At 63.1% G+C, this 57,325-nt stretch carries 47 protein-coding genes (2 of these 47 running past the window's edge); 21 read left to right on the forward strand and 26 right to left on the reverse strand.

Going from position 1 to position 57,325, the window contains the following annotated elements; genetic code table 11:
* Together HNO86_RS11015 and HNO86_RS11020 are read right to left on the reverse strand one after the other, a co-directional pair.
* Positions 1 to 108: the beginning of a sensor histidine kinase gene (locus tag HNO86_RS11015; RefSeq protein WP_175377018.1), read on the reverse strand. The gene continues 786 nt to the left of window position 1, outside the view; only the first 108 of its 894 coding nucleotides appear in the window; its start codon is at positions 106 to 108; the stop codon falls past the left edge of the window.
* A 495-nt stretch (positions 109 to 603) separates the two neighbouring features.
* The gene (locus HNO86_RS11020) at positions 604 to 1,074 is read right to left on the reverse strand and encodes a hypothetical protein (protein WP_175377019.1); all 471 of its coding nucleotides are present in this window, start codon (positions 1,072 to 1,074) and stop codon (positions 604 to 606) included.
* A 468-nt stretch (positions 1,075 to 1,542) separates the two neighbouring features.
* Here HNO86_RS11020 and HNO86_RS11025 point away from each other — a divergent pair, with 468 nt between their 5' ends.
* Positions 1,543 to 2,478: a chemotaxis protein CheV gene (locus tag HNO86_RS11025; protein ID WP_175377020.1), complete on the forward strand. Its 936-nt coding sequence runs from the start codon at positions 1,543 to 1,545 to the stop codon at positions 2,476 to 2,478.
* Positions 2,479 to 2,651: 173 nt separating this feature from the next.
* The gene (locus HNO86_RS11030) at positions 2,652 to 3,458 is read left to right on the forward strand and encodes an MOSC domain-containing protein (protein ID WP_175377021.1); all 807 of its coding nucleotides are present in this window, start codon (positions 2,652 to 2,654) and stop codon (positions 3,456 to 3,458) included.
* A 69-nt stretch (positions 3,459 to 3,527) separates the two neighbouring features.
* Here HNO86_RS11030 and HNO86_RS11035 read toward each other — a convergent pair whose 3' ends face one another.
* From HNO86_RS11035 to HNO86_RS11070, 8 genes are all read right to left on the reverse strand, one after another.
* On the reverse strand, positions 3,528 to 3,812 hold the full coding sequence (locus HNO86_RS11035; RefSeq protein WP_018929993.1) for a pyrimidine/purine nucleoside phosphorylase: 285 nt from the start codon (positions 3,810 to 3,812) through the stop codon (positions 3,528 to 3,530).
* A 61-nt stretch (positions 3,813 to 3,873) separates the two neighbouring features.
* Positions 3,874 to 4,425 carry an exonuclease domain-containing protein gene (locus HNO86_RS11040; RefSeq protein ID WP_175377022.1) on the reverse strand — a complete coding sequence of 184 codons (552 nt, stop codon included), beginning with the start codon at positions 4,423 to 4,425 and terminating at the stop codon, positions 3,874 to 3,876.
* A 63-nt stretch (positions 4,426 to 4,488) separates the two neighbouring features.
* A complete protein-coding gene (locus HNO86_RS11045; RefSeq protein WP_175377023.1) occupies positions 4,489 to 6,459 on the reverse strand; it encodes an acetyl/propionyl/methylcrotonyl-CoA carboxylase subunit alpha in 1,971 nt (656 codons plus the stop codon).
* A 106-nt stretch (positions 6,460 to 6,565) separates the two neighbouring features.
* Positions 6,566 to 7,363: an enoyl-CoA hydratase/isomerase family protein gene (locus HNO86_RS11050; protein ID WP_175377024.1), complete on the reverse strand. Its 798-nt coding sequence runs from the start codon at positions 7,361 to 7,363 to the stop codon at positions 6,566 to 6,568.
* The gene (atuD, locus tag HNO86_RS11055) at positions 7,360 to 8,517 is read right to left on the reverse strand and encodes a citronellyl-CoA dehydrogenase (protein ID WP_175377025.1); all 1,158 of its coding nucleotides are present in this window, start codon (positions 8,515 to 8,517) and stop codon (positions 7,360 to 7,362) included. The genes HNO86_RS11050 and atuD overlap by 4 nt, the downstream gene beginning before the upstream one ends.
* 100 nt (positions 8,518 to 8,617) lie before the next feature.
* Entirely contained in the window at positions 8,618 to 10,234 is a 1,617-nt protein-coding gene (gene atuC / locus HNO86_RS11060) for a geranyl-CoA carboxylase subunit beta (RefSeq protein WP_175377026.1), read from the reverse strand.
* 3 nt (positions 10,235 to 10,237) lie between these two features.
* Positions 10,238 to 11,107: an SDR family oxidoreductase gene (locus tag HNO86_RS11065; RefSeq protein ID WP_175377027.1), complete on the reverse strand. Its 870-nt coding sequence runs from the start codon at positions 11,105 to 11,107 to the stop codon at positions 10,238 to 10,240.
* A gap of 12 nt (positions 11,108 to 11,119) precedes the next feature.
* Positions 11,120 to 12,922, reverse strand: a complete 1,803-nt coding sequence (locus HNO86_RS11070) for an acyclic terpene utilization AtuA family protein (RefSeq protein ID WP_175377028.1) — start codon at positions 12,920 to 12,922, stop codon at positions 11,120 to 11,122.
* A gap of 178 nt (positions 12,923 to 13,100) precedes the next feature.
* Here HNO86_RS11070 and HNO86_RS11075 point away from each other — a divergent pair, with 178 nt between their 5' ends.
* From HNO86_RS11075 to HNO86_RS11085, 3 genes are all read left to right on the forward strand, one after another.
* Entirely contained in the window at positions 13,101 to 13,727 is a 627-nt protein-coding gene (locus tag HNO86_RS11075; RefSeq protein ID WP_372242525.1) for a TetR/AcrR family transcriptional regulator, read from the forward strand.
* 88 nt (positions 13,728 to 13,815) lie between these two features.
* Positions 13,816 to 14,619, forward strand: coding sequence for an ABC transporter substrate-binding protein (locus HNO86_RS11080; RefSeq protein ID WP_175377029.1), 804 nt, complete (start codon positions 13,816 to 13,818; stop codon positions 14,617 to 14,619).
* A 120-nt stretch (positions 14,620 to 14,739) separates the two neighbouring features.
* Entirely contained in the window at positions 14,740 to 15,747 is a 1,008-nt protein-coding gene (locus HNO86_RS11085) for a GNAT family N-acetyltransferase (protein WP_175377030.1), read from the forward strand.
* 97 nt (positions 15,748 to 15,844) lie between these two features.
* Here the strand turns inward: HNO86_RS11085 and HNO86_RS11090 are convergent, their stop codons facing one another.
* Positions 15,845 to 16,375 carry an RNA polymerase factor sigma-70 gene (locus tag HNO86_RS11090; protein WP_175377074.1) on the reverse strand — a complete coding sequence of 177 codons (531 nt, stop codon included), beginning with the start codon at positions 16,373 to 16,375 and terminating at the stop codon, positions 15,845 to 15,847.
* A gap of 457 nt (positions 16,376 to 16,832) precedes the next feature.
* On the opposite strand from HNO86_RS11090, the gene HNO86_RS11095 reads away from it, so the two are divergent.
* Both HNO86_RS11095 and HNO86_RS11100 read left to right on the forward strand, forming a co-directional pair.
* Positions 16,833 to 29,834 carry a non-ribosomal peptide synthetase gene (locus HNO86_RS11095; protein ID WP_175377031.1) on the forward strand — a complete coding sequence of 4,334 codons (13,002 nt, stop codon included), beginning with the start codon at positions 16,833 to 16,835 and terminating at the stop codon, positions 29,832 to 29,834.
* Positions 29,835 to 30,034: 200 nt separating this feature from the next.
* Positions 30,035 to 30,859, forward strand: a complete 825-nt coding sequence (locus HNO86_RS11100) for an alpha/beta fold hydrolase (RefSeq protein WP_175377032.1) — start codon at positions 30,035 to 30,037, stop codon at positions 30,857 to 30,859.
* 76 nt (positions 30,860 to 30,935) lie between these two features.
* On the opposite strand, the gene dsbG is transcribed toward HNO86_RS11100, so the two are convergent.
* The 3 genes from dsbG to dsbD are packed head-to-tail and all read right to left on the reverse strand — an operon-like array spanning position 30,936 to position 34,269.
* Entirely contained in the window at positions 30,936 to 31,703 is a 768-nt protein-coding gene (gene dsbG, locus HNO86_RS11105) for a thiol:disulfide interchange protein DsbG (protein ID WP_175377033.1), read from the reverse strand.
* Entirely contained in the window at positions 31,679 to 32,533 is an 855-nt protein-coding gene (locus HNO86_RS11110; RefSeq protein ID WP_175377034.1) for a TlpA disulfide reductase family protein, read from the reverse strand. Before HNO86_RS11110 ends, dsbG begins: the two co-directional genes overlap by 25 nt.
* Positions 32,533 to 34,269 carry a protein-disulfide reductase DsbD gene (gene dsbD / locus HNO86_RS11115; RefSeq protein ID WP_175377035.1) on the reverse strand — a complete coding sequence of 579 codons (1,737 nt, stop codon included), beginning with the start codon at positions 34,267 to 34,269 and terminating at the stop codon, positions 32,533 to 32,535. Before dsbD ends, HNO86_RS11110 begins: the two co-directional genes overlap by 1 nt.
* Before the next feature lie 154 nt (positions 34,270 to 34,423).
* Here dsbD and HNO86_RS11120 point away from each other — a divergent pair, with 154 nt between their 5' ends.
* The 5 genes from HNO86_RS11120 to HNO86_RS11140 all read left to right on the forward strand — a co-directional run bounded on the left by HNO86_RS11120 (position 34,424) and on the right by HNO86_RS11140 (position 38,951).
* Positions 34,424 to 35,104 (forward strand): response regulator, encoded by a 681-nt coding sequence (locus tag HNO86_RS11120; protein ID WP_175377036.1) that lies wholly within the window; start codon positions 34,424 to 34,426, stop codon positions 35,102 to 35,104.
* Positions 35,101 to 36,426: an ATP-binding protein gene (locus HNO86_RS11125; protein WP_175377037.1), complete on the forward strand. Its 1,326-nt coding sequence runs from the start codon at positions 35,101 to 35,103 to the stop codon at positions 36,424 to 36,426. The genes HNO86_RS11120 and HNO86_RS11125 overlap by 4 nt, the downstream gene beginning before the upstream one ends.
* A 194-nt stretch (positions 36,427 to 36,620) precedes the next feature.
* A complete protein-coding gene (locus tag HNO86_RS11130) occupies positions 36,621 to 37,106 on the forward strand; it encodes a GNAT family N-acetyltransferase (protein ID WP_175377038.1) in 486 nt (161 codons plus the stop codon).
* Between the two features lie 138 nt (positions 37,107 to 37,244).
* Entirely contained in the window at positions 37,245 to 38,642 is a 1,398-nt protein-coding gene (locus HNO86_RS11135; protein WP_175377039.1) for an aspartate aminotransferase family protein, read from the forward strand.
* A gap of 81 nt (positions 38,643 to 38,723) precedes the next feature.
* Entirely contained in the window at positions 38,724 to 38,951 is a 228-nt protein-coding gene (locus HNO86_RS11140; RefSeq protein ID WP_175377040.1) for an MbtH family protein, read from the forward strand.
* Between the two features lie 169 nt (positions 38,952 to 39,120).
* On the opposite strand, the gene HNO86_RS11145 is transcribed toward HNO86_RS11140, so the two are convergent.
* The 9 genes from HNO86_RS11145 to HNO86_RS11185 all read right to left on the reverse strand — a co-directional run bounded on the left by HNO86_RS11145 (position 39,121) and on the right by HNO86_RS11185 (position 46,102).
* On the reverse strand, positions 39,121 to 40,020 hold the full coding sequence (locus HNO86_RS11145) for a metal ABC transporter solute-binding protein, Zn/Mn family (RefSeq protein ID WP_175377041.1): 900 nt from the start codon (positions 40,018 to 40,020) through the stop codon (positions 39,121 to 39,123).
* Complete coding sequence (locus tag HNO86_RS11150; RefSeq protein WP_175377042.1) at positions 40,021 to 40,920, reverse strand: metal ABC transporter permease; 900 nt, start codon at positions 40,918 to 40,920, stop codon at positions 40,021 to 40,023. It abuts the gene before it with no gap.
* The gene (locus HNO86_RS11155; RefSeq protein ID WP_256672609.1) at positions 40,920 to 41,765 is read right to left on the reverse strand and encodes a metal ABC transporter ATP-binding protein; all 846 of its coding nucleotides are present in this window, start codon (positions 41,763 to 41,765) and stop codon (positions 40,920 to 40,922) included. Before HNO86_RS11155 ends, HNO86_RS11150 begins: the two co-directional genes overlap by 1 nt.
* A complete protein-coding gene (locus tag HNO86_RS11160; RefSeq protein ID WP_175377043.1) occupies positions 41,762 to 42,688 on the reverse strand; it encodes a metal ABC transporter substrate-binding protein in 927 nt (308 codons plus the stop codon). Before HNO86_RS11160 ends, HNO86_RS11155 begins: the two co-directional genes overlap by 4 nt.
* Positions 42,689 to 42,723: 35 nt before the next feature.
* Positions 42,724 to 43,296, reverse strand: coding sequence for a DUF6162 family protein (locus tag HNO86_RS11165; protein ID WP_175377044.1), 573 nt, complete (start codon positions 43,294 to 43,296; stop codon positions 42,724 to 42,726).
* Complete coding sequence (locus tag HNO86_RS11170; protein ID WP_175377045.1) at positions 43,293 to 43,622, reverse strand: hypothetical protein; 330 nt, start codon at positions 43,620 to 43,622, stop codon at positions 43,293 to 43,295. Before HNO86_RS11170 ends, HNO86_RS11165 begins: the two co-directional genes overlap by 4 nt.
* Entirely contained in the window at positions 43,619 to 44,161 is a 543-nt protein-coding gene (locus HNO86_RS11175) for a thiamine pyrophosphate-binding protein (protein WP_175377046.1), read from the reverse strand. The genes HNO86_RS11170 and HNO86_RS11175 overlap by 4 nt, the downstream gene beginning before the upstream one ends.
* Positions 44,158 to 45,342 carry a PepSY domain-containing protein gene (locus HNO86_RS11180; RefSeq protein WP_175377047.1) on the reverse strand — a complete coding sequence of 395 codons (1,185 nt, stop codon included), beginning with the start codon at positions 45,340 to 45,342 and terminating at the stop codon, positions 44,158 to 44,160. Before HNO86_RS11180 ends, HNO86_RS11175 begins: the two co-directional genes overlap by 4 nt.
* A 301-nt stretch (positions 45,343 to 45,643) precedes the next feature.
* The gene (locus HNO86_RS11185; RefSeq protein ID WP_175377048.1) at positions 45,644 to 46,102 is read right to left on the reverse strand and encodes a VOC family protein; all 459 of its coding nucleotides are present in this window, start codon (positions 46,100 to 46,102) and stop codon (positions 45,644 to 45,646) included.
* 312 nt (positions 46,103 to 46,414) lie between these two features.
* Between HNO86_RS11185 and HNO86_RS11190 the strand changes: the two genes are divergently transcribed.
* The 3 genes from HNO86_RS11190 (at position 46,415) to HNO86_RS11200 (ending at position 49,144) form a co-directional block, all read left to right on the forward strand.
* Positions 46,415 to 47,638 carry an SfnB family sulfur acquisition oxidoreductase gene (locus HNO86_RS11190; RefSeq protein ID WP_175377049.1) on the forward strand — a complete coding sequence of 408 codons (1,224 nt, stop codon included), beginning with the start codon at positions 46,415 to 46,417 and terminating at the stop codon, positions 47,636 to 47,638.
* Positions 47,639 to 47,640: 2 nt separating this feature from the next.
* A complete protein-coding gene (locus HNO86_RS11195; RefSeq protein ID WP_175377050.1) occupies positions 47,641 to 48,306 on the forward strand; it encodes a methionine ABC transporter permease in 666 nt (221 codons plus the stop codon).
* A gap of 67 nt (positions 48,307 to 48,373) precedes the next feature.
* Complete coding sequence (locus HNO86_RS11200) at positions 48,374 to 49,144, forward strand: MetQ/NlpA family ABC transporter substrate-binding protein (RefSeq protein ID WP_175377051.1); 771 nt, start codon at positions 48,374 to 48,376, stop codon at positions 49,142 to 49,144.
* Between the two features lie 99 nt (positions 49,145 to 49,243).
* On the opposite strand, the gene soxR is transcribed toward HNO86_RS11200, so the two are convergent.
* Positions 49,244 to 49,711: a redox-sensitive transcriptional activator SoxR gene (soxR, locus tag HNO86_RS11205; RefSeq protein ID WP_175377052.1), complete on the reverse strand. Its 468-nt coding sequence runs from the start codon at positions 49,709 to 49,711 to the stop codon at positions 49,244 to 49,246.
* A 95-nt stretch (positions 49,712 to 49,806) separates the two neighbouring features.
* Here soxR and HNO86_RS11210 point away from each other — a divergent pair, with 95 nt between their 5' ends.
* Positions 49,807 to 50,172 (forward strand): antibiotic biosynthesis monooxygenase, encoded by a 366-nt coding sequence (locus HNO86_RS11210; protein ID WP_175377053.1) that lies wholly within the window; start codon positions 49,807 to 49,809, stop codon positions 50,170 to 50,172.
* On the opposite strand, the gene HNO86_RS11215 is transcribed toward HNO86_RS11210, so the two are convergent.
* Entirely contained in the window at positions 50,169 to 51,272 is a 1,104-nt protein-coding gene (locus HNO86_RS11215; RefSeq protein ID WP_175377054.1) for a sigma-54-dependent Fis family transcriptional regulator, read from the reverse strand. The genes HNO86_RS11210 and HNO86_RS11215 overlap by 4 nt on opposite strands.
* 238 nt (positions 51,273 to 51,510) lie before the next feature.
* On the opposite strand from HNO86_RS11215, the gene HNO86_RS11220 reads away from it, so the two are divergent.
* The 4 genes from HNO86_RS11220 to HNO86_RS11235 all read left to right on the forward strand — a co-directional run bounded on the left by HNO86_RS11220 (position 51,511) and on the right by HNO86_RS11235 (position 55,729).
* Positions 51,511 to 51,780, forward strand: coding sequence for a hypothetical protein (locus tag HNO86_RS11220; protein WP_175377055.1), 270 nt, complete (start codon positions 51,511 to 51,513; stop codon positions 51,778 to 51,780).
* A 101-nt stretch (positions 51,781 to 51,881) separates the two neighbouring features.
* Positions 51,882 to 52,496, forward strand: a complete 615-nt coding sequence (locus tag HNO86_RS11225) for a LysE family translocator (protein WP_175377056.1) — start codon at positions 51,882 to 51,884, stop codon at positions 52,494 to 52,496.
* 204 nt (positions 52,497 to 52,700) lie between these two features.
* A complete protein-coding gene (locus HNO86_RS11230; protein WP_175377057.1) occupies positions 52,701 to 53,858 on the forward strand; it encodes an aminotransferase class V-fold PLP-dependent enzyme in 1,158 nt (385 codons plus the stop codon).
* A 62-nt stretch (positions 53,859 to 53,920) separates the two neighbouring features.
* On the forward strand, positions 53,921 to 55,729 hold the full coding sequence (locus HNO86_RS11235) for an aminopeptidase P family protein (protein ID WP_175377058.1): 1,809 nt from the start codon (positions 53,921 to 53,923) through the stop codon (positions 55,727 to 55,729).
* On the opposite strand, the gene HNO86_RS11240 is transcribed toward HNO86_RS11235, so the two are convergent.
* On the reverse strand, positions 55,722 to 56,630 hold the full coding sequence (locus tag HNO86_RS11240) for a LysR family transcriptional regulator (RefSeq protein WP_175377059.1): 909 nt from the start codon (positions 56,628 to 56,630) through the stop codon (positions 55,722 to 55,724). The genes HNO86_RS11235 and HNO86_RS11240 overlap by 8 nt on opposite strands.
* Before the next feature lie 104 nt (positions 56,631 to 56,734).
* Between HNO86_RS11240 and HNO86_RS11245 the strand changes: the two genes are divergently transcribed.
* A protein-coding gene (locus HNO86_RS11245; protein WP_175377060.1) for a zinc-dependent alcohol dehydrogenase family protein crosses the window boundary here: on the forward strand, positions 56,735 to 57,325 show its 5' portion. It continues 408 nt past the right edge of the window; the window shows 591 of its 999 coding nt (coding positions 1-591); its start codon is at positions 56,735 to 56,737; the stop codon falls past the right edge of the window.

Here is a 57,325-nt window from a genome sequence, read left to right on the forward strand (position 1 = left end):
GACCAGCAGGCTACCCAGCGTCGAGCAGGCGCACAGCGAAAGCGTGAACCGACGCGCGTTTTCTCGAGAGGGTGGCCAGGTGGCGAGTGACTTGAGGCTGGCGTACATAACGGAATGGAGCCAATGAAGATGCGCTGCGGGCAGCCCGGTCATGCTCTGACGGGCCTCTGTTTGTCATGTTGTACAACAACGTCAATGGCACATGATTTTTGTACAGGAAAACCGGCCGGAAACTTGTTCGGGCCAGTAAAAAATCATCTTGCCATTATTTGACGTCAACTAATGGGCGGCATAGTACCACTTAAGATACCGTTGGTCGCGCACGGGTTATATGTCCGGGAAGTCAGGAACATGGCATTGGGAAAGTGGAATCTCACCAGGAAAGTGGGGGTATCGTCACCATTTAGCTTCGATTTACCACAGAACCCGTTGTTTCAGTTCCGGCTGAGCCCCTGTTCTGGACAGGCATTTAGTTGCCTGAAGGAAGAGTTGTTACTTGCATGGGTCGCAATTGGATAAGCGATATTCAAATACGACAAGGGTTAAATCAAATAACCGTCAACTAACAGCAATAATTGTGAATTACGACACGGTTCCAGCGTCTCAGGCCTGACGCTCCATGTAGGGCGCAACGGTGAAAGGCTTGGAATTGACCGGTAGTTGAAACGGGCGATGACCCACCTGGATGGCAAAGGCTTCGATCAGGGTCGTCTGCTCGGTTTCATCGAGACACAACTGGCCGGTGTTCTGGTCGATCAGCTCGAGCTGCCAGGCGATTAGCGTCAGGCAGTCCTTGAGGGCGCCCAAGGCCTCGTCGTGCAGGTCCATATGGCTCTGGGCATGGTTGAGCAGGCCGTGGATGTGCAGGGAAAACTCAGACACGGCAGCCAGTGCCAGGGCGTCCGCCTTGCTGGCCAGTTTGAGCAGCGTACTGAGCAGGCAATCGATTGCGTCCCTGTCATTACTGATCAATTGCAGGTGGCTCAGGCATTCCTCCGTCTTGGCCAGAAGCGATTCGGCTTCGACCAGAAACTCCGGGACCCGCTTTGCCCACTCTTTACGATTGTCCGGCATGCTTATCTCCACAACGTCATGACTAGTGAGGGGATGTCGTGTGTGTCGACGAGAACGTTGGTCGTTCCGACGTCTGCGTTTCGTCGTGCAATCGCGTTCCGCCAGGCAGAGGTACCGGCTGCGGAACTAGTTATGAGGGTATAGGGCTGAGGGCCCGCGATCGCACACAAAAGCCTGACTCCATTCATGCAATGAGAATGGCGTCACATTAATGGCTATTGGATATTGCGAATATCAGGTTGCACCTGATTGTTGCTCAGGGAATCCCTTACGCGACGGAACCTATTGAATTATCAATGGTCGCGCGCTCAGAAAATGTAGCAGATAAATTCACATCGTCAGTAAAGCATGATGTTAATGTGACATCAATGTTGGAGTGCGGCATTTTGTACGGGGTCAAGGTCTTTCACATCCAGCCGATAACCTCCTATTCGTGAATTACATCGGTACAACGCCCAGGAGTCAGTAATGGCCGGCATTCTTGATACGGTAGACCAACGTACGCAACTGGTGGGTGAGAATCGCCTGGAAATTCTCATGTTCCGCCTGGCCGGACGGCAATTGTTCGCAATCAACGTGTTCAAAGTGCAGGAAGTCCTGCAGCTGCCGAAGCTGACCCTGATGCCTCAGCGTCACCCGTTCGTTTGCGGGGTGGTCAACCTGCGCGGCCAGACCCTGCCGGTGATCGATCTGTCCCAGGCCATCGGCATGCGTCCGCTGGTTCCGGGGCCGAACAGCACTATTATCGTTACCGAGTACAACCGTTCCGTGCAGGCGTTCCTGGTCGGTGGCGTGGATCGCATCGTCAACATGAACTGGGAAGCGATCATGCCGCCGCCGGGCAGCGCCGGTCGCCAGCATTACCTGACGGCCATCAGCAAGGTCGATGATCAGTTGGTGGAAATCATCGACGTGGAGAAGGTCCTGGCGGAGATCGTGCCTTACAACGCCAAGGTATCCCGGGAGAAACTGGCCGACCCGGTGCTCGAGCGTGCCCGTGGTCGTGAGGTGCTGCTGGTGGATGACTCCAACGTGGCCTTGGCGCAGTTGCGAGATACCCTGGGGCAGTTGGGGGTGAAGATGCATATTGCCAGTGACGGCCTGAAGGCGTTGAACATGCTCAAGGCGTGGGCGGACAGTGGTGTCGATATGACCGAGAAGCTGTTGATGGTCTTTACCGATGCGGAGATGCCGGAGATGGATGGTTATCGGCTGACGACGGAAATCCGCAATGATCCGCGTTTGCGTGGTTTGTATGTGGTGTTGCATACGTCGTTGTCGGGCAGTTTCAACGATTCGATGGTCAAGAAGGTGGGGTGCGATAACTTTCTTTCCAAGTTTCAGCCGGACAAGTTGGTGGATGTGGTGCGCCAGCGTCTGGTGCTCGACGAAGTTCCGGCGTAAACCCTGTGGGAGCGGGCTTGCTCGCGAGCTTTTGATCTTGCTTCTAAAAAATCAAAAGATCGCAGCCTCGTTTCACTCGACAGCTCCTACGAAGAGCGCAGGTGAGATTTCAACCTTTGATTCAACGCTGAAGCTCGTATAGGGTGGCTTTTTTGTTTTTCAGGGAGCTGGCCATGCTGCGTCTGAGCGCGCTTTATCGTTATCCGTTGAAATCCGGCAAGGGTGAGACTTTGCAGCAGGTCGGTCTCGACAAGCTGGGGCTGGACGGTGATCGACGCTGGATGCTGGTGGACGAGGCCAGTGGGCGGTTTCTGACTCAGCGGGCGGTGGCGCAGATGAGTCAGTTGTCGGCGTTGTGGAATGCCGAGGGTGGGCTGAGCCTCGAGGCGCCCGGTCAAGCCATGATCAACGTCGCCTTGCCTGCCAGCGATGCCGAACTGCGCGGCGTGACCATTTGGCGCGACACGTTGCGGGTGCCGGATGCCGGCGATGCCGCGGCAGCCTGGGTCAGCGAGTTTATCGGCAAGCCGACACGCCTGGTGCAGATCCCGCTCGAGCGCGCCCGTACTACCGAGGCGGGTTATGGCAAGGATGACGATCAGGTGGCGTTCGCCGACGGTTTTCCGTTGTTGCTGATCGGCCAGGCCTCGCTTGAGGATCTGTCGCGGAAGGTCGGTCGCCCCATGGAAATGCTGCGGTTCCGGCCGAATCTGGTGATCGAGGGCAGCGAAGCCTTTGCCGAGGACGGCTGGAAGCGCATTCGCATCGGCGAGGTCGAGTTCCGGGTGGTCAAGTCGTGCTCGCGCTGCATCCTCACCACCATCGACCCGCAGACCGGTGAACGCAGTGCCGATCGCGAACCTTTTGCGACCTTGCAGCAATACCGTGCCAACGCCAATGGCGCGATGTTCGGGCAGAATCTGGTCAACGATGGCAACGGCCGCCTCGAAGTCGGCATGCCGGTCACCGTTCTGGAATAAACGCCCGTTAAACAAAAATGCCCGTGTCCTTGGACACGGGCATTTTTTTGCGCTGTGAAACCCGAGGGTTTAGCCGCGGTATTCGCACAGGTAAGCGGTGTCGACGGCAACCTTCAGCTGGAACTTGCTGTTGGCTGGCACGTTGAACTGGCTGCCGGCGGCGAAGGTCTGCCAGTCGCTGCTGTCCGGCAGTTTGACGGTCAGGGCGCCGGACACCACGTGCATGATTTCACGCTGGCTGGTGCCGAATTCATATTCGCCCGGAGCCATGACGCCGATGGTCGCCGGACCTTCAGCGGTGCCAAAGGCGATCGACTTGACGGTGCCGTCGAAGTACTCGTTGACTTTAAACATGGGCGATTCCTCGAAAAGGGCTAAAAAGGGCCGGCCAGTATGCACAAGGGGGCCGGTGCCGTCACCTCTCCAGAGGGGGGAGAATCTGCGGCAGCAGACGAGCCGTATTGCGTGCGTCCTCCAGCGCCCGGTGCTGCTGCCCGGTAAATTGCAGGCCGGCCAGTTGCAGCGCGCTGTTGAGCCCCAGTGGCCGTTCCAGGCGCCGGGCCTTGGCGAAGCGCTGCTTGAGGTTGATGTGCGGCGTGCGGCTCAGCTGACTGTCGAGTTGCAGGCGCTGCCACTCCTGAATCAGCTGCTTGCGATCGTAATCACCCCAGCTGACCCAGCCCTCCAGCGGTGACGGATGCTGCCCCAGCCATTGCTCGAACGACGGCCAGATTTCGCTCAGGGTCTGCGCCGAGTCGACATCGGCCTGGCTGATGTGGGTCAGCTCCCGGCAAAAAGGGGTCAGAAGCGGCCGCCGCAAGGGCCGCACGAAGCGCTGGAAGTGGTCGACTTCGCGCCCTTTGCGGTCCACCAGCGTGGCGCCGATTTCAATGATTTCCATTTCCGTGACAGGCCAGCCACCGTCATCGGTGGTGGCTTCCAGATCAATGACCAGCCAGTGAGGCATTGCAGGGTTTCCCGGTATCCGCGTCTTGATGGGTTTGAGCGTAGCCAAACCCTGCGGTTCCGCCTAGCCGACCGATTCGACCTCCAACAGAATCTGCCGGTTCTTGACCTGATCGCCGACCTGCACCTGCAGGCGCTTGAGCACGCCGTCGATGCCGGACTTGAGCGGATGTTCCATTTTCATCGCCTCCAGCACCACCAGCAGTTGCCCCTTGCTGACCTGGCAGCCCTCGTTGACCAGCACATCGACGATCGCCCCATCCATCGGCGCCTTGAGCGTGCCGCAGCTGGCGCTGGCCTGGCTGCTGACCGGCGCCTGGGTGCGGTCTTCCAGGCGCAGGCTGCCGGGGCGGGTAAACAGGCAGATTTGCCCGGCCTGCAAGCGGTAGGCATGGCGCTGGCGGATGCCGTCGATTTCCAGGATCGCCTGGCGTCCATCGCAATCGATGATCTTCAGCGCAAGACTGCGTTCGGCCACTTGAATCCGCAACGCCTCGCCCGGCACGGCATTCAATGACACCGACCACTGCTGTTCATCCAGCCCTAGCCGATAGTGCAGCGCCGCACTGGCGTTGTTGCGCCAGCCGGCCAGCGGACCACGGTGCGCTTGTGTCGATGCCTGATAGAGCAGGCCGGTGGCAATCGCCAGCTCTTCGGCACTGGGTTCATGCACACGCAGGCAGGGATGCTCGGCGAAGTGCTGCGCGATGAACGCGGTACTGAATTGGCCTTCGATGAATTGCGGGTGTTGCAACAGGCTGGCGAGCAGGCGCTGGTTGCTCTGCACCCCCAGCAACACGCTGTCCTGCACCGCCCGCAGCAACTTGCGCCGGGCCTCTTCGCGGGTCGCGCCATGGGCGATCAGCTTGCCCAGCATCGGGTCGTAGAACGGGCTGATGCTGGCGCCTTCGATCAGGCCATGATCGATCCGCACGCCACTGTTCAGCGCTGGTTCCCAGGCATCGATCCGCCCGGTCTGCGGCAGAAAATCCCGGGCCGGGTCTTCGGCATACAGCCGCACTTCCATGGCGTGCCCGTTGAGTCGTACCTGTTCCTGACGCAGCGGCAGCGGTTGCCCTTCGGCGATGTTCAGCTGCCAGGCCACCAGGTCCAGGCCGGTGATCAGCTCGGTCACCGGGTGCTCCACTTGCAGACGGGTGTTCATCTCCAGGAAGTAAAACTCGCCCCGGGCATCCAGCAGGAATTCCACAGTGCCGGCGCCGACATAGTTCACGGCGCGACCGGCCTTGAGCGCCGCTTCGCCCATGGCCTGGCGCAGCGCTTCGGTCATGACCGGGCAAGGCGCTTCCTCGATGACTTTCTGATGGCGCCGTTGGATCGAACAGTCGCGCTCGCCCAGGTAGATCAGGTTGCCGTGGCGGTCGCCGAACAGCTGAACCTCGACGTGCCGGGGCTCGATCAAGGCCTGTTCGAGGATCAGTTCGTCGCTGCCAAAACCATGCAGGGCTTCGGAGCGCGCGGTGCGAATCTGCTCCGGCAAATCTTTCGACTCGTGCACCAGACGCATGCCCCGTCCGCCACCGCCGGCACTGGCCTTGATCATCAACGGATAGCCGATGCGTTCGGCCTCGCGACTCAGCGTCGCGTCGTCCTGCTCGGCACCCTGGTAACCGCGGATGCATGGCACGCCGGCGTCGAGCATGGCGATTTTCGACAGGCGCTTGCTGCCCATCAGTTCGATGGCCTCGGCGTCGGGACCGATGAAGGTGATGCCGGCCGCCTGGCAGGCGCGGGCGAAGTCGGCGTTTTCCGAGAGAAACCCGTAGCCCGGATGGATCGCGTCGGCGCCGGTGCGGCGGGCGGCGTCGATGATCGCCGGGATGTTCAGGTAGGACTGCTGCACCGCGGACGGGCCGATGTGCACGGCTTCGTCGGCCATCTGCACATGCAGCGCATCGGCGTCGGCGTCGCTGAACACGGCGACGGTGCGATAGCCCTGGGCCTGGGCGGTGCGCTGGATGCGGCAGGCGATTTCACCGCGGTTGGCGATGAGGATTTTGCTGAAGCCGGGCATGGTTGATTCCCCTGGTTCTGTGGTGAATGTGAGGGCCTCTTCGCGGGCAAGCCTCGCTCCTACAGGATTACGCGCACCGTAGGAGCGAGGCTCGCCCGCGATGCTTTCAGGAGGCCCACCCCGGTTTGCGCTTCTGCACAAAAGCCAGGGTCCCCTCGACCCCCTCGGCTCCCGTCACCGCCTCACTGAACCACTGCGCCGCCTGATCCAGCAGCTGCGCCGACGGCTGCTGCGCACTGGCCAGCAACAATTGTTTGGTTGCGGCATTCGCCCCCGGCGCACAACACAGCACATGGGCCAGCACTTCATCGAGGCGTTCGGCGAGGGCTTGCGGGTCCTGTTCGACAAAATGCACCAACCCCATTCGCAACGCCTGTTTGCCATCGAACCGCGCCGCCGTCAGCGCCAGGCGCCGGGCCTGGGTCAGGCCGATGCGCTGCACCACGAACGGCGCGATTTGCGCCGGCAGCAGGCCGAGGCTGGTTTCCGGCAGGCCGAATTGCGCCTGATGATCGGCCATGGCGATATCGCTGACGCAGGCCAGGCCAAAGCCACCGCCCAACACCGCGCCCTGCAAGACCGTGATCACCACTTGCGGCGCGCGCTGGGTTTCTTCCAGCAGGGCACCGAAGGCACGGTTCAAATCGCGGTAGGCGCTTGCGCCCTGAGCGCGGGCGTTGGCCATGTCCTTGATGTCGCCGCCGGCACAGAAGTGGCCGTTGGCGCCACTGATCACCAGGGCGCGAATGGCGCGCTCGTCACGCACCGCCGCCAGCACTGCGCGCAGTTCGCTGACCATCTCAAGGCTCATGGCGTTGCGGCTTTGCGGGCGATTGAGGGTGATGTGCAGCACGCCGCTGTACGGCTCCAGCAGCAACGTCTCGCAAACCGGCAGGAGGCTCATTTCTTTTTCCCCGGCAGGATGCCCATGAGTTTGCAGATGATCCCCAGCATGATTTCGTCGGCGCCGCCGCCGATCGACACCAGCCGCACATCGCGGTAGGCGCGGGCCACCGGGTTGTCCCACATGAAGCCCATGCCGCCCCAGTACTGCAGGCAGCTGTCGGTGACCTCCCGGCCCAGTCGCCCGGCCTTGAGCTTGGCCATGGAGGCCAGGCGGGTGACGTCCTGGCCTTTGACGTATTGCTCGGTGGCCTGATAGACCAGCGCGCGCAGGCATTCGATTTCGGTCTGCAATTCGGCGAGACGGAAGTGGATGACCTGGTTGTCGATCAGCGCACTGCCGAAGGTCTTGCGTTCCTTGCAGTATTCGATGGTGCTGTCGACGCAGTGCTCCAGGCCCTTGATCATGTTCGCCGCGCCGAACAGGCGTTCTTCCTGGAACTGCAGCATCTGCATCATGAAGCCCGCGCCTTCATGGCCGATGCGGTTGCGTTGCGGTACGCGCACATTGTCGAAAAACACCTGGGCGGTTTCCGAACTGCGCATCCCGAGCTTGTCCAGATGGCTGCTCAGGCTGATGCCCGGGGTGTTCATCGGCACCATGATCAGCGACTTGTTGATGTGCGGTTTGTCGTCGGAGATGTTGGCCAGCAGGCAGATGAAATCGGCGCTCGGCGAGTTGGTGATCCACATCTTGCTGCCATTGATCACGTAGTCGTCGCCGTCCTTGCGCGCGGTGGTCTTCAGCCCGGCCACGTCGGAACCGGCACCCACTTCGGAGACCCCGATGCAGCCCACCTGCTCGCCGCTGATGGCCGGGCGCAGGAACTCGTCGCGCAGTTCATCGGAGCCGAAGCGCGCCAGCGCCGGGGTGCACATGTCGGTCTGCACGCCGATGGACATCGGAATGCCGCCGCAATGGATGGTGCCGAACTCTTCGGCGGCGACGATCGAGTAGCTGTAGTCGAGCCCCATGCCGCCGAATTTTTCCGGCTTGGAAATGCCCAGCAGACCAAGCTCGCCGGCCTTGCGGAAGATCTCGTGAATCGGAAAACGCCCGGCCTTTTCCCAGGCCTCGACGTGCGGATTGATCTCGTGATCGACGAATTGGCGGACGGTGCGGCGCAGTGCTTCGTGTTCCTGGGTGAAGATCATTTTTATTGTTCTCCTTAAATATGGGGGCACTGCTTTAAGCCCAATCAGTTGAGCCGCCGCGGGACCTACAAGGACCGCGTTTTGCCTGGACTGACTGGCATTAGAACCGCGCCACACCAAAACTGTTGGCCTGCAACGGCCGCACCTCGGCCTCGTGACAGATGTCCAGCAAGAACCCCAGCAAGGTCCGGGTATCGCGCGGGTCGATCAGGCCGTCGTCCCACAGGTTGGCGCTGCCATAGAGCGCCGTGGACTGGGCATCGAGTTTCTGCGCGGTGACCTGTTCGAGCATGTCGAGCATTTTCGGGTCGGGCACCAGGCCGTCTTTGGCCTGTTTGGCCTCGGTGACGATGCGCAGCACCTTGCCCGCCTGGGCACCGCCCATCACAGCGGTGCGACTGTTGGGCCAGGCGAAGATGAAGCGCGGGTCGAGGCCGCGGCCGCACATCGCGTAGTTGCCGGCGCCATAGGAGCCGCCGACGACGATGGTGAGCTTGGGCACGCGGGCATTGGCCACCGCCTGGATCATCTTGGCGCCGTGCTTGATCACGCCTTGCTGTTCCGATTCGGTGCCGACCATGAAGCCGGTGGTGTTGTGGAAGAACAGCAGTGGCGTCTGGCTCTGGTCGCACAGCTGGATGAACTGCGCCGCCTTGCTCGCGCCTTTGGGCGTGATCGGGCCGTTGTTGCCGATGAAGCCACAGGTGCGCCCGTGGATTTTCAGGTGGCCACAAACGGTCTGCTGATCGAACTCGTTCTTGAAGTCGAGAAAGCTCGAGCCGTCGGCGATTCGGGCGATGATTTCCCGCACGTCGTAGGGCTTTTTCGGATCGTCCGGGATCAGCCCCAGCAGTTCCTCGACGGGGTAGAGCGGCTCTTGCCATTCAGGCTGCGCACGCTGTGGCAGCTGATCGTTCCAGGACAGCAGGCTGACAATCTCGCGCACCTGACGCACACCGTCGGCGTCGTTTTGCGCCAGATACTCGGCGGTGCCGGCGAGTTGCGCGTGCATCTCGGCGCCGCCCAGTTCTTCATCGGTGGCGATTTCACCGGTGGCGGCCTTGAGCAGCGGGGGACCGGCGAGAAACAGCTTGGCCTTGCCGCGCACCACCACCACGTAGTCCGACAAACCCGGCTGATAGGCGCCGCCCGCCGTGGCCGAACCGTGCACCACGGTGATCTGCGGCAGGCCCATGGCCGACATCCGCGCCTGATTGGCGAAGCTGCGCGCGCCTTCGACGAAAATCTCCGCCGCGTAGTTGAGGTTGGCGCCACCGCTTTCGGCGAGGGTGATCACCGGCAGTTTGTTTTCCATGGCGACCTGTTGCAGGCGCAGGGATTTTTTCAGGCCGCTGGGGGAAATGGTCCCACCCTTGATCGCGCTGTTGTTCGCCACGATCAACGCGCGCACGCCGGACACATAACCGATCCCCGCAATCAGCCCGCCACCGGCCGAACTGCCGTCCTTGTCATCGTGCAGTTTGTAGCCGGCAAGGCTGGCCAGTTCGAGAAAAGGCGCGCCGGGGTCCAGCAGCAGGTTGAGGCGTTCGCGCGGCAGCAGTTGCCCGCGCTTGTCGAATTTGGCCCTGGCTTCGTCCGCCTTGTTCAACAGGTCCTGTTCCAGCTGACGGATCTGTTCGACACACGCCAGCATGGCCTTGCGATTACTCGCGAACGCCTCGCTGTGGGGATCGAGTTGCGACTGAATCACCGGCATGGGTTATTCCTTGTCTTTGAGCACGTCGGGAAGATAGGCGCGGTGGAAACCGTTGTACGACTCGCTGTTGGTCGCCTTGTGGATCGGCCACGCGCGCCCGCCGAGGCTGGCGGCGCCATCGATGCGCAAGGTGCTGCCGCTGATGAAGGCCGCCGCCGGGCTCAGCAGGAACACGATCGCCGCGCTGACTTCCGATTCGGTGCCGATGCGCTTGAGCGGCACGTGTTCGCGCAAGGTCGGGATCACGGCCTTGAAGGCGCCTTCGTAAGTGTCCATGCCGCTGGAGGCGATCCAGCCCGGCGCCACCGCGTTGACCCGCACCCCGGCGTAACCCCATTCGAAAGCGGCGGTCTTGGTCAGGTTGTCCATGCCTGAACGCGCCGCGCCCGAGTGGCCCATGCCGGGCATGCCGCTCCACATGTCGGCGAGCATGTTGACGATGGCCCCGCCGTGTTTGCTCATGGACTGGTTGAACACTTCCCGGGCCATCAGGAAACCGCCCACCAGGTTGGTGCGCACCACGGTTTCAAAACCCTTCTGGTTGATCGAGGCCAGCGGCGACGGGTACTGCCCGCCGGCATTGTTGACCAGGCCGTGAATCGGCCCGTGCTTGCGGATCAGCTCGCCGACCATGTGGGTGACCGCTTCTTCATCGCGGATATCGCAGGTGCACCAGTCGGCACGGCCGCCGTCCTGGGCAATCTCGGCGACGACGCTTTTGAGCTTGTCGGCCTTGCGTCCCACCAGCAGCACATGGGCGCCGAGGGCTGCCAGTTCATGGGCGGTGCAGCGGCCGATGCCACTGCCGCCACCGGTGACGATGATCGTTTGGCCGGCGAACAGGTCGGCTCGGAAAATCGAATCGTAGGCCATGACGGCAGTCCTCTAGTTGACCTGGTCGGCGATGCGCCGGGGCACCGGAATCTGGATTTCCAACAGTTGCTGGGCGAACGCCTTGCCTTGCGGGTCGATGCGCAGGCTGGCGACACCGCCGCCGCCGAGGGCATTTTCCAGCAGGAAGTTCAGGCTGTGGCTGGCCGGCAGATACCAGCGCTCGACGCGCCCGTGAATCGGATCGAGGACGTGGCTCATCCAGTCGACGATCACCGCCGGCGTCAGCGCCTCGGCGATCCACGGCAGGAACTCCGGCTCGCGGGCCATGACCCCGATGTTGCTGTGGTTGCCCTTGTCGCCGGAGCGAGCCACGGCGAGCTTGATCAGGGCCACGCTGGCGTCGGCACGCTCGCCGGGGTTTGGCGGATCGACCGGAAGGGGCAAGGTGTCGGGGTCGAGCACATCGACGGCGGGCAGGGCGCAGGGCAGGCGCTGGCCGTTGAATTCAATCTCCACCGCGCAGGCGCTTTTGTCGATGAGGAAGGAGAACAGGCGGATCAGCGGATAGACCGTCGGCCGACCGCCGACGATGCCGGTCAGTCCCGGTGCCATGCCGGTGGCGGCCTGGGCGATTTCCCGGGAGAACAGGATCAGCGCCTGCTTGTTCGGATGGCGCACCGCCAGTTTGATCACCACCTCGCGGCTGTCCCGGCGCTGGCCGTGGGGGCCGTAGGTGGCTTCGCTGCCGAGCAGTTCGATGTTCACGTCGGTGTAACGTGCCCAACCGCGTTGCTCGAACATTTCCGAGGTCTTGTCGATGATCGCCTGGCTGACGCGACGGGCCTTGTCCACCGCATCGATGCCGGCGAGCAGGCAACTGGCGGTGCATTTGAAACCGTCGGGAAAGGTGGCGCTGACCTTGTATTGAGCGGTCGGCGGCAAGCCTTTGGCGCCGTGCACGCGAACCGCATTCTTGCCCTGTTGCACCAGTTTGACCTGGGTGAAATCGCAGACCACATCGGGCAGCAGATAGGCCCGTGGATCGCCGATTTCGTAGAGCATCTGTTCGCCCACCGTCAGCGGCGTGACCAGCCCGCCGGAACCTTCGGGTTTGCTGACGATGAACTGGCTGTCGGCACTGACTTCGACGATCGGGAAACCGATGTGTTCGTAGTCGGGCACTTCGCGCCAGTCGGTGAAATTGCCCCCGGTACATTGGGCGCCGCATTCGATGATGTGGCCGGCCAATGCCGCCTGGGCCAGCTTGTCGTAGTCCTGCCAGGACCAGCCGAATTCATGCACCAGCGCGGCGCTGACCACGGCGCTGTCGACCACCCGCCCGGTGATCACGATGTCGGCGCCCAGGCGCAGGGCCTCGACGATGCCCGGCGCGCCCAGGTAAGCGTTGGTCGAGACGCACATCGGCGGCAGGGGCGCACCGCTGAACATTTCATGAATGCCGCGGCTGCTCAGTTGTTTGAACTGCGGTTGCAGGTCGTCGCCCAGCAGCACGGCGATCTTCAGGGCGATTCCGGCCTTGTCGCAGGCCGCTTGCAGGGCGGCGGCGCAGGCCTGCGGATTGACCCCACCGGCATTGCTGATCACGCGGATGTTCTGTTCGGCGAGCCGGGAGAGCAGAGGACTCAAGACTTCGACGAAATCGCTGGCATAGCCGGCCTGGGGATCTTTCATCCGTGCCCCGGCCATGATCGACAGGGTGATTTCCGCCAGGTAATCGAATACCAGGTAGTCCAGGCGACCACCGTCCACCAGTTGCGCGGCGGCAGTCGAGGTGTCGCCCCAGAACGCGCTGGCGCAACCGATGCGAATGGTTTTGGCCGCAGTCACTTGCATAACCCCCTTTCGACAAAGTGTTTCGAGACTACCAAGCAAGCGCTTGGTTTGTAAACTCCGGAAATATCTTCTGGCCGAGCGCTTGCTTGGTTGCCGATGCCAGACTAAATTGCCCGCGCAAGTCCCCTGTTTTAGCGGGGATCGGCGTTGGTGACTGATCGACTGTAGGAGAGAACGGGTGGACGAGCAAAAAGCCCTGAGGGTGATGCGTGAACTGGTCGACAACGGCCAGTTGACCGATCCGGACAGCGCCCGTGGCAAGCTGCTGCAAGTGGCGGCCCACCTGTTTCGCAACAAGGGTTACGAGCGCACCACTGTGCGCGATCTGGCGGGTGCCGTGGGCATTCAGTCGGGGAGCATCTTTCATCACTTCAAGAGCAAGGACGAAATCCTGCGGGCGGTGATGGAAGAGACCATTCGCTACAACACCGCCTTGATGCGCGCGGCCATCGCCGAAGCCGACAGCGTGCGCGAACGGGTGCTGGCGCTGATCCGTTGCGAATTGCAGTCGATCATGGGCGGCAGCGGCGAGGCCATGGCGGTGCTGGTCTACGAATGGCGTTCGCTGTCCGACGAGGGCCAGGAAAAAGTCCTGGCCCTGCGTGATATCTATGAAGACATCTGGCTGCAGGTGCTGGGCGAGGCCAAGAGTGCCGGTTTCATCCGTGGCGATGTGTTCATCACCCGGCGTTTTCTCACCGGCGCGCTGTCCTGGAGCACCACCTGGTTTCGCGCCGATGGCAGCATGAGCCTGGATCAGCTGGCCGATGAGGCGCTGATTCTGGTGCTGGAGGAAAAGCAGTAACGGCGTGTGGGTCGGCAGGAAACTGGCTAACTGGGCGAAACCGCCTAGCTTGAATGCAATGACGCAGTATTTGGGGGTGGGTGGTTTGATGTCTTCGCCAATTCGGACGGCAACAGGTTGTGTTCTGGCATTACTCGCGACGTCGTGGGTGCTGCCGTCCCAGGCCGCACAACTGGTGCGCATCGGTGCCGCGCACTTTCCTCCGTACACCGTGCGCCCGGAAACCGGTGCCGACACCGGCCTCCTGCCGCAACTGGTGGAGGCGCTCAATGCCTCGCAAAAGGACTATCAATTCGTCCTGGTGCCCACTTCCATTCCCCGGCGATTCGGTGATTTCAAGCAGGGCCGGATCGACATGGCGATCTTCGAAAACCCTGCCTGGGGCTGGAAGGACATTCCGCACACCGACGTCGACATGGGCCTGGAAGACGCCGAGATTTTCGTCGCCCAACGCCATCCGGAAAACCGCCCGGAGCGTCAGCAGGATTACTTCACCGACCTTACCGGCAAACGCCTGGCGCTGTTCAGCGGCTATCATTACGAATTCGCCAACTTCAACGCCGAACCCAAATACCTGGCCACCACCTACAACGCCACGCTGACCTATTCCCACGACAGCAACCTGCTGATGGTGCTGCGCGGGCGCGCCGACATCGCCCTGGTCACGCGCTCCTACCTGAGCGACTACTTTCTGCGCAATCTGAAAGTCGCTGACGAGTTGCTGGTGTCCAATCGCATCGATCAGGTCTATCACCACTACGCCATCCTGCGCCCGGCCTCGCCGATCTCGGGCGAAGCGTTCGGGCAATTGCTGCAAGGGCTGCGGGACAACGGGCAGATGCTGAAGATTTTCGATCCGTACAAGATCGCGATCGTGCCGGTCCCTCGCTGAAAGGCAAGTCACCTCGGCCCAGGGATCGTGTTTTTTCTTGAGTGAGGGGTTACCTCTTAAATTTTCTTCAGCGGCTCACGTCCCATCGTTGAACTGTCGACGATTATCGTGAGCCCCTCCATGTCCAATCCGAATGACCTGACGACCCTGGCCTTGCCTACAGGCCGCCGTCTTGTAGCCGATGCAAGTGAAGGCCGCTTGAGCCTGAGTCTTGATGATCAACCGCTGATTCAGCTACGCCTGACCGGCGATCATGAAATGCAGCTGGAAGAGGGCGGTGATCGTCCTTCCAGCCAGGCGATCTGGGCCGCCTGTTATTGGTTGTTTGCCCGCGATCCGGCCTGCCAGCAACTGAGCTGGCGATTGGCTGAGGCACCGACCGAGGCCTTGCTCGGCGGTTTGCTGATCCCCACGCAAATCCCCGGCGAATATCGCTGCGAACGCGCGCTGTTCTGGCAGTTGCCGCAGCCCTGGCTGGGGCAGTCGCTGAGCGCCTGTTATCCACAGCAGATGGTCATCACCCATGGCAAACGTCACCCGCTTCGGCCGATCAAGCCGAAGGGCGAGGTGTATCGGCGTTTCGATGCGCGCCTGGGGATGTGGATTTCCCTGCGCACCCTGGACATCGACCTCGATCTGGCCCGTTTCAACCGCTGGCAGAACAGCCCGCGGGTGGCGAGTTTCTGGCAGGAGGAGGGCAGCCTCGAACAGCATCGCGAGTACCTGAACAAACTCGAGGCCGATCCGCATACCGTGACCCTGATCGGCTGTTTCGACGATCAGCCGTTCGCCTATTTCGAAGCGTACTGGGCAAAAGAGGACCGGATTGCGCCGTTCTATGAAGTCGCCGATTACGACCGTGGCATTCACATGCTGGTCGGCGAAGAAAACCACCGTGGCCCGCACAAGGTGGCGAGCTGGTTATCGGCCCTGACCCATTACCTGTTCCTCGACGATCCACGCACCCAGCGCGTGGTCGCCGAGCCGCGTGCCGACAATGCAAAGATGATCGGGTACATGCAGGGGCAGCGGTTTCATTGCGAGAAGGAGTTCGACTTTCCGCACAAGCGCGCGGCGCTGATGGTGCTGGGGCGTGAGCGGTTTTTTGAGCGGTGTGAATTGGCCTGATTCGGCGTTGAGACGAAAAGATCGCAGCCTTCGGCAGCTCCTGCATGGGATTGCGTACCCCTGTAGGAGCTGCCGAAGGCTGCGATCTTATGATCTTTCAACGGCGGCTATTGGACACCTTGCGGCAATGCACCAACGCATCACGAATCATGAAGTTCACCAGGGTCGGCGAGACGCCCAGTTCCTTGGCGATGTCCTTCTGCGGCACGCCGTGCAGGCGGTACATCTCGAAGGCGTAGCGGGTGCGGCTTGGCAACTCGCCGAGGGCGTCGGCGATGTTTTCCAGGGTGGAGAAATTGATGTGCGAGGTTTCCGGTGACGCGCCCGAAATCACCACGTTCAGACCTTCCTCCTCAGGCCCGGAATATTTCAGTTCCAGCGCCTGCTTGCGGTAGTGATCGATCGCCAGGTTACGCACGATCTGGAACAGATAGCTGAGCTGCGCCTTGAACGACGAGGTGATCTGCGGCGCCGATTGCAGTCGGAAAAAAGCGTCCTGCACCACGTCTTCGGCACGGGAACGACAGCCGGTAATGCGCGCTGCGATCTTCACCAGAATCAGTCGATTGTCGACGAATGTCTGAATGAGCGGCAAATCGCACCTGTTTGTGGACGCCTGCTCCGTCATGGAAAGCTCCGTCATGGAAGTCACCCTGCCAAATTGGTTAGTCGGACGGCTTGTAGGCCGGGCCGTCCGTCACATCGAGCGACAAATTAGGCTGAATGATAATGATTGTCAATTGAGAAAGAGAACTAATGCACAGGCAAGGTGCAAAACGAGAACCACGACACGCGAACGCTCTCACGTGCCGTCCCCCGCCCGATTGGCGTTCAGGCCGGTCGACTAATTATTTGCAGATGCCATCCGTTCTCATTGGTGAATAACACCGGGCCAGTCTTGCTATCTGTAGGAGCGAGCTTGCTCGCGATGAACCGGAGAACACCGCGGGGTGTCAGGCATCCCTCGTCATCGTTGACGACCATCGCGAGCAAGCTCGCTCCTACAGGTAGCAAGGCAAGCAGGCCTTGCAACACCCGTCCCAAATCCGATTTCACTTGCAAGCCGAATCCAGGCAGGAAACCTCATGACCGACGCGTTCGAACTCCCCAGCACAATGGTCCAAGCCCTCCAGCGCCGTGCGGCCCTGACGCCGGATCGGGTGGCCCTGCGTTTTCTCGCCGAAACCCCGGACCAGGCTGTGGTGCTCAGTTATCGCGAACTGGACCGGCGTGCGCGGACCATCGCCGGCGCCTTGCAGGCACAGGCAGATTTTGGCGATCGCGCGGTGTTGCTGTTTCCCAGCGGTCCGGATTACGTCGCGGCGTTTTTCGGTTGCCTGTATGCCGGCGTGATCGCCGTGCCGGCTTATCCACCGGAGTCGGCCAAGCGTCATCACCAGGAGCGTCTGCTGTCGATCATCAGCGACGCCGAGCCGCGCCTGCTGCTGACCAGCGCCGACCTTCAAGCGGCCCTGTCGCAGATCGAGGGCGCGCCGTCGCTGCTGTGCGTCGATACCCTCGACAGCGCGCTGGCCGAACGCTGGGTCGCGCCCGATCTGCAAGACAATGACATTGCCTTCCTGCAATACACCTCCGGTTCCACCGCCTTGCCCAAGGGCGTGCAGGTCAGCCACGGCAATCTGGTGGCCAACGAACAGTTGATCCGCCACGGCTTCGGCATCGACCTCAACCCCGACCACGTTATCGTCAGCTGGCTGCCGCTGTACCACGACATGGGCCTGATCGGCGGCCTGTTGCAGCCGATTTTCAGTGGCGTGCCTTGCGTGTTGATGTCGCCGGCGTACTTCCTCGGCCGGCCGTTGCGCTGGCTGGAAGCGATCAGCGAATACGGCGGCACCATCAGCGGCGGGCCGGATTTTGCCTATCGCCTGTGCAGCGAGCGGGTCAGCGAGTCGGCGCTGGAACGGCTCGACCTGAGCGGCTGGCGCGTGGCCTATTCCGGCTCCGAGCCGATTCGCCTCGACACCCTGGAGCGTTTCGCCGAGAAGTTCGCCGCCTGCGGTTTCACTGAGCAGAGTTTCATGGCGTCCTACGGTCTGGCCGAGGCCACGCTGTTCGTCGCCGGTACGCCACGCGGTCAGGGCATCGGCAACCTGCGGGTCGACGACCAGGCCCTGGCGCAGAACCGCGCCGAGGCGGGCGAGGGCAGCGCGATCATGAGCTGCGGCATCAGCCAGCCCGAACATGGCGTGCTGATCATCGACCCGGCATCGCTCGATGAAGTGGCGGACAACACCGTCGGCGAAGTCTGGGCCAGCGGCCCGAGCATCGCCCTCGGTTACTGGCGCAACCCCGAAGCGTCGGCCAAGACCTTCGTCCAGCACGCCGGCAGGACCTGGCTGCGCACCGGCGACCTGGGCTTCATGCGTGACGGCGAGCTGTTCATCACCGGGCGCTTGAAAGACATGCTGATCGTGCGCGGGCACAACCTTTATCCACAGGACATCGAGCAGACCGTCGAGCGCGAAGTGGAGGTGGTACGCAAGGGCCGCGTCGCCGCGTTCGCGGTCAACCGGGACGGCGAGGAAGGCATCGGCATCGCCGCGGAAATCAGCCGCAGCGTGCAGAAAGTCCTGCCACCCGAAGCACTGATCAAAGCCATCCGCCAGGCCGTGGCAGAGGCTTATCAACAGGCGCCGAGCGTGGTGGTGCTGCTCAATCCGGGCGCGTTGCCCAAGACCTCCAGCGGCAAACTGCAACGCTCGGCGTGCCGTCTGCGTCTGGCCGATGGCAGCCTCGACAGCTATGCGCTGTTCCCTTCGGCCAGCGATGAAGTGGCCGGCCAAAGCGCGTCCGCCTCCGAGTTGCAAAGCCTGATCGCCCAGGTCTGGTGCGAGCAGTTGCAGGTCAAGCAGGTGGACGCCGACGACCACTTCTTCCTGCTCGGCGGCAACTCGATCGCCGCCACCCAGGTGGTGGCGCGCCTGCGCGAAACCCTCGGCCTGGAGCTGAACCTGCGCCTGCTGTTCGAAGCGCCGACCCTGGCCGCATTCGCCGAAGCCGTGGCCCGCCAGCAACAGGACGGCGGCAGTCCGCAAGGGGAAATCGTCGCCCTGTCGCGCAGCGAAGCCATGTCGCAACCCCTGCCGCAATCCCTGGCGCAAAACCGTCTGTGGATCACCTGGCAGCTCGACCCGCACAGCAGCGCCTACAACATTCCCGGCGCCCTGCGCCTGCGCGGCGAGCTGGACGAAGACGCCCTGCGCGCCAGCTTCCAGCAGCTGATCGAACGCCACGAATCCCTGCGCACACGTTTCTTCGAGCGTGACGGCGTGGCGCTGCAACAGGTGCTGGCGGCCGGCGAATTCAACCTGCAATCGATCGACATCAGCGACTTGCCGGCAGCCGAACGCGAAGCCCGCGCGCAACAGATCCGCGAGGATGAAGCCCGCACCCAGTTCGATCTGGAAAAAGGCCCGCTGTTGTGGGTAACGCTGGTGCGTCTCGATGACGAAGACCATCAACTGCTGGTGACCCTGCACCACATCATCGCCGACGGCTGGTCAATGAACGTGCTGATCGACGAATTCTCCCGGCTGTACGCGGCAGCCACCCAAGGCCAGCAGGCGACGCTCGCGCCTCTGCCCACCCAGTACGCCGACTACGGCAGCTGGCAGCGTCAATGGCTGGCGCAAGGGGAGGGCGAGCGGCAGCTGGCCTACTGGAAAGATCGCCTGGGCGATGAGCTTCCAACACTTGACCTGGCCACCGATCATCCGCGTTCGGCACAACAGCAACGCAGCGCCGCGCGCCATACCTTGCGTCTGCCGGCGGGCCTGAGCGATGCCGTTCGCCAGACCGCTCAAGCCCATGAATCGACCGCGTTCATGCTACTGCTCGCGACGTTCCAGACCCTGTTGCATCGCTACAGCGGTCAGCGTGACATCCGCATCGGCGTCCCCAACGCCAACCGCCCGCGCCTTGAAACCCAGGGCCTGATCGGCTTCTTCATCAACACCCAGGTGTTGCGCGCCGAACTGGATTCGCGCTTGCCGTTCGACCAGTTGCTGGCGCAAACCCGCGAGGCGGCGCTGGGTGCGCAAGCCCATCAGGACCTGCCGTTCGAACAACTGCTCGAAGCCTTCCCGCAGGCCCGCGAACAGGGCCTGTTCCAGGTGATGTTCAACCACCAGCAGCGCGACCTCGGCGCCTTGAAACGCTTGCCGGGGCTGCTGGCCGAAGAGCTGCCGTGGCACAGTCGCGAAGCCAAGTTCGACCTGCAATTGCACAGCGAAGAAGATCGCAACGGGCGCCTGACGCTGTCTTTCGACTACGCCGATGAGCTATTCGACGCGGCGACCATCGAGCGTCTGGCCGCGCATTTCAGCCGCTTGCTGCAAGCCGTCTGCGAACACCCGGACACCGTCCTCGGCGATCTGCCGTTGCTGTCCTTGAGTGAACACGATCAGCAAAAAAACTGGAGCGTTGCGCCCTGTGAACCGGCGCAACAATGGCTGCCGGAGCTGCTCAACGAACAGGCCCGCCAGACCCCGGAACGCACCGCGCTGGTCTGGGACGGCGGCAGCCTGAGCTTCGCCGAGCTGCACACTCGGGCCAATCGCCTGGGCCATTACCTGCGCGACAAAGGCGTCGGCCCGGACGTGTGCGTGGCCATCGCCTGCGAGCGTTCGCCGCAACTGTTGATCGGTCTGCTGGCGATCATCAAGGCCGGCGGCGCCTACGTGCCGCTGGACCCGGATTACCCGGCTGAGCGCCTGGCCTACATGCTCAAGGACAGCGGCGTCGAATTGCTGCTGACCCAGACTGGATTGCTCGAGCGCCTGCCGGCCACGGACGGTGTCAGCGTGATCGCCATGGATACCCTGCACCTGGACAGCTGGCCGTGCCAGGCACCGGGCCTGCATCTGCACGGCGACAACCTGGCCTACGTGATCTACACCTCCGGCTCCACCGGCCAGCCCAAGGGCGTGGGCAACACCCACGCCGCGCTGGCCGAGCGTCTGCAATGGATGCAGTACACCTATGGCCTGGACGACAGCGACGTGCTGATGCAGAAAGCGCCGATCAGCTTCGACGTGTCGGTGTGGGAGTGCTTCTGGCCGCTGATCACCGGCGCGCGACTGCTGATTGCCGGGCCGGGGGAGCACCGCGATCCCCATCGCATCGCGCAACTGGTGCAGGAACATGGCGTGACCACGCTGCACTTTGTGCCGGCGCTGCTCTCGCTGTTCATCGACGAACCCCAAAGCGCCGAATGCACCAGCCTGCGCCGGCTGTTCTCCGGTGGCGAAGCCTTGCCGGCGGAACTGCGCAACCGCGTGCTGGCGCAACTGCCGGCGGTGCAACTGCACAACCGTTATGGTCCGACCGAGACCGCGATCAACGTTACCCACTGGCACTGCTCCAGCGCCGATGGCGAACGCTCGCCGATTGGCCGGCCGCTGGGCAACGTGGTTTGCCGGGTGCTCGACAGTGAGCTCAATCCGCTGCCGGCCGGCGTGCCCGGCGAGCTGTGCATCAGCGGCCTGGGCCTGGCCCGGGGTTATCTCGGCCGTCCGGCGCTGACCGCCGAGCGCTTCGTGGTCGACCCATTGGGCGAGCAGGGCGCTCGGCTGTACCGCACCGGCGACCGGGCGCGCTGGACCGCCGATGGCGTGATCGAATACCTCGGCCGCCTCGATCAGCAGGTCAAACTGCGCGGCTTCCGTGTCGAACCGGAGGAAATCGAGGCGCGTCTGCTGGCCAAGGACGGCGTGGCGCAAGCCGTGGTGTTGGTGCGGGAAACCGCGGCCGGCGCACAGCTGATCGGCTACTACACCGCGACCGATGCCAGCGAAACCGAAGACGCACAAACCGCGCGCCTGAAAACCGCGTTGGCCAGCGAACTGCCGGAGTACATGGTCCCGGCGCAGCTGATGCGTCTGGAGCAGATGCCTTTGAGCCCCAGCGGCAAACTCGACCGTCGCGCTCTGCCGGAACCGCAGTGGCAGGTTCGCGAACACGTCGAACCGGTGACCGAACTGGAGCAGCAGATCGCCGGCATCTGGCGTGAAGTGCTGGGCTTGGCGCAGATCGGCCTGCGCGATGACTTTTTCGCCCTCGGCGGCCATTCGCTCCTGGCCACGCAAATCATTTCCCGCACCCGTCAGGCCTGCGACGTCGAACTGCCATTGCGTGCCTTGTTCGAGAACAGTGAACTGGGCGCCTTCGCCGAACAGATCCGCATGATCCAGGCCAGCGGCCAGACCAACAAACAGCCGCCGATTGCCGCCGTCGACCGCAGCCAGCCAGTGCCGCTGTCCTACTCCCAGCAGCGCATGTGGTTCCTCTGGCAGATGGAGCCGGACAGCCCGGCCTATAACGTCGGCGGCATGGCCCGCCTGCGTGGGGACTTGAATGTCAGCTGCTTCGATGCCGCATTGCAGGCGCTGATCCTGCGTCACGAAACCCTGCGCACGACCTTCCCGAGCGTCGACGGCGTGGCCCGCCAGCAGGTGCATGCCGAGACCGGCCTGCGCCTGCAAAGGATGGATTTTTCGTCCCTGGCCGCCGACCAACGCGAGCAACAGGTGCAGCAACTGGCGGACGAGCAGGCACACCTGCCGTTCGATCTGGAAACCGGTCCGCTGCTGCGCGCCTGCCTGGTCAAGACCGCCGGGCAGGAGCACTACTTCGTGCTGACCCTGCACCACATCGTCACCGAAGGCTGGGCGATGGACATTTTTGCCCGGGAACTCAGCGCGTTATATGAAGCCTTCGTCGACGGCCGCGAATCGCCGCTGGCGCCGCTGCCGGTGCAGTACCTGGACTACAGCGTCTGGCAGCGTCAGTGGCTGGAGTCCGGCGAGCGTCAGCGCCAGCTCGACTACTGGACCGCGCAACTGGGTCGCGAACATCCGTTACTGGAATTGCCCGGCGACCGCCCGCGTCCACCGGTGCAGAGCCATCAGGGCGAGTTGTTCCGCTTCGACCTGAGCGACGACCTCGCCGCGCGTGTCCGTGCGTTCAACGCGCAACAGGGCCTGACCCTGTTCATGACCATGACCGCCGCGCTGGCCGTGCTGCTTTACCGCTACAGCGGCCAGACCGACCTGCGCATCGGCGCCCCGGTGGCCAACCGTATTCGTCCGGAAAGCGAAGGGCTGATCGGCGCGTTCCTCAATACCCAGGTGCTGCGTTGCCAGCTCGACGGGCAGATGTCGGTGGGCGAGCTGTTCGAGCAGGTGCGTCATACCGTGATCGAAGGCCAGTCCCATCAGGATCTGCCGTTCGATCATCTGGTGGAGGCCTTGCAGCCCCCGCGCAGCGCCGCCTATAACCCGCTGTTCCAGGTGATGTGCAACGTGCAGCGCTGGGAATTCCAGCAGAGCCGCACCCTGGCCGGCATGACCGTCGAATACCTGGTCAACGATGCCCGTGCGACCAAGTTCGACCTCAATCTTGAAGTCACCGACCTCGACCATCGCCTGGGTTGCTGCCTGACCTACAGCACCGACCTGTTCGACGAGCCGCGCATCGCACGCATGGCCGGGCACTGGCGCAATCTGCTGGAGGCGCTGATTGCCGATCCGCAGCAGCGCCTGAGTGAATTGCCATTGCTTGCTGCCTGCGAGCAACAGCAACTACTCGATAGCCTCGGCGTCGAGCCGGGCGAGCATCGCCTCGACCAGTGCATTCATCACCTGTTCGCCGAGCAGGCGCTGGTGCGCAAGGACGCGCCGGCCCTGACCTTCGCCGGGCAGACCCTGAGCTACGCCGAACTCGACAGCCGCGCCAATCGCCTGGCCTGGGTGCTGCGCGAGCGCGGTGTCGGGCCGCAGGTTCGCGTGGGTCTGGCGCTGGAGCGTTCGCTGGAAATGGTCATCGGTCTGCTGGCAATCCTTAAGGCCGGCGGCGCCTACGTGCCGCTGGACCCGGAGTACCCCCTCGATCGCCTGCATTACATGATCGAAGACAGCGGCATCGGCCTGCTGCTCAGCGACCGGGCGATGTTCGCGGCACTGGGCGAGCTGCCGGCCAGCGTCGGTCGCTGGTGCCTGGAAGACGACAGCCCGGCGCTGGTGAGTTACCCGACCGGCGAGCTGCCGTTCATCAACCTGCCGCAACATCAGGCGTACCTGATCTACACCTCCGGTTCTACCGGCAAGCCCAAGGGCGTGGTGGTGTCCCACGGCGAAATCGCCATGCACTGTCGCGCGGTGATCGAGCGCTTCGGCATGCGTGCGGATGATTGCGAGTTGCACTTCTATTCGATCAACTTCGACGCCGCCACCGAGCGTCTGCTGGTGCCGCTGCTCAGCGGCGGGCAGGTGGTGTTGCGGGCGCAGGGACAGTGGGATGCCGAGGAAATCTGCGGCCTGATCCGCCGTCACGGCGTCAACATCATCGGCTGCACCCCGAGCTATGGCAGCCAGTTGGCGCAATGGCTGGCGACCCGCAATGAAACCCTGCCGGTGCGGATGATCATTACCGGCGGCGAAGCGCTGACCGGCGAGCATCTGCAGCGCATCCGCGCGGCGTTCAAACCGAGCCTGTTCTTCAACGCCTATGGCCCGACCGAAACCGTGGTCATGCCGCTGGCCGGTCTCGCTCCCGAGGTTTTGGAAGAGGGCGCCGGCAGCGTGCCGATCGGCAGCGTCATCGGTGATCGCGTGGCCTACATTCTCGATGCCGATCTGGCGTTGGTGCCGCAGGGCGCGACCGGCGAATTGTTCGTCGGCGGCGCGGGCCTGGCCCAGGGTTATCACCAGCGTCCGGGGCTGAGCGCCGAGCGCTTTGTCGCCGACCCGTTCGCCACCCACGGCGGGCGTCTGTACCGCACCGGTGATCTGGTGCGCCAACGCGCCGATGGCCTGGTGGAATACCTGGGACGGATCGACCATCAGGTGAAGATCCGCGGTTTCCGCATCGAACTGGGGGAAATCGAAAACCGTCTGCTGGAACATGAGGCGGTCCGCGAAGCGGTGGTGCTGGCCCTCGATACCCCGAGCGGCAAGCAGCTGGCGGGCTATCTGGTGTGCGACGGCGACGAGTCGGATGGGGCCGCGCTGCGCGAGACCCTCAAGGCGCATCTCAAATCACAACTGCCGGATTACATGGTGCCCGCGCACCTGATCCTGCTGGCGAGCATGCCGCTGACCGCCAACGGCAAACTCGACCGCCGTGCACTGCCGGCGCCGGACCCGGAACTGAACCGTCAGCAATACGTGGCGCCGAGCAACGCGCTGGAAATCACCCTGGCGCAGATCTGGTGCGAGGTGCTGAACGTCGAACAGGTCGGTCTCAACGACAATTTCTTCGAACTGGGCGGCGATTCGATCCTGTCGATCCAGGTGGTCAGCCGTGCGCGGCAACAGGGCATTCACTTCAGCCCGCGGGACCTGTTCCAGCACCAGACTGTGCAGACCCTCGCCGCCGTGGCCAGTCGCACTGAACAGGTTACCGCCGAGCAGGGCTTGCTCAGTGGCGAGTCGCGCCTGACGCCGATCCAGCACTGGTTCTTCGACACCGACATTCCGCAGCGCCAACACTGGAACCAGGCGTTGCTGTTGCAGCCGACCGCCGTGCTCGAACCCCATCGCCTGGAGCAGGCGCTACTGGCGGTGATCGAACAGCACGACGCCTTGCGCCTGCGCTTCAACGAGGTCAGCGGCCAATGGCAGGCCGAGCATCAGGCGCTGAGCGATGTGCCGGTGTTGCTGCAAGTGCGGGTGTCCTCCATGGACAAATGCACCGCGTTGTTCGCCGATGCCCAGCGCAGCCTTGATCTTGTGGAAGGTCCGCTGATGCGGGTGCTGCTGGTGGATGGGCCTGAAGGTCAGCAACGGCTGTTCATCGCCATTCACCACCTGGTGGTGGACGGGGTGTCCTGGCGGGTGCTGCTGGACGATCTGCAAAGCGTGTATCGCCAGCTCGAGGCGCAGCAGTCGGTCAACCTGCCGGCGAAGACCAGCGCGTTCCGCGATTGGGCGGCACGCTTGCAGGCCTATGCCGGCAGCGAGTCCCTGCGTGAAGAACTGAGCTGGTGGCAGAGCCAATTGGCAGGGCCTAATGCCGAGTTGCCGTGCGATCACCCTGAAGGTGGCCGGCAGAACCGTCACGCGCAAACCGTCAGCGTGCGCCTGGACAGCGAACGCACCCGGCAATTGCTGCAACAGGCGCCGAGCGCCTACCGCACCCAGGTCAACGACCTGTTGCTCACCGCATTGGCCCGGGTTTTGTGCCGCTGGAGTGGCCATGAGTCGGCGCTGATTCAACTGGAAGGCCATGGCCGCGAAGCGCTGTTCGACGAGATCGACCTGACCCGCACCGTCGGCTGGTTCACCAGTGCCTACCCGCTGCGCCTGACCCCGCACGACATCGAAGAAGCGGCCGGGCAGGGCGCCTCGATCAAGGCAATCAAGGAGCAACTGCGCGCGGTGCCGCACAAGGGCCTGGGCTATGGCGTGCTGCGCTATCTGGCTGATGAATCCTGCCGTCGCGGCATCGAGGCGTTGCCCGTGGCGCAGGTCACCTTCAATTACCTGGGCCAGTTCGACCAGAGCTTCGGTGCCGATGCGCTGTTCCTGCCGCTGGAGGAAAACATTGGCGCCGCCCACGATCCGCGGGCGCCGTTGCCCAACGAATTGAGCGTCGACGGTCAGGTCTACGGCGGTGAGCTGGTGCTGCGCTGGACCTTCAGCGCCGAGCGTCATGAGCGGCAGACCATCAGCGACCTGGCCGATGCCTACATCGGCGAGCTGCGAAGCCTGATCGCCCATTGCCTGCGCGACGAGGCCGGCGGCCTGACGCCGTCGGACTTCCCGCTGGCGAAACTCAGCCAGGCGCAACTCGATGCGCTGCCGGTGCCGGCCGCCGCCATCGAGGACGTCTATCCGCTGACCCCGATGCAGGAAGGCATGCTGCTGCACACCTTGCTCGAACCGGGCACCGGCCTTTACTACATGCAGGACCGCTATCGCATCAACAGCGAGCTCGATCCGCAGCGTTTCGCCCAGGCCTGGCAGGCGGTGATCGCCCGTCACGAAGCCTTGCGCGCCTCGTTCTGCTGGAACGTCGGAGAAGACATGCTGCAGGTTATCCACAAGCCGGGCAGCACGCCGATCGAGTACCTGGACTGGAGCGACATTGCCGAAACCGAGCAGGAGCCGAAACTGCAGCACCTGCTCAAGACCGAGCGCGAGGCCGGTTTCGATCTGCTCAACCAGGCGCCGTTCCACCTGCGCCTGATCCGCGTCGGTGCGGCGCGCTACTGGTTCATGATGAGCAACCACCACATCCTCATCGATGCCTGGTGCCGTTCACTGCTGATGAACGATTTCTTCGACATCTACATGGCCCTGGGCGAAGGCCGCGAAGCGCAACTGGCCGTGCCGCCGCGTTATCGCGACTACATCGGCTGGCTGCAACGCCAGAGTCTGGCCGAAGCGCGGCAGTGGTGGAAAACCAACCTGCGGGGCTTTGAGCGGACCACGCCGATTCCGAGCGACCGGCCGTTTTTGCGCGAGCATGCCGGCGACAGCGGCGGCATGATCGTCGGCGACCGCTACACCCGGCTCGATGCCCGTGACGGGGTGCGTCTGCGCGAATTGGCCCAGGCCCATCAGCTGACCATCAACACCTTCGCCCAGGCGGCGTGGGCCCTGGTGCTGCGACGCCTGAGCGGCGAACGCGACGTGCTGTTCGGCGTCACGGTGGCGGGGCGTCCGGTGGACATGCCGCAGATGCAGCGCACCGTCGGCCTGTTCATCAACAGCATTGCGCTGCGGGTGAAGATGCCCGAGGGCAATCAGCGCTGCAGCGTGCGCCAGTGGCTGACGCAACTGCTCGACAGCAACATGCAGCTGCGCGAGTACGAATACCTGCCACTGGTGAACATTCAGGAGCAGAGCGAGCTGCCCAAGGGCCAGCCGCTGTTCGACAGCCTGTTCGTGTTCGAGAACGCCCCGGTGGAAGTCTCGGTGCTGGACCGTGCGCAAAGCCTGAATGCGACTTCGGATTCCGGTCGCACCCACACCAACTTCCCGCTGACGGCGGTGTGCTATCCGGGGGATGACCTGGGGCTGCACCTGTCCTACGACCAGCGTTATTTCGATGAGGCCACGGTCGAGCGCATGCTGGGTGAGTTCAAGCGCCTGCTGCTGGCGCTGGTCGAGGGCTTCCATGGCGACATGCTCGATCTGCCGTTGCTGGGGGCGCAGGAGCAGGAATTCCTGGTCCATGGCTGCAACCAGAGCGAGCACGATTACCCGCTGGAACAGAGCTACGTCGCACTGTTCGAAACTCGGGTTGCCGCGCATCCGCAGCGCATCGCCGCCAGCTGTCTGGATCAGCAACTCAGTTATGAGGCGCTGAACCAGCGCAGCAATCGTCTGGGGAATGCCTTGATCGCCGCCGGCGTCGGCCTCGATCAGCCGGTGGCGCTGCTGGCGGAGCGTAACCTCGATCTGCTGGGCATGATCATCGGCAGCTTCAAGGCCGGGGCGGGTTATTTGCCGCTGGATCCTGGGCTGCCGAGTCAGCGTTTGAGCCGCATCATCGACCTGAGTCGCACGCCGTTGCTGGTCTGCACCCAGACCAGTCGCGAACAGGCACTGGCGCTGCTGGAGGAGTGCGTTGGCGTCAACCGGCCTCGTCTGCTGGTGTGGGAAGAGGTGCAGGCCAGCGACGTGTCTGTAGCCGATCCGGGGATTTACAGCGGGCCGGATAACCTGGCGTATGTGATCTACACCTCCGGTTCCACCGGTTTACCGAAAGGGGTGATGGTCGAACAGCGCGGCATGCTCAACAACCAGTTGAGCAAGGTGCCGTATCTGGACCTGAGCGAGGCTGACGTGATCGCCCAGACCGCCTCGCAGAGCTTCGACATTTCCGTGTGGCAGTTCCTCGCCGCGCCGTTGTTCGGTGCGCGGGTGGACATCGTGCCGAACAGCATCGCCCACGATCCGCAGGGACTGCTGGCCCATGTGCAGCGCCAGGGCATCACCGTGCTGGAAAGCGTGCCGTCGCTGATCCAGGGCATGCTTGCCCAGGAACGCATGAGCCTCGATGGCCTGCGCTGGATGCTGCCGACGGGTGAAGCGATGCCGCCGGAACTGGCGCACCAGTGGCTGCTGCGTTATCCCCGGATCGGGCTGGTGAATGCCTACGGTCCGGCGGAATGTTCCGACGACGTGGCGTTCTTCCGGGTCGACATGGCGTCCACCCGTGGCAGCTATCTGCCGATCGGCACGCCGACCGACAACAACCGCTTGTACCTGCTCGATGGCGCGCTGGAACTGGTGCCGCTGGGGGCCGTGGGTGAGTTGTGCGTGGCCGGTACCGGGGTTGGGCGTGGTTATGTCAGCGACCCGCTGCGCACGGCCCAGGTGTTTGTGCCGAACCCGTTCGGGGCGCCGGGGGATCGCCTGTACCGCACCGGCGACCTGGCTCGCCGTCGCAGTGACGGCGTGCTGGAGTACGTGGGGCGGATCGACCATCAGGTGAAGATCCGCGGCTATCGCATCGAACTGGGGGAAATCGAGGCGCGGTTGCATGAGCAGGCGCAAGTCCGCGATGCGGCGGTGGGGGTGCAGGAAGGCGTCAATGGCAAGCATCTGGTGGGGTATCTGGTGGCGGCGGATTCGGCGCTGGCACCGGCCGAACGCCTGGACCGCATCAAGCAGCGCCTGCGCGCCGAACTGCCGGAATACATGGTGCCGCTGCACTGGCTGTGGCTCGACAGACTGCCGCTCAACGCCAACGGCAAACTGGACCGCAAGGCCCTGCCGGCGCTGGAGATCGGCCAGTTGCAATCGGCGGACTATGTCGCGCCGCGCAATGAGCTGGAGCAGACCCTGGCGGACATCTGGGCCGAGGTGCTGAAGGTCGAACAGGTCGGCATCCGCGACAACTTCTTCGAACTGGGCGGGCACTCGCTACTCGCCACCCAGATCGCCTCCCGGGTCCAGAAAACCCTGCAAAGGGACGTGCCGCTGCGGGCGATGTTCGAGTGCAGCACGGTGGAGGAACTGGCCGGGTACATCGATGGATTGGCGGCCAGTGACATCACCGGGGAAAAGGCGGATCGGTTGAATGACCTGATGGCGGAACTGGAGGGGCTTTGATTCTCTAGCGTCCGGGCACGCCTCTTCGCGGGAAAGCCTTGCTCCTGCAGTGACCGGGTCGATCTGCTGATTTGTGGTCGACCCTGAACCTGTAGGAGCAAGGCTTGCCCGCGAACAGCACAACCCACACCTTTGGTTTATTGACTGTCGAGGACGCGCGGCTCAGGCTTTGCGCTCCTTTCCTGGCGAGTAGACAGTCAATGCCTTTCGTAACAATTGACGGACAACCTCTTCACTACCTCGATCAAGGCACCGGCCCGGCGGTTCTGCTGGCGGGCAGTTACCTGTGGGACCAGGCCATGTGGGCGCCGCAGATTGCCGCCTTGTCGCAAAACCGTCGGGTCATCGCCCTGGACCTGTGGGGTCACGGTGAGTCGGGGGCGCTGCCGGCCGGGACGACTTCGCTGGACGACATCGCGCGACAGGCACTGGCCTTGCTCGATCACCTGGACATCGACCGCGTGACCCTGGTCGGCCTGTCGGTCGGTGGCATGTGGGGTGTGCGGCTGGCGCTGTCGGCACCGCAGCGGCTCAACGGCCTGGTGCTGATGGACACCTATGTCGGCGTCGAGCCGGAGGCGACCCGCCAATACTACTTCTCGCTGTTCAAGATGATCGAAGACACCGGCGTGATCGCACCGCAGCTGCTGGACATCGTGGTACCGATCTTCTTCCGTCCGGGCATCGATCCGCAGTCGGCGCTGTATCAGGACTTGCGCGCCAAACTGGCGTCGCTGTCACCAGAGCGCCTGCGCGAAAGCGTGGTGCCGATGGGGCGGATTACCTTTGGCCGCGATGACCTGCTGCCGCGCCTGGGCGAACTGGATGCGGCGAGCACGCTGGTGATCTGCGGCGACCAGGACAAACCGCGTCCACCGAGCGAAGCGCAGGAAATGGCCGAGCTGATTGGTTGTCCGTGTGTGTTGGTACCGGAGGCGGGGCATATTTCCAATCTGGAAAACCCGCAATTCGTCACCGATGCGTTGCTGAAATTTTTGAGCGAGAGAACACGCACGACCGCGTAATCGTTGTTCGCGGGCAAGCCTCGCTCCTACAGATCACCTGTAGGAGCGAGGCTTGCCCGCGAAGAGGCCTCTGAGATTATTTCGGCCCGAGAATCTTCACCAATTTCTCCGGCGCCGGCGCGCCTTGCTGCTGTTGCAGCTCACCCTTGTCATCCATGTAGAAAATCGCCGGCGTGGCCTGCAGCTCCAGATCGTCCATCAACTGCATGTTGGCCGCCAGCTTGGCCTGTACCGCCGGCGGCACGTCCTTCAACGGCTTGAGCGAGCTGCCCTTGCCCGCGGACTCGTGGTCTTGCAACGCCTTTTGCGGGTCCTTGGCGGCGAGCAGCGCGGCGGATTTTCCCGGGCTGTCTTCGCGGATGATGCCGACCATGATGTGCCGCAACTGCACCTTGCCGGCCTTGACCCAGGGCCGTGCCTGTTCCCAGAACATGTTGCAGTAAGGGCAGTTCGGGTCGCTGAACAGATACACCACCCGCGGCGCATCCTTGCTGCCGTCGGCGATCCAGTTGCTCGCCTCCATCTTGCCCCAGACCTCCTTGGACATCGGCGCATACACCAGCTTCTGCAAGGGCTCGCTGCTCAGGTCGTTGCCCTTTTCGTCGTACAGATTGCCCAACAGCACATGTTTGCCATCCGGGGTCAGGTACAGCGCCATGCCACGGTTCTGGTACTGCGCCGCGTAGCCGCGCAGGCCGTCGGGAGCATCGAACTGGCCGACGATTTTCGCGCCCTTGGCCTCGATCTGCTTGATCGCAGCGGGCAACTCTTCGGCCTGCACCGACGGCAGGTGCAGCAGGGCGGCACCCAGGCTCAGGGTCAGCAGGTGGCGGAGGCGGGGCATGGCAGTTTCCTTGAAGAAGTGGCGGGTGCGGAATCGAAGTTTTCCAGGGCGCGGGCGAGGCTCGCTTGGGACAGTTCACCCAGATGGCTGCCCAGCAGGCGACCGTCGGGGCTGTAAAACAGTGTAGTCGGCAAGGCCATGGAGCCGACGGCCTGGCCCAGGCGACCGCTGCCGTCGAACAGCACGTTGGACAGGCTCAGGCCCTGGGTTTCCAGAAAGGTGGCGACGCTCTGCATGCTTTCGGCCTGATTGACGAACAGGAACGTCAGGTCCGGGCGCTGTTGCTGGGCGTTTTCCAGCACCGGCATTTCCCGGCGGCAGGGCGGGCACCAGGTCGCCCACAGGTTGATCACCAGCGGGCCGCCCTTGTAGTCCGCCAGTTGCACGGTTTCCCCGGCGGCGTTGCGCAGGGTGATTTCCGGCAGGCGCGTGCCTTGTTCATAAATCGTCAGGGAGTAGGTCGCCAGCAACCAGAACGCCAGGCCGCTGGCCACGCCGAAACCCAGTGGCCGGCGCAGACCCGGGCGACGCCAGCCCCGGTACAGCGTGGCGATCACCAGCGCGATGATCCCCGGCCAGGCGAGGAAACCGCCGTCGCGCAGGTCGATGATCTGCCAGAGATCGTTGTGGTAGTGGGGCCAGTACATGGCAACGAAACCGACTCGCGCCGCCAGCATGCCGATCAGGAACAACCCGAACAGCACCGACTCGGGATTCTCGCCACCGTGCTTGGCCACCCGCCAACCGACAAAGGTCGCCAGTGCCAATGCACTGATCAGCAGCAGATGGTTGAGCGCGATGGCAAAGGTGCCGAGGGTGAAGGTGAGCATTAACGGGCGTCTCGGGTTGTGGTCCAGCGTTGCAGGAACGTCTCGGCATCGACTTCGCCGGTGATGCGCTGGCTGCGACGCTCGACGCCATCGGTGCCGATCCACAGCAGGCTCGGTGGTCCCGGCACCTTATAGCGGCCGAGCAGCTCGCGGCTGGCGGCGTTGTCAGCGGTGACATCCAGGCGCAGCAGGCGTACGTCGCTCAGGGCCTGCATCACATTGGCCTTGCCGAACACCTGCTTTTCCATGACTTTGCACGACACGCACCAGTCAGCGTAGTAGTCCAGCAGCACCCACTGGCCTTGCGCTTGCGCGGCATCGAGTTCCCGCTGCAGGACCGCAGGGTCCTTGATCGTGGTGAAGGCGTCGTGGCCAGTGGGCGTTGCGGCGACCGCCGTACCGGAGGCGCGGAACACCTGCAGCGGCTTGAACAGATCGTCACTGCCGCCCGCCGCGCCGATCACCAGCAGGCTGCCCCACAGCCCCATCAACACAGCGCTGACGCCGAACAGATGGGCGATGCGGCCAAAACCTTCGGATTGCTTCCAGGCGCTATACGCCGCGATCAACAACAACGCGCCGCACAGGCCGACCCACAGCGACTCATCCAGCACCGGGCGCAGCATCAGCAGCGCGGTGGCGAGGAACAGGAAGCCGAAGATGCCCTTGACCAGGTTCATCCAGGCGCCGGGTTTGGGCATGAAACGATTGCCCACCGTCACCACCAGCAACAGTGGCATGCCGATGCCGATTCCCAGGGCGAACAGAATCAGACCGCCGTGCAGCGCATTGCCGCTTTGCGCGATATAGAGCAGGGCACCTGCAAGCGGCGCGGTCATGCACGGGCCGACCAGCAGGCCGGACAAGGCTCCCAGCGCACCGGCACCGAGCAGGCTGCCGCCGCGCTGGTTGCGCGAGACGTTTTCCAGACGATCACGCACGGCCACCGGCAGTTGCAGTTCGAAGAAACCGAACATCGGCAGCGCCAGCAGCACGAAAATCGCCGCGAAACTGCCCAGCAGCCAAGGGTTTTGCAGCAGCGCCTGAAGGTTGGCCCCGAGCATCGCCGCCAGCACGCCCATCGCCGCGTACACCAGCGCCATGCTCACCACGTAGCTGCCCGCCAGGGCGAAGCCACGCTTGGGTGAGGCGCCGCTGCCGACGATCAGCCCGGCCAGAATCGGCAACATCGGCAGCGAACACGGGGTGAACGCCAAAAGTAGTCCGAGACCGAAGAACACCAGCAGGCTCCAGCCCAGCGGGTGCTGTTGAAGGCTGCTGGCCAGCGCCTGATCCTGCGCCTCGCCGGTCGCGGCTAGGTCGGCCTTGCCGCCCAGATCCACCACCTGGGTCTGCGGTGGATAACACAGGCCGGCATCGGCGCAACCCTGATAGCTGACCTTGACCTGGCCGGTGGCGCCTGCAGGAATCTTCAGTTCCAGGCCCTGGCGATACACCGGCTGTTCGCCGAAGAACTCGTCGCTGTGGGCCTCACCTTCGGGCAAGGCGGGGTGCTGGTCGTCGGGCAGGCCATCGAACTTCAGTCGCTTCTGGTACAGGTAGTAGCCGTCGGCAATCTGCCAGAACAGCTGCATTTCGCCGGATTCCAGACGTTCGGAGGTGAAAACGAATGCCTTGGCGACGGGCAGGAAGTCGGGTTTGCTATCGAACGGATTGCTACCGGCCTGGGCCAGGCCCGATATCAGCAGAGCGAAGAGGAGAAACAGATGACGCATGGAAAAGCCTTATTCCTTTGCAAGTGAGGTGCACAATGGGTGGTGTCGATTAACCGACCATTAACCCTGGCGACCTTGTGGCGAGGGGACTTGCGGCATAATGTCCGCTTAATCGGTCAACGGCCTAATCAGCTTTATTTACACGAGGCTCCCCATGCACGTACTGGTTTGCGAAGACGACGAGTTGATCGCCAGCGGCATCGTCGCCGGCCTGACCGCCCAGGGCCTGACCGTGGAACACGTGGCCACGGCGTCCGCGGCCCGGGCAATGCTCAAGGTAGCGGAATTCGACGTGATGGTACTCGACCTCGGCCTGCCCGATGAAGACGGCCTGAAGTTGCTTCAACAGCTGCGCAACAACGGCCTGGAACTGCCGGTGCTGATCCTCACGGCCCGGGACTCGGTGACCGACCGCGTCGACGGCCTGCAGGCCGGTGCCGACGATTACCTGCTCAAACCCTTCGACCTGCGCGAATTGGCCGCACGCCTGCACACCCTTTTGCGACGGGTGGCGGGGCGCAGCGTCAACCTGATCGAGCACGGCGCCCTGACCTACGACCCGAGCAGCCGCGAAACCACCCTCGGCGGACAGCCGGTCGACCTTTCCCGTCGCGAACAATCGTTGCTGCAGGCCCTGTTGCATAACCGCGGCCGCGTACTGTCCAGCGAACAGCTCAAGGACAGCGTCTACGGCTTCAACGACGAACTGGAGAGCAACGCCCTCAACGTTCACATCCATCACCTGCGGCGCAAACTCGGCAACGGCATTGTCGAGACCGTGCGCGGCCTGGGTTATCGCCTGGGCCCGGCTGATGGCGGAGATCAAACCAAGTGATGAGCCTGCGTTTGCGCCTGAGCCTGGTGCTCGGGGGCGCGTTTGCGCTGATCTGGGCACTGGCCGCGGCCTGGATGCTCAGCGATTTGCGCAACCAGATGATGTTTTCCCTCGACCAGCGCCTGGTGGCGTCGGCGCGGATGGTCGCCGGGTTGATGGAGCAACTGCCGCCGTTGCCGAGCAAGGGCGAGGGCACCCATTTCAGTGCCGAACAACTGAACATTCCCGGCGGCATGGCCTGTCAGGTCAGCTCGTTGCGCGGCGAGATCCTCGCCCGCAGTCACAGCGATCCGGAGCAGCCCCTGGAAGCCGAAAAGATGGGTTTCCACGATCAGATGATCGATGGTGCGCCGTGGCGCAGTTTTACCCTGGCGCGGGGCGATCTGCGGATTACCACCGCTGACCGGCAGATCGAGCGCGAGGCGCTGAACATGTCGATCCTGCTGGCGGCATCGGTGCCGGTGGGCGTGGCGTTGCTCGGCTGCCTGTGCCTGCTGTGGCTGGGCATCGGCCAGGGGCTGGCGCCGCTCAACCGTATGCGCGATGCCTTGATGCGTCGCAGCGCCGATTCGCTTGAGCCGTTGCAGGTCCAGCCGTTGCCCAGCGAACTGCAACCCTTGCTCGAAACCCAGAACCAGCTGTTCCAGCGCATCGGCAAAACCATCGAGCGTGAACGCCGCCTGACCGGGGATGCCGCCCACGAATTGCGCAGCCCGCTGACCGCGATCAAGACCCACCTGCAAGTGGCGCGCATGACCGACGGCGCCGCCCGCGACCAGTCCCTGGCCCGGGCCGAAGAGGGCGCCGACCGCCTGCACCGCACGCTGGAGCAATTGCTGTTGCTGGCACGGGTCGAGGGCAGCCTGTCGTTCGACGACGGCGTGCAATGCAGCGCCGAACAGGTGGCGAAACTGGCGATCCAGGACACTGCCGGCGGCGATCGTCAGCGTATCCGCTTCAACGTCCCGGCCAGGCTCTCCCACGCCCCGGTGCAAATGCCGTCGGTGCTGTCGATTGCCGCGCTGCGCAACCTGCTGGACAACGCCCTGCGCCATACGCCGGGTGATGGGCCGGTGGAACTGAGCCTGCAAACCACCGGCAATCGCGTGCAGTTTGTGGTGCGCGACCACGGGCCGGGGATCGCGGCCGATGATCTGCAGCATTTGACCCAGCGGTTCTGGCGCAATGGCCAGAGCACCGGTTGCGGGCTGGGCCTGGCGATCGTTCAGGCGATTGTTCAGCGCTGCGGCTGCACCCTGCATTTCGACAGCCGGCCGGATGGATTGCGGGTGGAGCTGACCATGCCGCTGCAACCGGCCTGACAGCTATCCTCTGTAGGCGCTGCCGAAGGCTGCGATCTTTTGATCTTGCTTTTAAAAGGCAAAATCAAAAGATCGCAGCCTTCGGCAGCTTCACGGGGATTGTGTTGCACATCAAATGTAACCTCTACACATTGGCCGCCCGCCCACCCCGTGACTATCGTTCCCCACACTCAACGGATTGAGGGAACAACGCCATGGATGACCCGATTCAAACCTGCAAGGCCACGGCCGCCGATGTCGGCATCATCAGCCGTATCATCGACCGCTCCATCCGCGTCGGTTGCGCCCGCGACCACCGCAACCAACCACAGACCCTCGCGGTCTGGACCCGCAACACCTCCCTCGAACACATCCAGCACTGGCTCGCCGATCCGCGCCTGTACCTCAATATCGCCCTGTTGCAGGACAAGCCGGTCGGCGTCGCCATGGCCTCGGTCTGCGGCAAGGTGGCGTTCTGTTACGTGCAACCGGAATGGTTTCGTCGCGGCGTCGGGCAGGCGCTGCTGGCGGATCTTGAAGCCTGGTTGCGCGATCAGGGCCAGCAACGGGTGCGCCTGCACTGTACCCGCTCCAGCGAAGCCTTTTATCGCAATCTGGGTTACCGCTCCTGTGCCCGGGCTTTCATGGTCGCGGGGCTCAAGGCCATCCCCATGCACAAGGACCTGACCTCGCCTGCATAGAAAGCCGACCGGGGGTCTAAATCCTCGATGGGCTGGTGCGTTTCCAGAACAGGAAAATCGGCCGGTGCGCCCTCCCTGGCGCGCACTCGGCCGATGCGCAGTTTTGGTCACTATCCACAGCGTATTGAGGTTCGAGAGATGTCAGTCGCCACCAGCCTTGCCGAAGATCGGGTCGCCCCGACCGAAACGCTTTACCAGTTCAATGAATCGCCGTTGCTGACCCGCCAGAACCAGCAGGAATCCAACGCCCGCAGCTATCCGCGACGCATTCCCCTGGCGCTCAAGCGGGCCAAGGGCATTCATGTCGAAGATGTCGAAGGCCGTCGTTTCATCGATTGCCTGGCCGGTGCCGGTACGCTGGCTTTGGGACATAACCATCCGGTGGTGATCGAAGCCATCCAGCAGGTGCTGGCCGATGAACTGCCGCTGCACACCCTGGACCTGACCACACCGGTGAAAGACCAGTTCGTGCAGGATCTGTTCGGCCTGTTGCCACCGGCATTGGCGGCGCAGGCGAAGATCCAGTTCTGTGGCCCTACCGGCACCGACGCCGTGGAAGCCGCCTTGAAACTGGTGCGCACCGCCACTGGTCGCAGCACGGTGCTGTCGTTCCAGGGCGGTTACCACGGCATGAGCCAGGGCGCGTTGAGCCTGATGGGCAGCCTGGGGCCGAAGAAACCGCTGGGTGCCTTGCTGAGCAATGGCGTGCAGTTCATGCCATACCCTTACGACTACCGCTGCCCGTTCGGTCTCGGTGGCGAGCAAGGAGTGAAGGCCAACCTGAACTACCTGGAAAACCTGCTCAACGATCCCGAGGCCGGCGTGCAATTGCCGGCGGCGGTGATCGTCGAAGTGGTGCAGGGCGAGGGCGGGGTGATTCCGGCCGATCTGGCCTGGTTGCGCGGATTGCGGCGGATTACCGAGAAGGCCGGCGTGGCCTTGATCGTCGATGAAATCCAGAGTGGTTTCGCCCGCACCGGCAAGATGTTCGCCTTCGAGCACGCCGGGATCGTCCCGGATGTGGTGGTGATGTCCAAGGCCATCGGCGGCAGTTTGCCGCTGGCGGTGGTGGTCTATCGCGACTGGCTCGACACCTGGCTGCCGGGCGCCCACGCCGGCACTTTCCGTGGCAACCAGATGGCCATGGCCGCCGGTTCCGCGGTGATGCGCTACCTCACCGAACACAACGTCTGCGAACACGCCGCCGCCATGGGCGAACGCCTGGGCGGGCATTTGCGCACCCTGCAGCGGGACTTCCCGCAATTGGGTGACATTCGTGGGCGCGGGTTGATGATCGGCGTTGAACTGGTGGATCCGACCGGCGCACTGGATGCCCAGGGGCATCCGCCGGTGTTTGCGCGCCTGGCGCCGCTGGTCCAGCGCGAATGCCTCAAGCGCGGCTTGATCCTCGAGCTGGGCGGTCGTCAGGGCGGCGTGGTGCGCTTCCTGCCGCCGCTGGTGATCACCGCCGCGCAGATCGACGAAGTGGCCGGGATTTTTGGCCGGGCGTTGGCTGCGGCGACTGCCAGTCTCTAAATATTTGCCAGCCTGGAACGTTCCTTCTACATACCGGCTGCACGCTACGTGCGGCCCACCCAACAGCGATGGAGAAACAGCATGACGTCAGTATTCGACCGCGAGGACATCCTCTTTCAGGTCGTGGTCAACCACGAAGAGCAATACTCGATCTGGCCCGACTACAAAGCCGTGCCACAAGGCTGGCGCACCGTGGGCAAGAGCGGCCTGAAGAAGGAATGCCTGGCCTGGATCGAAGAAACCTGGACCGACATGCGCCCCCTGAGCCTGCGCCAGAAGATGGATGAGCAGGCCGCCGTGACACATTGATCGTCCGGCCATGAAAAAACCGCTGAACCGGTAACGGTCAGCGGTTTTTTTGTATCCATCCCCTGTAGGAGCGAGGCTTGCCCGCGAAGGCAGTGTGTCAGTCGACATTGAAGTTGGATGTGCCGGCCTCTTCGCGGGCAAGCCTCGCTCCTACAGGTAGCTAACCGATCTAGGTGCTACTCAGGCCCTTGATGACGCCATCAATATTCCCTTCCAACTCCGCCACCGGATCTTCGGCATCGGTGCTCAACACCACCAACCGACTCCCGCCTTCGCTGATCGCCGCCTTCACCGCCTCTGAAGGCTGACGATGATGCAGCACCAGCGCCACGTCGTTGTCCTTGAGCGTCGCACTCAAGGCCTTCAACGCTTGCGGTGTCCATTCGGCATCCGCGCGCGCATCCAGGCCGATCAGTTCCAGATTGAGGCTGCCAATCAGATAACCGAAGTGATCGCTCAGGCTCATCACACTCAGGTTGTCCGCCGCGGCCAGGCGCGCTTCGCTGTCGGCGCTGAGTTGCAACAGGCGCTGTTTCAGTGCCGCCAGGTTGGCCTCGATCGCAGGCTTGGCCGTCGGCGCCAGGCGCACCAGATCGGCGGCCATCACGTCCGCCATGCGCCCCATGTTGTTGCTCGCCAGCCACGGCTGACTGTTCAGGCCGTCGACCTTGTTGCCCGGCTGCACCGCGATCCCCGGCAGGGCGCCGTCCACCGGGCGGGCGGCGTCGACTTCGACGATGCGGATATTGCTGCGCCGCGCCATCGGGTACAGCGGATCGTCCGGCCACAGCGAGCGCAGACCGATCACCGCATCGGCATTGGTTGAAAGTTTGGCCAGTGCCGGCGCGCCACGACCGGTGAAGTAGGCGCTCTGGCGGCTGCCGGGCAGGTTGGCGGGCGCGGCGCGTTCGAGGCTGACGTCGGTGCCCTTGAGCAGCACCTCGCCCAGGCCATAGGTCACCGGCAACGAAGCGAGCACCCGCAGCGGTTTTGCAGTGTCGGCGAAGGCGTTTGCGGTCAGCCCGCACAGGGCGACCGCCAAGGTCAGTTGTCGCAGAGAAAAAGCCATTTATCCAAGGTTCCCTTTGAGGCTGGGCACGATGCCGCGCGCGATGGCGGCCAGGGCGAAGGCGATACCGGCCATCAGGATGATCGCGGCACCGGACGGAATCGGCAGGTCGAAGACGATGGGCGCGAGAATCCCGCACAGGGTGCTCACCGTGGCGATCAGCACCGAGCACCAGAAAAAGCCTTTCAGCGACTGGCTGAGCAAGCGCGCCGCCGCGGCCGGAATCACCAGCAGCGCACCCACCAGAATCGCGCCGATGACTTTCACGGCGGCCACGGTGATCAGGGTCACCAGAATCACGAACAGGTAATCCAGTGCCTTGACCGCCACCCCGCGCACCGCCGCCAGTTGCGGGTTGAAGCTGGCGAGCATGATGCGGTTGTACAGCGGCAGAGCCAGGGCCATCACCAGCGAGCCGACGATGGCCAGCACCAGCAGATCATTGCCGTTGACCGTCAGCACCGAGCCGAACAGTACGTTCTCCAGAATGTGCACGTTGATCTTGCCCGCCAGGATAAGCAGCAGGCTCGCCCCCAGCGCCAGGGACACCGAGAGGAACACCCCGATCAAGGTGTCCGGCGCCAGGCCGGTGCGGTTGCGCAAATAATTGAGCAGGATGCCGAACAGCAGGCAGTAGCCGAACAGGCTGCCGTAGGGGCCGGTGTAGGGCTCACCGAGCAGGATTCCGATGGCCACGCCGGTCAACGCCGCGTGGCCCACCGCTTCGGAGAAAAACGCGAAACGCTTGACCACCACCAGCGTTCCCAGGCCTCCCAGCACCGGGCCGATCAGCAGCCCGGCGAGCAAGGCGTTGACCACAAATCCGTAGGCCAGCGCCTCGGGCAGGTAACCCGACGAGGCCCAGCCCTGAATCATCAATCGAAAGGCTTCGTAACTCATCAGGCAAGGCTCCGTGGCTGGGTCGAAAACAGGCTCAGCAGACGTTCGGGCGTCAGCGCCTGTTGCGGGGTGGCGTCGAACAGCACCCGACGGTTGAGGCCAGTCACGTGGTCTGCCAGACGCTTGACCGCTTCCAGATCATGCTCGATCCACAGCACGGTGATGCCGGCGGCGCGCCAGTCGCCGAGCAGGCGTTCGAACACCTGGATACCGGCCTCATCGAGCGCCGACATCGGCTCATCCAGCACCAGCAGCTGCGGCGCCGGAATTAATCCCTGCGCCAGCAACACCCGTTGGCGCTCGCCACCGGACAGCGCGCCCATGCGCCGCTTGCGCTTGTCCTGCATGCCAACCCGCTCCAGCGCCTCGCCAATCGCCCCGGCGTAATGCTTGCTCAGACCGAGGAAGGCCGGGCGCCGCTGGCACATGGCGGCCATGAAATCGTCGACGGTCATTGGCAGGCCACGATCGAATTCCAAAGCCTGGGGCACGTAACCGATGGTCCCTGGCTCGCCGGGCCATTGCAGGCTCAGGCGGCCCTGATGCGGCATCTGCCCGAGCAGGGTCTTGATCAGCGAACTCTTGCCGCCACCGTTGGGGCCGACCAGCGCATGCACGCTGCCTGGGCGAACCTGAAAGTTGACCTTGTCGAGAATCGTCGTGCGGCCAAGGGTCAGGCAGACGTCAGCAAAATCCAGCGTCGGCCCCACGCCCTGTAGGAGCGAGCTTGCTCGCGATGGCGGTGTCTCATCCAACGATGAAGGTGTCTGATCCGACGCATTCGCGAGCAAGCCCGCTCCCACAGGGGCGGTGGATTCATCGGGCAGGGTTTCTTTTACGGTCATGCGCCTGACTCCTGAATCGCCCGGACCACGGTGTTGAGGTTGCCGGTCATTTCCTTTTCATACTTGTCGGCGGTGTATTCGCCGTAGGAAATGTGCGACAGCGGATACAGCTTCACCCCGGATTCACGCTGGATGGTGTCGACGTAGGTGGAGGGGAAATCCATCTCCGAAAAGATCACCTTCACGTCCAGTTCGCGCAGTTGGTCGATGGTCTTTTTCAGCTGGCTCGGGCTCGGTTCGATGCCGTGGGCCGGCTCGACGACGGCGGTGACTTCCAGGCCGAATTCGCGCAGCAGGTAGTCGTAGGCGGCGTGCACCGTGGCCACCCGCAGTTCGGCGTTGGGCGCTTGGGTCAGTTTGGCCAGGGCGTCGGCGCGCATCTTGCGCAGACGTTTGCCGTAAGCCCGGGCGTTGTCGGTGTAGGTCTTGGCGTTGGCCGGATCGAGCTTGCCCAGCTCCCGGGCGATATTGTTGACCTGGGCAATCGAGGCGCTGATCGAAAGGAAGGTGTGCGGGTTGACCACCTTGCCGGCACCGCGCGCGGCAATGCCGGTGGCGGCCAGCAGCGGTACGTTTTCGTTGGCTTCGATCACCTTGATGTCCGGGGTTTCGCTGGCGGCGATCATGCGGTCGGCGAAGTCGTCGTGACCCACACCGTTGAGCACGATCACGTCCAGCCCGCTGATGCGCTTGATGTCCTCGGCCCGTGGCTCGTAGGCGTGGGGGTTGAAGCCGGCGGGAATCAGCGGCACCACTTCGGCCTTGTCGCCGACGATGTTGGCGACGTAGCTGTAGTAAGGGTGCAGGGTGATGCCGATGCGCAGGCGCTTGGCCTCGTCGGCGCTGGCCAGGGGTGTCAGCAGGCAGGCCATCAGGCCGATCAGTGCCAGACGCAGAACAGAGCGTAGCGATGAAATGGGCATGGGAAAGCGGTCTTCTCTGGAGTGAAGGCGAAGGTTCAGTGCCGGTGCTGGCGGGTCACGCCGGCATCGAATTGCGCGACGATCTGCTGCCAGCCGGCGCTTTCCAGCGCAGCGTCGGCCAGATCGGCCGGGGCCTTGATGGCGGCGGCGCGGTTGAGCCAGATGTCAGGGGCAGTGCCGTCGGCGCTCAGGCGCATCAGGAACGAGCCTGCGACGGCGGGTGTCTGGCTCTGTCCGAAATACGCGCCTACATCGAGCAACTGCCAGACATGGCCTCCGCGACTGACGGAGCTGGCGTCTTGGGCGAATGGTGCGAAACCTTCATCGGCCAGGGCATCGGTTGTCGGCAGGGTTTGCTGTTCCTGGCGCAACAGCCGAATCTCGTCGAGCGTCACCCGCAGGTCGGCGTAGATGCCTTGCTCGGCGGCGCTCAGGTCGCGGCGGGCATCCAGTTGATGGTTGCTGATGGCGGGGGCGTCCTGCGATTCGTGGCGCCAGGCGACCACGGAGCCTGCAACCGCGAGGATCAACAGGCACAACAGCAATACATTGAGGGTTTCGTGGCCGGCGCCGGCCGGGCGCACGACTTGAGTGGTTGGGTTGCTCATGGGCTTTCGATATCCGCCTGGTCGATTTCGACGACGTGGCCGGGGCCGGCGTCGAACAGCACATAGAACTCGGCGCCGGGTTTCTTGAAGGTCAGGGTCGAGTCGGCGCCGAGCTTGCCCGGCAGCAGGATGGTTTCGTCATAACCGATCACGTCGAGGGTCACCCCCGGCGCGCCGCTGCCGTCGGAGAAACCGCCGGTGCACTTGATCTGCTCGGCGTCGATGGCCTTGCATTCGCACATCGGGTTGTGGGCCAGGGCGCTGGTGCTGAAACCGGCGCAAAGCACCAGCAAAGCGGCGCTCAAAGGATGAGTCAGCTTGATCATGGTTTGCTCCCTTGGGTGGACAGCCAGGCGAGGGTGGCGGGGGAGGCCTGGCTCAACGGAATGGATGCCTGATGCATGGAGCCGTCCCAGCCTTCCATGGTTATCCACAGCTCGGCGTCGGCGCGGGTCTTTTCCGGGACCGGCAACATTGCGCCCATGCGGTACGGCGTGCCAAAGAAAATCACCCCGGCGGCGCGCAGGCTGCGGGGTTTGCCAATACGCAGGTAGGTGGCCTTGACCTGCTCGCGGCAGCTGTCGCACAGCGCAGCATTGAAGCTTTTCATGTAGCCGGCCGGGCCATCGAGCAGCGGCGCTTCGTTGCGCAGCTCGGCCAGGCGCACGCTCCAGGGGCCGACCTGCAGCTCGCCGATTTCCCGCTCGCCCAGGCCCGTATCACCCCGGAACAGCGCGGCGTCGGCGAAGTACTTGGGCATGAAACCCAGGGGCACCAGCAACAGCAGGACGTTGATGTGGAAACGCCATTTGTGCCAGAGGCGGCTCAGGGTTGAAGGCGGTTTTTGCGCAGCGACCTGATTCATGGGCTGACCTGCGTGGCGATGACCGTCTCGTTGCGCGGCCGTTTGGTGCTGCGCTTCAAGGCATTGGCGGTGGCAAGCGCCGTACGCTTGGTCCAGATCAGCAGGCCGCTGAGGACCATCATGCTCAGCAGCAGACCGAAGAAGAACCAGATCAGCTTGATCCAGATCCCGCCGAAATCACCGGTGTGCAGCGGGCGCATGGACTCGGTGACGAACTCCAGCTTCGAGCGGTCCGAGAGCAGGCGGGTGGCGGCAATTTCACCGGTGTAGGGGTTGATGTCGGCGGTCTGGTACATCAGCGGGTACCAGCTGCGACCGCCCACCGACAGGTAGCTGTAGGCGTTGGCCGGCAGGCTGACGAAACTCTCGTCCAGGCCGGGAATACGCTGGCGGGCCTGCTCGATCGCTGCGTCCAGGCTGATCATCGGCGCCGGCGAGCCGTCGGTGGTCAGCGGCACGCTTTCCCGCGGGACCACGGCGGCCACCGGGGCGGTGGAGATGGAGATCTGGTTATCGAACAGGAAGGCCTGGATCAGGAACCAGGTGCTGGTGACGGAAATCACCGCGATGAACCAGATCGACCAGATGCCGCACAGGCGGTGGAAATCCCCCCAGAAAATCCGCATGCCATGGCGGATGCGCAGGGTCGGTCGCAGGAAGCCTTTCCAGAAACGCTTGTAGACCACCAGCCCCGTTACCAGCGAGGCCAGCAAGGGCAGGCTGAGGAACGACACCAGATACCAGCCCCAGCTGTAGCCGTTGGTGAACGGCACCAGCCACCAGCCGTGCAGGGCGCGGGTGAAGGCCTTGAAGTTGAACTGCGGGGCGGGGCCCTGGATTTCGCCGGTGTAGGGATTGACGTACACCGTCTGCGAGCGGCCGTCGGGGTAGCTGACGTCCACGTCCAGGGCGAAATGCGATTCATCCGGGCGATTGATGCCTTCGACGAGGGTATTCGGCTCGGCTTTTTTGATCGCGGCGACGATCTGGTCGTAGCTAAGGCGCGGCGCGTCGTCCGAAGGCTGGCTGGCGCGCATCTGCGGGTTAGCCAGCCAGACGATCTCCTGACTGACCACGGCCAGGGTGCCGGTCACGCAGACGATCAGCACGAAAAACCAGATGGGCAAGGCCAGCCAGCTATGGACCAGGAACCAGAGTTTGGAGCGGGATTTCTTCGACATGATTTGCAGGTCTTATATCGATGAAAAGGCCTCTGCTACGGGCTTCGCAGCGATGAGGTCCGGAACGGTCCGGTCGTGGCTTTTGCCTACGCGAACGGACTGCATCTATATAGGACGGATGAGCGAGTGAAATCCCGAAGGGGGAAATGAAAGAAAATGTTTCGTATTTAGGTTCAGGCGCGAAAGATGAGGGTGCCTTTGAGGCCGCCTTCGCGGGCAAGCCTCGCTCCTACAGGGTCTTGTGTCGTTCACAAATAACCTGTGGGCTTGCTCGCGAAGAGGCCGGTTCAGACAGCAGAGATCAACCCTGCTGAAACATCTCCCTGGCCCGCTGCTCAATCTGCTCCTGGGTCAGATCTTCCTTGCGGGTCGCCAGAAACCACAAATGACCATAGGGATCTTTCAAGGTCCCCGAACGGTCGCCATAGAACTGATCCTTGACCTCCGACACCACGATGCCGCCAGCGGCAATCGCCTGTTGGTACGACTTGTCCACATCGTTCACATACAGATGCAGGCCCACCGACGGCGATTGGTCGGGATTGCTCAGCGGCCCCTGATCGCACGGCGAGCCGAGCATGATCGGGCAGTCGCCGATGCGCAGCTCGGCATGACCGATGCCGCCGTCGGGCATGGACAGGCGCATGACTTCAACGGCGCCGAAGGCTTTCTTGTAGAACTCGATGGCCTCGGCGGCTTTTTTAATGCCCAGGTACGGGGTGATGCTGTGATAACCCTCTGGAATCGGTTTGACGCTCATGACGGTTCTCCTTTTTCTTGTGAGTAAACGATCGGGTCCAGCCGAACGGTTAAATTGCAGGAGCTGCCGAAGGCTGCGATCTTTTGATTTTGATCCTCAACATGCGTCGAGTTCCTGAAAGATCGCAGCCTTCGGCAGCTCCTGCACAGAGCGTGGTGGTGTTCGACCATCAACAGTGAAGCAGCAGATTGTCCCGGCTTCGTCAGTCCCCAAGCTTGCAAAAACCGCTGAAACCCCCGAATCCACAGCCCCGCCCACTCAGGCACAGAAGCTGCAATACCCCTCGATAAACACCGTTATCGAGAGCCCCACATGCCTGCCTTGCCCCCTTCTGCCGTTTATCCGATCAACCTGCCCACCGCCCATCGCATCGCCGACGAAGCCGAAGCGTTGCGCGTCGCACAACAGGTCGCCGCGGTCCTGCTGGAACAGGACGCCGAACGCGATCGCACCCGCCAGGTGCCCGCCGAGATCGTCGACCTCTATTCCAACAGCGGCCTGTGGGGCATCACCGTGCCCAGGGAATTCGGCGGTGCGCAGGTTTCCTATGCGGTGCTGGCGCAGGTGATCGCGATCATCTCCGCGGCCGATCCGTCTTTGGGGCAGATTCCGCAAAATCACTATTGCCTGCTGGAAGACATCCGCCTGCAAGGCACGCCGGAGCAGCAGGCGCATTTCTTCGCCCTGGCGCTGCAAGGTCATCGCTTTGCCAATGCCCTGTCGGAAACCGGCGGCAAGAATGTGCAGGACATTCAGGCGACCATCCGCCGCTACGGCGACGGTTATGTGATCAACGGCCGCAAGGGCTACTGCACCGGCTCGCTTTACGCCCACTGGCTGGCGGTGCTGGCGCTGGATGAAGAGCAAAAGGGCCAGTTGGCTTTCGTTGAGCGCGGCACACGGGGACTGGCGGTCGTCGACGACTGGGACAGCATCGGCCAGCGCACCACCTCCAGCGGCAGGGTGCTGGCCGAGGATCTGCACGTCCCGGCGTTCAACCTGTTCCCGACTTACCGTTCCTATGAAAACCCGACCCTGGCCGGGCCGTTCGCCCAATTGACCACCGCCGCCATTGATGCCGGCATCGCTCGCGCCGCCCTGCGCGACACCGTCGCCTTCGTCCGGCAGTTCGCCCGACCGTGGATCGATGCGGGTGTGGACAAAGCCAGCGAAGATCCGCTGACCATCATCCAGGTCGGCGGCCTGGAGATTCGCCTGGAAGCCGCCGAAGCCTTGCTGGAACGGGCCGGTCGTGCGCTGGACGCGGCCCGCCCTGCACCGGATGAAGACAGTGTTGCCACAGCCTCCCTGGCCGTGGCGAAGGCCAAGGTGCTGACCACCGAAATCGCCATCGAAGCCAGCAACAAGCTGTTCGAACTCGGCGGCACCCGCTCGACCCTGAAGAAGCACAACTTCGACCGTCACTGGCGCAACGCCCGGGTGCATACCCTGCACGACCCGGTGCGCTGGAAATACCACGTGGTCGGCAATTGGCTGCTCAACGGCGTCAAACCGCCACGCCACGATTGGTCGTGATCATGGCCGAACTGTTCAAAAACATTTATTGGGCCGACATCGGCCAAGCCTGCCTCGACACCCTGAGCATGCTCGGCGCCGCCCTCGGTGTCACCGTGCTGCTGGGGCTGCCGTTGGGGGTTCTGTTGTTTCTCACCGGCAAGCGCCAGTTGCATGAGGCCGTCGGGGTGTACCGGGTGCTGTCGGTGATCGTGAACATGCTGCGTTCGCTGCCGTTCATCATTCTGTTGATCGTGCTGATTCCCCTGACCACCGTGCTGGTGGGCACCTCGCTCGGGGTGCCGGGGACCATTCCGCCGCTGGTGGTGGGCTGCACGCCGTTCTTCGCGCGGCTGGTGGAAACCGCGTTGCGCGAAGTCGATCGCGGCGTGGTGGAAGCGACGCAGGCGATGGGCGCCAGTACCTGGCAAATCATTCATTACACCTTGTTGCCCGAAGCCCGGGGAGGGCTGCTGGCGGCGATCACGGTGACTGCGATCGTGCTGGTGGATTACACGGCGATGGCCGGTGTGATCGGCGGTGGCGGCCTGGGCGACCTGGCGATCCGCTACGGCTACCAACGTTTCCAGACCGACGTGATGGTGGTCACCGTGGTGTTGCTGCTGGTGCTGGTCCAGGCCCTGCAAATGAGCGGCGACCGACTGGTGGCGCGATATAGCCGGCGATAGGCAATCGATTCAAAAAACCAAAAATCCGGCCCTGTGACGGCCAAATAAATCTGCCCAGGAGTAAAGCATGAAAAAGACTCTGGCCATTCTGGCCGCCCTGATTTCGTTGAGCGTTCACGCCAACGAAAAACTCACCGTTGGCGCCACCCCGGTGCCCCACGCGCAGATTCTCGAATTCGTCAAACCGACCCTGGCCAAGGAAGGCGTGGACCTGGACATCAAGGTCTTCACCGATTTCATCCAGCCCAACCAGCAACTGGCGATGAAGAACCTCGACGCCAACTATTACCAGTACCGGCCGTTCCTCGACGACTACAACAAGACCCGGCACACCGATCTGGTGCCGGTGGTCGGCGTGCATATCGAGCCGTTCGGCGCCTACTCGACCAGGATCAAGAACATTGCCGAGTTGAAGGACGGCGCCACCGTGTCGATCCCCAACGACCCGGTGAACACCGGCCGCGCTTTGGTGCTGCTGCACGAAGCCGGACTGATCAAGCTCAAGGACCCGAGCAACACCCTGGCCACCCAACGGGACATCGCCGAGAACCCCAAACACCTGAAGATTCGTGAACTGGAAGGCGCGCTGCTGGCCCGTTCGGTGAGTCAGGTCGACCTGGCCTTCGTCTTCGCCAACTACGCGCTGGAGGCCGGAATCGACACCAACAGTGCGTTGATCGTCGAGAAGGGCAAGAGCCTGTACGTGGAATTCCTGGTGGCGCGGCCGGACAACATCAATGATCCGGGCTTGCAGAAACTGGCCAAGGCGTTGAATTCCGATGATGTGCGGCAGTTCATTCTGACCCGCTACAAGGGGCAGATTGCGCCGGGGTTCTGAATGTTCGTTGACCGAGATAATGCCTTCGCGGGCAAGCCTCGCTCCTACAGGTGTTCACAAATCCTGTTGGAGCGAGGCTTGCCCGCGAAGGCCACACCACTATTTCCGATCTACCCCCGACTCCAACAACTGCGCCCCAGGCCCTTGCTCCCCCAGCACATCCCCGGAATTGCGCAATGGGCACGCCTCCATCGACAGGCACCCGCAGCCAATGCAGCCATTGAGCTTGTCGCGCAGCAGGGTCAATTGCCGGATGCGTTCATCCAGATCCCGACTCCACTGCTCCGACAACAGCTTCCAGTCCGCCGCCGTCGGCGCGCGGTTGTCGGGCAGGTTCTTGAGCGCCTCGCCAATCTCCGCCAGGGGCACCCCCAGGCGTTGGGCCACCTTGATCAGCGCCACCCGCCGCAACACCCCCCGTGGATATCGCCGCTGATTGCCCTGATTGCGGTTGCTTTTGATCAAACCCTTGGATTCATAGAAATGCAGCGCCGTGACCGCCACGCCGCTGCGCGCCGCCAGTTGGCCGACGGTGAGTTCCTTGTGCACTTGCTCCGGGCTGATCATTTGAAAAAAGCTCCTTGACCTCTAGTTAACTAGAGGTTTTAACCTGCACGCCTTCGGATCGCAAGATCCGTCCTACAGCTAGCGGGGGAGTGTTCATGCAAGCGCCGGAGAAAAATCGCAGTTTCACCCAGTTGATCGAATTCGAAATCGAGCCCCATCAGCAACTGGCACTGGTGACGGCGCTGTCGCAGCAGACCGAGCGCCTGGCCCAGCACTGCAGGGGTTTCCTTAGTGCCAGCATCCAGGCCAGCGACGATGGCCGGCGGGTGCTCAATTATCTGCAATGGCAAACCCGCGAAGCCGGGGAAGCCGCGTTCCAGGGCTTTGAAAGCGGCGAACAGGATTTCTGGCAACTGATCCGCGCCCATCAGGCGAAGACCGTGACCTTCGGATCATTCCAGGTGCTGCACAGCCTGGAACTCAGCCAGGACCGGGCGTTGCACTGCAATCTGGTGCACTAGATCGACAGCTGCATCAAACGCTCGCCCTGAAGGTTTTCCGTGGGTCGGCGTTTGTTCACCGCCAGTTCGCCGATCTTGATCAGGCGCGTGCGGGTCACGTTGCGGCTCAACCCCAGCAGCGCGGCGGTGTGCACCTGGTTGTAGTGGCTGAAGCGGTAGGCCGCCCGCAGCAGGGCGTCGTCGACTTTCTCGTGCAAGGCGCCGGCCTGTTCTTCGAAGAGCTTCTGGAAGGCCCGGTCCAGCAGTGCTTCGGCGCTGTCGTCGAGCGGCGGGTGAGCATCGTCCTGCCGTTCGATACGCAGGTTCGACAGTCGCAGGTCATCGCGCTCGATCACGCCGTTGCGGCAAATCAGCAGGGTGTGGTGAATCACGTTTTCCAGTTCGCGAATGTTGCCCGGCCAGCTGTAGCTGCGCAGCTTCAGCTCGGCTTGCTTGCTCAGGGTGATCGCACCGTATCCCAGGCGCTGGCTGTAGACGTCGATGAAATGGCGAGTCAGCGGCAGGATATCCCCCGGGCGATCGCGCAACGGGCTGAGATCCAGGCTGACCACGTCGAGCCGGTAGTACAGGTCTTCGCGGAAATGTCCGGCGTTGATGGCTTTTTCCAGCTGCACATTGGTCGCCGCCAGCACCCGCACATTGATGGGAATGCTCTTGCGCGAACCCAGGCGCACCACTTCCCGTTCCTGCAACACCCGCAGCAACTTGACCTGGATGGCCATCGGCAAGTCGCCGATTTCATCGAGGAACAGGGTGCCGCCGTCCGCCTCTTCAAACCAGCCGGCCTTGGCGCTCAGGGCGCCGGTGAACGCGCCTTTTTCATGGCCGAACAATTCAGCCTCCACCAGGGATTCGGAAAACGCGCCGCAATTGACTGCCACGAACGGGCGATTGCGCCGGGCGCTGAGGTTGTGGATATGTCGGGCGACCAGCTCCTTGCCGGTGCCGGTTTCGCCAATGATCAGCACGCTGGCTTCACTGGGCGCGATTTGTTGCAGGTGTGCCAGCAGGGCCTGGGATTTCGGGTCTTCGAACACCTGCGCGGTGGCGCGGATCGAAGTGGCCAGTGCGGGCGAGGGCGGTAGGGTCAGCAGTTGCATGGAGGCATGCTCCTTGTAAGGCAGGCTATGAATCCGGTGGGTCATGAGCCGATTTATAAAGTCTTGATGTTATTCCGCAAAATAATATTAAAAAATATTTATATAACGTTAAGGGATATGTCATTCGGGCATTAGAAAAACTTGATAGCGACTATCGAGAGTGATGATTTCTGCTCATCCGGAGGCGCGGGTAGCCTGTGTTCATTGCCCAGAACCCAGATCGCCAGGACGCCAAGACATGAAAACCCTGATCACCACTTTCCTGCTGCTGAGCCTTTCCGTTCTCGCCGGATGTGCCAGCCACGTTTCCCCGGAACTGCGTCCCTACACCGCTGAGGAAACCCGCGAACTGGCGCTGGAAGCCTTGAATCGCCGGGGTTTGTCCTTCGATGAATACCATGCGAAAAAAGCCGAGTTGCTCGGTCAGCCACAGAAAACCTTCGGTTTCGACAAGCAGGGCGAGATGAACGCCGAGCGAGCTGTACAGCTGCACGGTCGCGCAAGCTGATCAGCAACTGTACTGCTCGAACTTTCGCGTAACTGTCCATGGGTTTCCCCAAGGGTGTGCGATAGGGTCAATACCTGACCGACCCTGACGGACTGCCACCCATGACGCTCTCACTCGATCTGCTGCTGGGCTTCGCCCTGTTTGCCCTTGTCACCTCGATCACACCCGGTCCGAACAACACCCTGTTGCTGGCATCCGGCGTGAACTTCGGCTTTAACCGCACCATCCCTCATATGCTCGGCATTTCCTGCGGCTTCTTCGCGCTGGTCGTGGCGGTCGGTTTCGGACTGGGCGCAGTGTTCCAGACTTACCCGGTGCTCTACACCCTGCTGCGTTACGTCGGGGCTGCTTATCTGCTGTACCTGGCCTGGAAGATCGCTCATTCCGGACCGGTGTCCGACAGTCAGCAGAGTGAAGGCAAACCCATCAGTTACCTGGGTGCCGCCGCCTTTCAATGGGTCAACCCCAAGGCCTGGGTCATGGCCATTGGCGCCATCAGCACTTACACGCCGATGCAGGGCTACTTCACCAACGTCATCGTGATTGCCGCGGTCTTCGCCCTGATCAACCTGCCGAGCGTCGGGCTCTGGGCCGCCTGCGGCACGCTGTTGCGCAATGTATTGAAGGATCGCCGCTGGTTGCGCGTGTTCAACTGGGGCATGGCGGCGCTGCTGGTGGCGTCGCTGTATCCGATCCTGCACGAGAGCTTTAGCTGACTCGCCGCTTCTTCCGGTTGCCCGATGCCTGTAAGCTGGCTTTTCAGGAGCGTACCTACGCACTTTTAATGAAGTTGGACTTCTTAAACGGCATCCGATCAGGTATTGGTAGCGTTCTGAATCCGCAACGCAGCTCACAAGGCTGCGTTTTGGCGTTTGCAGTCACGAGCCTCCTGACCCCGGAACACGCTCTGCGAGTCATATATGAATAAACGTCCGTTGTATTTCGACTACGCCGCCACCACGCCGGTGGATGAGCGAGTCATCAAGGTCATGATCGAGTGTCTGGGCTTCAACGGCAATTTCGGCAATCCGGCCTCCAGCTCCCACGCATTCGGCCAGCAGGCCCGGCAGTCGGTCGAGCTGGCGCGGCGGCAAGTCGCCGAACTGGTGGGCGCTACGCCCGAGCAGATCGTCTGGACCAGCGGCGCCACCGAATCCAACAACCTCGCCCTCAAGGGTGTCGCCCAGGCCCGCGGCGCAGCCGACGGCCACATCATCACCAGCCAGATCGAACACAAGGCCATCCTCGATACCGCCCGGCAATTGCAGCAAGCCGGTGTTGCGGTGACCTATCTGGTCCCGGACGCCGATGGCCTGATCACCCCGCAAGCGGTCAGCGAGGCGATGCGCGAGGACACCTTCCTGGTGTCGCTGATGCTGGTCAACAACGAACTGGGTACGGTCAACGACATTCCGGCCATCGGCCAGGTGGTGCGTGAGCGGCAGGCGCTGTTCCATGTCGACGCGGCCCAGGGTGCCGGCAAGGTGGCGATCGATCTGGCCGAATGGCCGGTGGACCTGATGTCCTTCTCCGCGCACAAACTCTACGGCCCCAAGGGTATCGGCGCGCTGTATGTCGGCCCGCGGGCGCAGCAGCGCGTGCTGGCGCAGATCCACGGCGGAGGCCACGAAGGCGGCTTGCGCTCCGGCACCCTGGCGACCCATCAGATTGTGGCCATGGGCGAGGCGTTCGCCCTGGCATCGGCGGCATTCGCTGAAGAAAAGACGCGGATCGTCGTGCTGCGCGAGCGTCTGCTCGACCAATTGCTCGGCATGCCGGGCGTGCGTTTGAATGGCAGCCCCGAGCAACGCATCCCCCACACCCTGAGCCTGACGTTCAGCGAAGGCGAATTCAATTCGACAGCTTTGCTGGCTTCGATCGCGTTCTCCGCGACCTCGGCCTGCAATTCGGCGAGCAATACGCCTTCCCACGTGTTGCTGGCTTTGGGGCATGACGCCCGCTCGGCCGGTCGCACCATCCGCCTCAGCCTGGGACGGTTCACCACCGAGCAGGACATCGACCAGGCGGCACAACTGATTAAAGCGGCCTGCGCCAGTGCTCCGGCATTCTGGCAGTAGGCCATAAAGGCCGACGTTGATCGGCTTTAAACAACAATGATGAGTGGTTAGCAGGAGTTACGATGAGTACGCAGTCTTCGATCAATGGATCGGTGCCCCAGCGCCTGGCGCAAACCCGTGAGCTGATGAGCCGGGAGGGCATTCACGCGCTTCTGGTGCCGTCGGCCGACCCGCACCTGTCCGAATACCTGCCGGGCTACTGGCAAGGGCGCCAGTGGTTGTCGGGCTTCCATGGCTCGGTCGGCACGCTGATCGTGACCCCTGATTTCGCCGGTGTCTGGGCCGACAGCCGTTACTGGGAGCAGGCGACCAAGGAACTCAAGGGCAGCGGCATCGAGCTGGTCAAGCTGCAGCCGGGTCAACCGAGCCCGCTGGACTGGCTGGCCGAGCAGACCCCCGAAGGCGGCGTGGTCGCGGTCGATGGTGCGGTGATGGCCGTGGCTTCGGCGCGTACCCTGGGCAGCAAGCTGGAGGAGCGCGGCGCGCGTCTGCGTACCGACATCGACCTGCTGAGCGAAGTCTGGAGCGATCGCCCGACGCTGCCGAACGCGCCGCTCTATCAGCACAAGGCGCCGCAGGCCACCGTCAGCCGTGGCGAAAAGCTCGCCAAGTTGCGCGAAACCCTGCAGACAAAGGGGGCCGACTGGCACTTCATTGCCACCCTCGACGACATCGCCTGGCTGTTCAACCTGCGCGGTGGCGACGTGTCGTTCAACCCGGTGTTCGTGTCCTTCGCCTTGATCAGCCAGCAGCAGGCCACCCTGTTCGTGGCGCTGAGCAAGGTCGATGCCGAGCTGCGTGCGGCTCTGGAAAAGGACGGCGTGACACTGCGTGATTACAGCGAAGTGGCCGCGGCACTGGCTGCGGTGCCAGGTGGAGCCAGTCTGCTGGTCGATCCGGCCCGTGTGACGGCTGGCCTGCTGGGCAACCTCGATAGCGGCGTGAAACTGGTCGAGGGCCTGAACCCGACCACCCTGGCCAAGTCGCAGAAGAGCCTGGCTGATGCCGAGCACATTCGTCAGGCCATGGAGCAGGACGGCGCGGCACTCTGTGAGTTCTTCACCTGGCTCGACTCGGCGATGGGCAATGAGCGCATCACCGAGCTGACCATCGACGAAAAACTCACCGCCGCACGCGAGCGTCGCCCGGATTACGTGTCGCTGAGCTTCAACACCATCGCCGCGTACAACGCCAACGGCGCCATGCCGCACTACCACGCCACCGAGGAAGAACACGCGGTGATCGAGGGTGACGGCCTGTTGCTGATCGACTCCGGCGGCCAGTACCTGGGCGGCACCACTGACATCACGCGGATGGTGGCGGTGGGTACGCCGACCGAAGAGCAGAAGCGCGATTGCACTCGCGTGCTCAAGGGCGTGATTGCCCTGTCCCGTGCGCGGTTCCCCAAAGGCATCCTGTCGCCGCTGCTCGACGCCATCGCCCGTGCGCCGATCTGGGCAGAGAACGTCGACTATGGTCACGGCACCGGTCACGGCGTTGGCTACTTCCTCAACGTTCACGAAGGTCCGCAAGTGATCGCCTATCAGGCCGCGCCCGCACCGCAAACCGCGATGCAGCCGGGCATGATCACCTCCATCGAGCCGGGCACCTACCGTCCGGGCCGTTGGGGCGTGCGTATCGAGAACCTGGCGATGAACCGCGAGGCGGGCAGCAGCGAGTTCGGCGAGTTCCTGGAATTCGAAACCCTGACCCTGTGCCCGATCGACACCCGTTGCCTGATTCCGTCGCTGCTCAGCGAAGAGGAAAAGCAATGGTTCAACGCGTACCACGCCGAAGTGCGCGCGCGCTTGAGCCCGTTGCTCGACGGCGCGGCGCTGGAGTGGTTGAACACTCGCACCGCAGCTATTTGATCGCTTGCAGTTCAGGCGCTGACTCCAGCGCCTGGCTCATGTAATCGACAAAGGCCCTGACCCTGGCGGATTGGCGACGATTCGCCGGGGACACGGCATAGATCGGCAGGGATTGCGCAACGTAGTCCTGCAGGATCGCAATCACTCTTCCCGCCTTCAGGTCCTCGCTGAACAACCACACCGGCGACAGCGATATTCCCAAACCTCCCAGGACCATCTCGCGAATCGCTTCGGAGTTGTTGCTTTGTGCGTTGCCCTTGATCCGAACTTCGTGGCCTTCGTACGTCCATAGATTCTGGGTGCTGAGCAGGTTGAACAGCAGGCAGTTGTGCTGGCTGAGTTCTTCAGGGGTTTGCGGCTGGCCGTGTTGTTTCAGGTATTGCGGTGCCGCGACGGTAACCCGGTGGGTGGTGCCGACATGACGGGCAATCAGGCCGCTGTCGTTCAGCGCGCCGATGCGGAAGGTGACGTCCAGGCCTTCGCTGACCAGATCCTGATTCTGATCGCTCAGTTGCAGGTCGATCTGCACGTTTGGATTTTGCTTGAGGAATTGCGCCAGGCGCGGGGCAATCTGCAAGCGCCCGAAGCTGACGGATGAGCCGACTCGCAGCGGTCCGGCGATGGACTCCCGGCCGGACTGGAAACTGTGCTCGGCGGCGTCCACCGCGGCAAGGATCTGCCGGCATTCGCTGTAATAGCGCTGGCCTTCATCGGTGAGGGACAGCTTGCGGGTGCTGCGGGCGATCAGCTTTCCGCCGAGCTGCGTTTCCAGCGCACGCAGCACTTTGCTGATGGTCGGCTGGCTGGTCTGCAGTTCCCGGGCGACGGCGGAAAAGCTGCCGCGTTCGACCACGCGCACGAAAATGGCCATTGCGTTGAGTTTATCCACAGCGTCTCCCATTCATGCCAAAAGGGCATGTTCACTATAGCGATATGGCGTCTTATCGGCATGAAACGGTTGGCGGAAGATCAGTCCGACTTCTTCATCTGACAGGAAATATCGAAATGACTGACTCACTGCAAATGCGTGCGCTGATGGTGGACTCGGCCAATGCATCTTTCCGCCTGGCTTCCATCGATCGTCCGGTGCCCGGGGCAGGTCAGGTGCTGGTAAGGATCACGGCCAGTGGGGTGAACCCGCTGGACGGGAAGATCCGTGCGGGTCAGGCCGGCCATGCGCGTCAACCGTTGCCGGCGGTGTTGGGCATGGATCTGGCCGGTACCGTGGAAACCGTGGGCGCGGGCGTCAGTGGCTGGACCCCGGGGGATGAGGTCTACGCGATGGCTACGGGGATTGGTGGAGCCCAGGGTTCGCTGGCGGAGTACGCGGTGGTCGATGCGCGGTTGCTGGCTCGCAAGCCGAGCAATCTGAGCATGCGTGAAGCGGCGGGGTTGCCGCTGGTCTTGATTACCGCGTGGGAAGGGCTGGTCGATCGGGCGCGGGTGCGGGCCGGGCAAAAAGTGCTGGTTCACGGCGGGGCGGGTGGTGTCGGCCACGTCGCCGTGCAGATCGCTCGCGCTTTCGGTGCCGAGGTGTTCGCCACGGGCTCGGCTCGAAGCCGGGAGATCATAGAGAGTCTGGGAGCGACCTTTATC

The organism is Pseudomonas sp. C1C7, assembly GCF_013359595.1.
Taxonomy (GTDB): domain Bacteria; phylum Pseudomonadota; class Gammaproteobacteria; order Pseudomonadales; family Pseudomonadaceae; genus Aquipseudomonas.

What these genes read in the sequence shown, in the direction of transcription:
- HNO86_RS11020 (WP_175377019.1), bottom strand. Translation starts at nt 1,074, where the DNA reads ATGCCGGACAATCGTAAAGAGTGGGCAAAGCGGGTCCCGGAGTTTCTG.
- HNO86_RS11025 (WP_175377020.1), top strand. Translation starts at nt 1,543, where the DNA reads ATGGCCGGCATTCTTGATACGGTAGACCAACGTACGCAACTGGTGGGT.
- HNO86_RS11030 (WP_175377021.1), top strand. Translation starts at nt 2,652, where the DNA reads ATGCTGCGTCTGAGCGCGCTTTATCGTTATCCGTTGAAATCCGGCAAG.
- HNO86_RS11035 (WP_018929993.1), bottom strand. Translation starts at nt 3,812, where the DNA reads ATGTTTAAAGTCAACGAGTACTTCGACGGCACCGTCAAGTCGATCGCC.
- HNO86_RS11040 (WP_175377022.1), bottom strand. Translation starts at nt 4,425, where the DNA reads ATGCCTCACTGGCTGGTCATTGATCTGGAAGCCACCACCGATGACGGT.
- HNO86_RS11045 (WP_175377023.1), bottom strand. Translation starts at nt 6,459, where the DNA reads ATGCCCGGCTTCAGCAAAATCCTCATCGCCAACCGCGGTGAAATCGCC.
- HNO86_RS11050 (WP_175377024.1), bottom strand. Translation starts at nt 7,363, where the DNA reads ATGAGCCTCCTGCCGGTTTGCGAGACGTTGCTGCTGGAGCCGTACAGC.
- atuD (WP_175377025.1), bottom strand. Translation starts at nt 8,517, where the DNA reads ATGATCTTCACCCAGGAACACGAAGCACTGCGCCGCACCGTCCGCCAA.
- atuC (WP_175377026.1), bottom strand. Translation starts at nt 10,234, where the DNA reads ATGCCGGTGATTCAGTCGCAACTCGATCCCCACAGCGAGGCGTTCGCG.
- HNO86_RS11065 (WP_175377027.1), bottom strand. Translation starts at nt 11,107, where the DNA reads ATGGCCTACGATTCGATTTTCCGAGCCGACCTGTTCGCCGGCCAAACG.
- HNO86_RS11070 (WP_175377028.1), bottom strand. Translation starts at nt 12,922, where the DNA reads ATGCAAGTGACTGCGGCCAAAACCATTCGCATCGGTTGCGCCAGCGCG.
- HNO86_RS11080 (WP_175377029.1), top strand. Translation starts at nt 13,816, where the DNA reads ATGTCTTCGCCAATTCGGACGGCAACAGGTTGTGTTCTGGCATTACTC.
- HNO86_RS11085 (WP_175377030.1), top strand. Translation starts at nt 14,740, where the DNA reads ATGTCCAATCCGAATGACCTGACGACCCTGGCCTTGCCTACAGGCCGC.
- HNO86_RS11090 (WP_175377074.1), bottom strand. Translation starts at nt 16,375, where the DNA reads ATGACGGAGCAGGCGTCCACAAACAGGTGCGATTTGCCGCTCATTCAG.
- HNO86_RS11095 (WP_175377031.1), top strand. Translation starts at nt 16,833, where the DNA reads ATGACCGACGCGTTCGAACTCCCCAGCACAATGGTCCAAGCCCTCCAG.
- HNO86_RS11100 (WP_175377032.1), top strand. Translation starts at nt 30,035, where the DNA reads ATGCCTTTCGTAACAATTGACGGACAACCTCTTCACTACCTCGATCAA.
- dsbG (WP_175377033.1), bottom strand. Translation starts at nt 31,703, where the DNA reads ATGCCCCGCCTCCGCCACCTGCTGACCCTGAGCCTGGGTGCCGCCCTG.
- HNO86_RS11110 (WP_175377034.1), bottom strand. Translation starts at nt 32,533, where the DNA reads ATGCTCACCTTCACCCTCGGCACCTTTGCCATCGCGCTCAACCATCTG.
- dsbD (WP_175377035.1), bottom strand. Translation starts at nt 34,269, where the DNA reads ATGCGTCATCTGTTTCTCCTCTTCGCTCTGCTGATATCGGGCCTGGCC.
- HNO86_RS11120 (WP_175377036.1), top strand. Translation starts at nt 34,424, where the DNA reads ATGCACGTACTGGTTTGCGAAGACGACGAGTTGATCGCCAGCGGCATC.
- HNO86_RS11130 (WP_175377038.1), top strand. Translation starts at nt 36,621, where the DNA reads ATGGATGACCCGATTCAAACCTGCAAGGCCACGGCCGCCGATGTCGGC.
- HNO86_RS11135 (WP_175377039.1), top strand. Translation starts at nt 37,245, where the DNA reads ATGTCAGTCGCCACCAGCCTTGCCGAAGATCGGGTCGCCCCGACCGAA.
- HNO86_RS11140 (WP_175377040.1), top strand. Translation starts at nt 38,724, where the DNA reads ATGACGTCAGTATTCGACCGCGAGGACATCCTCTTTCAGGTCGTGGTC.
- HNO86_RS11145 (WP_175377041.1), bottom strand. Translation starts at nt 40,020, where the DNA reads ATGGCTTTTTCTCTGCGACAACTGACCTTGGCGGTCGCCCTGTGCGGG.
- HNO86_RS11150 (WP_175377042.1), bottom strand. Translation starts at nt 40,920, where the DNA reads ATGAGTTACGAAGCCTTTCGATTGATGATTCAGGGCTGGGCCTCGTCG.
- HNO86_RS11155 (WP_256672609.1), bottom strand. Translation starts at nt 41,765, where the DNA reads ATGACCGTAAAAGAAACCCTGCCCGATGAATCCACCGCCCCTGTGGGA.
- HNO86_RS11160 (WP_175377043.1), bottom strand. Translation starts at nt 42,688, where the DNA reads ATGCCCATTTCATCGCTACGCTCTGTTCTGCGTCTGGCACTGATCGGC.
- HNO86_RS11165 (WP_175377044.1), bottom strand. Translation starts at nt 43,296, where the DNA reads ATGAGCAACCCAACCACTCAAGTCGTGCGCCCGGCCGGCGCCGGCCAC.
- HNO86_RS11170 (WP_175377045.1), bottom strand. Translation starts at nt 43,622, where the DNA reads ATGATCAAGCTGACTCATCCTTTGAGCGCCGCTTTGCTGGTGCTTTGC.
- HNO86_RS11175 (WP_175377046.1), bottom strand. Translation starts at nt 44,161, where the DNA reads ATGAATCAGGTCGCTGCGCAAAAACCGCCTTCAACCCTGAGCCGCCTC.
- HNO86_RS11180 (WP_175377047.1), bottom strand. Translation starts at nt 45,342, where the DNA reads ATGTCGAAGAAATCCCGCTCCAAACTCTGGTTCCTGGTCCATAGCTGG.
- HNO86_RS11185 (WP_175377048.1), bottom strand. Translation starts at nt 46,102, where the DNA reads ATGAGCGTCAAACCGATTCCAGAGGGTTATCACAGCATCACCCCGTAC.
- HNO86_RS11190 (WP_175377049.1), top strand. Translation starts at nt 46,415, where the DNA reads ATGCCTGCCTTGCCCCCTTCTGCCGTTTATCCGATCAACCTGCCCACC.
- HNO86_RS11195 (WP_175377050.1), top strand. Translation starts at nt 47,641, where the DNA reads ATGGCCGAACTGTTCAAAAACATTTATTGGGCCGACATCGGCCAAGCC.
- HNO86_RS11200 (WP_175377051.1), top strand. Translation starts at nt 48,374, where the DNA reads ATGAAAAAGACTCTGGCCATTCTGGCCGCCCTGATTTCGTTGAGCGTT.
- soxR (WP_175377052.1), bottom strand. Translation starts at nt 49,711, where the DNA reads ATGATCAGCCCGGAGCAAGTGCACAAGGAACTCACCGTCGGCCAACTG.
- HNO86_RS11210 (WP_175377053.1), top strand. Translation starts at nt 49,807, where the DNA reads ATGCAAGCGCCGGAGAAAAATCGCAGTTTCACCCAGTTGATCGAATTC.
- HNO86_RS11215 (WP_175377054.1), bottom strand. Translation starts at nt 51,272, where the DNA reads ATGCAACTGCTGACCCTACCGCCCTCGCCCGCACTGGCCACTTCGATC.
- HNO86_RS11220 (WP_175377055.1), top strand. Translation starts at nt 51,511, where the DNA reads ATGAAAACCCTGATCACCACTTTCCTGCTGCTGAGCCTTTCCGTTCTC.
- HNO86_RS11225 (WP_175377056.1), top strand. Translation starts at nt 51,882, where the DNA reads ATGACGCTCTCACTCGATCTGCTGCTGGGCTTCGCCCTGTTTGCCCTT.
- HNO86_RS11230 (WP_175377057.1), top strand. Translation starts at nt 52,701, where the DNA reads ATGAATAAACGTCCGTTGTATTTCGACTACGCCGCCACCACGCCGGTG.
- HNO86_RS11235 (WP_175377058.1), top strand. Translation starts at nt 53,921, where the DNA reads ATGAGTACGCAGTCTTCGATCAATGGATCGGTGCCCCAGCGCCTGGCG.
- HNO86_RS11240 (WP_175377059.1), bottom strand. Translation starts at nt 56,630, where the DNA reads ATGGGAGACGCTGTGGATAAACTCAACGCAATGGCCATTTTCGTGCGC.